51 protein-coding genes (2 of these 51 running past the window's edge) are annotated in these 57671 nt (G+C 72.7%); 32 read left to right on the top strand and 19 right to left on the bottom strand.

The window, feature by feature from the left end; genetic code table 11:
• The 4 genes from D1J63_RS16650 to D1J63_RS16635 all read left to right on the top strand — a co-directional run.
• Nucleotides 1-1422, top strand: partial view of an aldehyde dehydrogenase family protein gene (locus D1J63_RS16650; protein ID WP_125629590.1) — the 3' portion only. Its footprint begins 39 nt before the window's first position; the window shows 1422 of its 1461 coding nt (coding positions 40-1461); the start codon falls outside the window, past its left edge; the stop codon is at nucleotides 1420-1422.
• A 44-nt stretch (nucleotides 1423-1466) separates the two neighbouring features.
• Nucleotides 1467-2108, top strand: a complete 642-nt coding sequence (locus tag D1J63_RS16645; protein ID WP_125629588.1) for a PadR family transcriptional regulator — start codon at nucleotides 1467-1469, stop codon at nucleotides 2106-2108.
• 95 nt (nucleotides 2109-2203) lie between these two features.
• Nucleotides 2204-3145: an ATP-binding cassette domain-containing protein gene (locus tag D1J63_RS16640; protein WP_164712858.1), complete on the top strand. Its 942-nt coding sequence runs from the start codon at nucleotides 2204-2206 to the stop codon at nucleotides 3143-3145.
• A gap of 65 nt (nucleotides 3146-3210) precedes the next feature.
• Nucleotides 3211-3939, top strand: coding sequence for an ABC transporter permease (locus tag D1J63_RS16635; RefSeq protein ID WP_125635520.1), 729 nt, complete (start codon nucleotides 3211-3213; stop codon nucleotides 3937-3939).
• Nucleotides 3940-4066: 127 nt separating this feature from the next.
• On the opposite strand, the gene D1J63_RS16630 is transcribed toward D1J63_RS16635, so the two are convergent.
• Together D1J63_RS16630 and D1J63_RS16625 are read right to left on the bottom strand one after the other, a co-directional pair.
• The gene (locus tag D1J63_RS16630; RefSeq protein WP_125629584.1) at nucleotides 4067-5494 is read right to left on the bottom strand and encodes a glutamate decarboxylase; all 1428 of its coding nucleotides are present in this window, start codon (nucleotides 5492-5494) and stop codon (nucleotides 4067-4069) included.
• Between the two features lie 60 nt (nucleotides 5495-5554).
• Entirely contained in the window at nucleotides 5555-6484 is a 930-nt protein-coding gene (locus D1J63_RS16625; RefSeq protein ID WP_125629582.1) for an alpha/beta hydrolase, read from the bottom strand.
• A gap of 108 nt (nucleotides 6485-6592) precedes the next feature.
• Here D1J63_RS16625 and D1J63_RS16620 point away from each other — a divergent pair, with 108 nt between their 5' ends.
• The 3 genes from D1J63_RS16620 (at nucleotide 6593) to D1J63_RS16610 (ending at nucleotide 8967) form a co-directional block, all read left to right on the top strand.
• Nucleotides 6593-7039 carry a MarR family winged helix-turn-helix transcriptional regulator gene (locus D1J63_RS16620; protein ID WP_125629580.1) on the top strand — a complete coding sequence of 149 codons (447 nt, stop codon included), beginning with the start codon at nucleotides 6593-6595 and terminating at the stop codon, nucleotides 7037-7039.
• A 109-nt stretch (nucleotides 7040-7148) separates the two neighbouring features.
• Nucleotides 7149-7910 (top strand): MerR family transcriptional regulator, encoded by a 762-nt coding sequence (locus D1J63_RS16615; RefSeq protein WP_125629578.1) that lies wholly within the window; start codon nucleotides 7149-7151, stop codon nucleotides 7908-7910.
• A gap of 181 nt (nucleotides 7911-8091) precedes the next feature.
• Entirely contained in the window at nucleotides 8092-8967 is an 876-nt protein-coding gene (locus tag D1J63_RS16610) for a VTT domain-containing protein (RefSeq protein WP_125629576.1), read from the top strand.
• An 89-nt stretch (nucleotides 8968-9056) separates the two neighbouring features.
• Here D1J63_RS16610 and D1J63_RS16605 read toward each other — a convergent pair whose 3' ends face one another.
• Both D1J63_RS16605 and D1J63_RS16600 read right to left on the bottom strand, forming a co-directional pair.
• Nucleotides 9057-10766 (bottom strand): threonine/serine exporter family protein, encoded by a 1710-nt coding sequence (locus D1J63_RS16605; RefSeq protein ID WP_164712857.1) that lies wholly within the window; start codon nucleotides 10764-10766, stop codon nucleotides 9057-9059.
• Nucleotides 10767-10890: 124 nt separating this feature from the next.
• Nucleotides 10891-11382: an inorganic diphosphatase gene (locus tag D1J63_RS16600; protein ID WP_061446956.1), complete on the bottom strand. Its 492-nt coding sequence runs from the start codon at nucleotides 11380-11382 to the stop codon at nucleotides 10891-10893.
• Nucleotides 11383-11461: 79 nt separating this feature from the next.
• Here D1J63_RS16600 and dacB point away from each other — a divergent pair, with 79 nt between their 5' ends.
• From dacB to D1J63_RS16565, 7 genes are all read left to right on the top strand, one after another.
• Nucleotides 11462-13129 carry a D-alanyl-D-alanine carboxypeptidase/D-alanyl-D-alanine-endopeptidase gene (gene dacB / locus D1J63_RS16595; protein WP_241235573.1) on the top strand — a complete coding sequence of 556 codons (1668 nt, stop codon included), beginning with the start codon at nucleotides 11462-11464 and terminating at the stop codon, nucleotides 13127-13129.
• Nucleotides 13130-13308: 179 nt separating this feature from the next.
• On the top strand, nucleotides 13309-14436 hold the full coding sequence (locus D1J63_RS16590) for a zinc-dependent metalloprotease (RefSeq protein ID WP_125629572.1): 1128 nt from the start codon (nucleotides 13309-13311) through the stop codon (nucleotides 14434-14436).
• A 192-nt stretch (nucleotides 14437-14628) separates the two neighbouring features.
• Nucleotides 14629-15687, top strand: a complete 1059-nt coding sequence (tilS, locus tag D1J63_RS16585) for a tRNA lysidine(34) synthetase TilS (protein ID WP_125629570.1) — start codon at nucleotides 14629-14631, stop codon at nucleotides 15685-15687.
• A 95-nt stretch (nucleotides 15688-15782) separates the two neighbouring features.
• Complete coding sequence (gene hpt, locus D1J63_RS16580; RefSeq protein ID WP_226027733.1) at nucleotides 15783-16322, top strand: hypoxanthine phosphoribosyltransferase; 540 nt, start codon at nucleotides 15783-15785, stop codon at nucleotides 16320-16322.
• 195 nt (nucleotides 16323-16517) lie between these two features.
• Nucleotides 16518-18557 carry an ATP-dependent zinc metalloprotease FtsH gene (gene ftsH, locus D1J63_RS16575; protein WP_125629568.1) on the top strand — a complete coding sequence of 680 codons (2040 nt, stop codon included), beginning with the start codon at nucleotides 16518-16520 and terminating at the stop codon, nucleotides 18555-18557.
• 132 nt (nucleotides 18558-18689) lie between these two features.
• Complete coding sequence (folE, locus tag D1J63_RS16570; RefSeq protein WP_125629566.1) at nucleotides 18690-19295, top strand: GTP cyclohydrolase I FolE; 606 nt, start codon at nucleotides 18690-18692, stop codon at nucleotides 19293-19295.
• Between the two features lie 68 nt (nucleotides 19296-19363).
• Nucleotides 19364-20353, top strand: coding sequence for a hypothetical protein (locus D1J63_RS16565; protein ID WP_241235572.1), 990 nt, complete (start codon nucleotides 19364-19366; stop codon nucleotides 20351-20353).
• Nucleotides 20354-20363: 10 nt separating this feature from the next.
• Here D1J63_RS16565 and D1J63_RS16560 read toward each other — a convergent pair whose 3' ends face one another.
• The 6 genes from D1J63_RS16560 to D1J63_RS16530 form a co-directional block, all read right to left on the bottom strand.
• Nucleotides 20364-20852 carry a DUF3180 domain-containing protein gene (locus D1J63_RS16560; RefSeq protein ID WP_102929799.1) on the bottom strand — a complete coding sequence of 163 codons (489 nt, stop codon included), beginning with the start codon at nucleotides 20850-20852 and terminating at the stop codon, nucleotides 20364-20366.
• Nucleotides 20853-20949: 97 nt separating this feature from the next.
• Complete coding sequence (gene folK, locus D1J63_RS16555; RefSeq protein WP_102929800.1) at nucleotides 20950-21561, bottom strand: 2-amino-4-hydroxy-6-hydroxymethyldihydropteridine diphosphokinase; 612 nt, start codon at nucleotides 21559-21561, stop codon at nucleotides 20950-20952.
• Nucleotides 21558-21917: a dihydroneopterin aldolase gene (gene folB / locus D1J63_RS16550; RefSeq protein WP_061443299.1), complete on the bottom strand. Its 360-nt coding sequence runs from the start codon at nucleotides 21915-21917 to the stop codon at nucleotides 21558-21560. Before folB ends, folK begins: the two co-directional genes overlap by 4 nt.
• Before the next feature lie 262 nt (nucleotides 21918-22179).
• Nucleotides 22180-22683, bottom strand: a complete 504-nt coding sequence (locus D1J63_RS16545) for a nuclear transport factor 2 family protein (protein ID WP_102929801.1) — start codon at nucleotides 22681-22683, stop codon at nucleotides 22180-22182.
• Entirely contained in the window at nucleotides 22680-23543 is an 864-nt protein-coding gene (gene folP / locus D1J63_RS16540) for a dihydropteroate synthase (RefSeq protein WP_102929802.1), read from the bottom strand. Before folP ends, D1J63_RS16545 begins: the two co-directional genes overlap by 4 nt.
• A 794-nt stretch (nucleotides 23544-24337) precedes the next feature.
• The gene (locus D1J63_RS16530) at nucleotides 24338-26134 is read right to left on the bottom strand and encodes a phosphatidylglycerol lysyltransferase domain-containing protein (RefSeq protein ID WP_125629564.1); all 1797 of its coding nucleotides are present in this window, start codon (nucleotides 26132-26134) and stop codon (nucleotides 24338-24340) included.
• A 201-nt stretch (nucleotides 26135-26335) separates the two neighbouring features.
• Here D1J63_RS16530 and D1J63_RS16525 point away from each other — a divergent pair, with 201 nt between their 5' ends.
• On the top strand, nucleotides 26336-27469 hold the full coding sequence (locus D1J63_RS16525; protein ID WP_125629562.1) for an alpha/beta hydrolase-fold protein: 1134 nt from the start codon (nucleotides 26336-26338) through the stop codon (nucleotides 27467-27469).
• Between the two features lie 136 nt (nucleotides 27470-27605).
• Nucleotides 27606-28889 (top strand): hypothetical protein, encoded by a 1284-nt coding sequence (locus tag D1J63_RS16520; RefSeq protein ID WP_164712856.1) that lies wholly within the window; start codon nucleotides 27606-27608, stop codon nucleotides 28887-28889.
• 65 nt (nucleotides 28890-28954) lie between these two features.
• Here the strand turns inward: D1J63_RS16520 and D1J63_RS16515 are convergent, their stop codons facing one another.
• Nucleotides 28955-30280, bottom strand: a complete 1326-nt coding sequence (locus tag D1J63_RS16515) for a PH domain-containing protein (protein WP_125635514.1) — start codon at nucleotides 30278-30280, stop codon at nucleotides 28955-28957.
• A 299-nt stretch (nucleotides 30281-30579) separates the two neighbouring features.
• A complete protein-coding gene (locus D1J63_RS16510; RefSeq protein ID WP_164712855.1) occupies nucleotides 30580-31137 on the bottom strand; it encodes a PH domain-containing protein in 558 nt (185 codons plus the stop codon).
• Nucleotides 31138-31168: 31 nt separating this feature from the next.
• Here D1J63_RS16510 and D1J63_RS16505 point away from each other — a divergent pair, with 31 nt between their 5' ends.
• Nucleotides 31169-32320: an NADH-quinone oxidoreductase subunit D gene (locus D1J63_RS16505; RefSeq protein ID WP_102929204.1), complete on the top strand. Its 1152-nt coding sequence runs from the start codon at nucleotides 31169-31171 to the stop codon at nucleotides 32318-32320.
• On the opposite strand, the gene D1J63_RS16500 is transcribed toward D1J63_RS16505, so the two are convergent.
• A complete protein-coding gene (locus tag D1J63_RS16500; protein ID WP_125629557.1) occupies nucleotides 32285-33373 on the bottom strand; it encodes an SAM-dependent methyltransferase in 1089 nt (362 codons plus the stop codon). The two genes, D1J63_RS16505 and D1J63_RS16500, sit on opposite strands and share 36 nt — an antisense overlap.
• Nucleotides 33374-33491: 118 nt before the next feature.
• On the opposite strand from D1J63_RS16500, the gene D1J63_RS16495 reads away from it, so the two are divergent.
• The 3 genes from D1J63_RS16495 to D1J63_RS16485 all read left to right on the top strand — a co-directional run bounded on the left by D1J63_RS16495 (nucleotide 33492) and on the right by D1J63_RS16485 (nucleotide 36121).
• Nucleotides 33492-34697, top strand: a complete 1206-nt coding sequence (locus D1J63_RS16495) for a sensor histidine kinase (RefSeq protein ID WP_125629555.1) — start codon at nucleotides 33492-33494, stop codon at nucleotides 34695-34697.
• 77 nt (nucleotides 34698-34774) lie between these two features.
• Nucleotides 34775-35449, top strand: coding sequence for a response regulator transcription factor (locus tag D1J63_RS16490; protein WP_102930799.1), 675 nt, complete (start codon nucleotides 34775-34777; stop codon nucleotides 35447-35449).
• A 39-nt stretch (nucleotides 35450-35488) separates the two neighbouring features.
• On the top strand, nucleotides 35489-36121 hold the full coding sequence (locus D1J63_RS16485; protein ID WP_125629553.1) for an ATP-binding protein: 633 nt from the start codon (nucleotides 35489-35491) through the stop codon (nucleotides 36119-36121).
• Nucleotides 36122-36185: 64 nt separating this feature from the next.
• On the opposite strand, the gene D1J63_RS16480 is transcribed toward D1J63_RS16485, so the two are convergent.
• Nucleotides 36186-37292, bottom strand: a complete 1107-nt coding sequence (locus tag D1J63_RS16480; RefSeq protein ID WP_125629551.1) for a DUF5937 family protein — start codon at nucleotides 37290-37292, stop codon at nucleotides 36186-36188.
• Between the two features lie 171 nt (nucleotides 37293-37463).
• Between D1J63_RS16480 and D1J63_RS36910 the strand changes: the two genes are divergently transcribed.
• Nucleotides 37464-37679, top strand: a complete 216-nt coding sequence (locus D1J63_RS36910; RefSeq protein WP_176154404.1) for a hypothetical protein — start codon at nucleotides 37464-37466, stop codon at nucleotides 37677-37679.
• 413 nt (nucleotides 37680-38092) lie between these two features.
• On the opposite strand, the gene D1J63_RS16470 is transcribed toward D1J63_RS36910, so the two are convergent.
• Nucleotides 38093-39277: a beta-eliminating lyase-related protein gene (locus D1J63_RS16470; RefSeq protein WP_125629549.1), complete on the bottom strand. Its 1185-nt coding sequence runs from the start codon at nucleotides 39275-39277 to the stop codon at nucleotides 38093-38095.
• Nucleotides 39278-39477: 200 nt separating this feature from the next.
• On the opposite strand from D1J63_RS16470, the gene D1J63_RS16465 reads away from it, so the two are divergent.
• From D1J63_RS16465 to D1J63_RS16415, 10 genes are all read left to right on the top strand, one after another.
• On the top strand, nucleotides 39478-40479 hold the full coding sequence (locus D1J63_RS16465) for a DUF2520 domain-containing protein (protein ID WP_102930795.1): 1002 nt from the start codon (nucleotides 39478-39480) through the stop codon (nucleotides 40477-40479).
• The gene (gene panC / locus D1J63_RS16460) at nucleotides 40476-41486 is read left to right on the top strand and encodes a pantoate--beta-alanine ligase (RefSeq protein ID WP_125629547.1); all 1011 of its coding nucleotides are present in this window, start codon (nucleotides 40476-40478) and stop codon (nucleotides 41484-41486) included. The genes D1J63_RS16465 and panC overlap by 4 nt, the downstream gene beginning before the upstream one ends.
• Nucleotides 41483-43216 (top strand): L-aspartate oxidase, encoded by a 1734-nt coding sequence (locus D1J63_RS16455; protein ID WP_125629545.1) that lies wholly within the window; start codon nucleotides 41483-41485, stop codon nucleotides 43214-43216. Before panC ends, D1J63_RS16455 begins: the two co-directional genes overlap by 4 nt.
• A 2-nt stretch (nucleotides 43217-43218) precedes the next feature.
• Complete coding sequence (gene nadC / locus D1J63_RS16450; protein WP_125629543.1) at nucleotides 43219-44208, top strand: carboxylating nicotinate-nucleotide diphosphorylase; 990 nt, start codon at nucleotides 43219-43221, stop codon at nucleotides 44206-44208.
• Between the two features lie 5 nt (nucleotides 44209-44213).
• Nucleotides 44214-45011, top strand: a complete 798-nt coding sequence (locus tag D1J63_RS16445; protein ID WP_125629541.1) for a type III pantothenate kinase — start codon at nucleotides 44214-44216, stop codon at nucleotides 45009-45011.
• A 674-nt stretch (nucleotides 45012-45685) separates the two neighbouring features.
• The gene (locus D1J63_RS16435) at nucleotides 45686-46315 is read left to right on the top strand and encodes a hypothetical protein (protein ID WP_125629539.1); all 630 of its coding nucleotides are present in this window, start codon (nucleotides 45686-45688) and stop codon (nucleotides 46313-46315) included.
• A gap of 23 nt (nucleotides 46316-46338) precedes the next feature.
• A complete protein-coding gene (locus tag D1J63_RS16430; RefSeq protein WP_061443280.1) occupies nucleotides 46339-46518 on the top strand; it encodes a hypothetical protein in 180 nt (59 codons plus the stop codon).
• Between the two features lie 195 nt (nucleotides 46519-46713).
• Entirely contained in the window at nucleotides 46714-47187 is a 474-nt protein-coding gene (locus D1J63_RS16425) for a BlaI/MecI/CopY family transcriptional regulator (protein ID WP_241235571.1), read from the top strand.
• A 9-nt stretch (nucleotides 47188-47196) separates the two neighbouring features.
• Entirely contained in the window at nucleotides 47197-47706 is a 510-nt protein-coding gene (locus tag D1J63_RS16420) for an amino-acid N-acetyltransferase (RefSeq protein WP_030404798.1), read from the top strand.
• A 260-nt stretch (nucleotides 47707-47966) separates the two neighbouring features.
• Nucleotides 47967-48302, top strand: coding sequence for an Lsr2 family protein (locus D1J63_RS16415; protein ID WP_003975458.1), 336 nt, complete (start codon nucleotides 47967-47969; stop codon nucleotides 48300-48302).
• On the opposite strand, the gene D1J63_RS16410 is transcribed toward D1J63_RS16415, so the two are convergent.
• Nucleotides 48303-49046, bottom strand: coding sequence for an SCO3374 family protein (locus tag D1J63_RS16410; protein ID WP_125629536.1), 744 nt, complete (start codon nucleotides 49044-49046; stop codon nucleotides 48303-48305). It abuts the gene before it with no gap.
• Between the two features lie 430 nt (nucleotides 49047-49476).
• On the opposite strand from D1J63_RS16410, the gene D1J63_RS16400 reads away from it, so the two are divergent.
• Entirely contained in the window at nucleotides 49477-52005 is a 2529-nt protein-coding gene (locus D1J63_RS16400; RefSeq protein WP_061443276.1) for an ATP-dependent Clp protease ATP-binding subunit, read from the top strand.
• Nucleotides 52006-52077: 72 nt separating this feature from the next.
• Here the strand turns inward: D1J63_RS16400 and D1J63_RS16395 are convergent, their stop codons facing one another.
• The 3 genes from D1J63_RS16395 to D1J63_RS16385 form a co-directional block, all read right to left on the bottom strand.
• Entirely contained in the window at nucleotides 52078-55122 is a 3045-nt protein-coding gene (locus tag D1J63_RS16395) for an NACHT domain-containing protein (protein ID WP_125629534.1), read from the bottom strand.
• Nucleotides 55123-55162: 40 nt separating this feature from the next.
• A complete protein-coding gene (locus D1J63_RS16390) occupies nucleotides 55163-55810 on the bottom strand; it encodes an HAD family acid phosphatase (RefSeq protein ID WP_102927350.1) in 648 nt (215 codons plus the stop codon).
• A 152-nt stretch (nucleotides 55811-55962) separates the two neighbouring features.
• Nucleotides 55963-57671: the 3' portion of an NACHT domain-containing protein gene (locus tag D1J63_RS16385; protein WP_125629532.1), read on the bottom strand. The gene runs 883 nt beyond the window's last position; the window shows 1709 of its 2592 coding nt (coding positions 884-2592); its start codon lies beyond the right edge, outside the window; its stop codon occupies nucleotides 55963-55965.

Below are 57671 nucleotides of genomic sequence, written 5' to 3'. Positions count from 1 at the left end.
GACGGCGAGTGGCGCCCGGGCACCGGCTCCTGGGACATCATCGACTTCAACCCGTACGACAACGAGAAGCTGGCCTCGGTCACCATAGCCACCGTCGACGAGGTCGACGCCGCCTACCGGGCCGCCGAGCGTGCGCAGAAGCAGTGGGCCGCGACCAACCCGTACGCGCGCCGCGCGGTGTTCGAGAAGGCGCTGCGCCTGGTGGAGGAGCGCGAGGAGGAGATCAGCGAGGCGATCGTCGCCGAGCTGGGCGGCACCCGGCTGAAGGCCGCCTTCGAGCTGCACCTCGCCAAGGAGTTCCTGCGCGAGGCGGTCCACCTGGCGCTGGCGCCCGAGGGCCGGATCATCCCCTCGCCCGTCGACGGCAAGGAGAACCGCGTCTACCGCGTACCGGTCGGCGTCGTGGGCGTCATCAGCCCCTTCAACTTCCCCTTCCTGCTCTCCCTGAAGTCGGTCGCCCCGGCCCTCGCCCTGGGCAACGGCGTCGTCCTCAAGCCGCACCAGAACACGCCGATCGTCGGCGGCACGCTGGTCGCGAAGATCCTGGAGGACGCCGGACTGCCGGGCGGCCTGCTCAACGTCGTGATCACCGACATCGCGGAGATCGGCGACGCCTTCATCGAGCACCCGGTGCCGAAGGTGATCTCCTTCACCGGCTCCGACAAGGTCGGCCGCCACGTGGCCACCGTCTGCGCCGCGAACTTCAAGCGCTCCGTCCTCGAACTGGGCGGCAACAGCGCCCTGGTGGTCCTCGACGACGCCGACGTCGACTACGCCGTCGACGCCGCCGTCTTCAGCCGCTACGTCCACCAGGGCCAGGTCTGCATGGCCGCCAACCGCGTGCTGGTCGACCGTGCGGTGGCCGACGAGTTCACCGAGAAGTTCGTCGCCAAGGTGAAGACCCTGAAGGCCGGCGACCCGCGCGACCCGGCCACCGTCATCGGCCCGGTGATCAACTACTCGCAGGCCGACGCGCTCTCCGGCGTGGTCGAGCAGGCGCTCGCCGAGGGTGCCACCGCCCTGGTGCGCGGCTCGGTCACCGACAACCTCGTCGAGCCTTCCGTGCTCACCGGCCTGCCCGCCGACTCCGCGCTGCTCCAGCAGGAGGTGTTCGGCCCGGTCGCCTTCCTCGTTGCCTTCGACGGCGAGGAGGAGGCCGTGCGCCTGGTCAACGACACGCCGTACGGGCTGAGCGGCGCCGTGCACACGGGCGACGTCGAGCGGGGCGTCGCGTTCGCCAAGCGGATCGACACCGGCATGTTCCACGTGAACGACGGCACCGTGCACGACGAGCCGATCGTCCCCTTCGGCGGCGAGAAGCACTCCGGCCTCGGCCGCCTCAACGGCGACACCATGCTGGACGCCTTCACCTCCCAGAAGTGGATCTCGGTGCAGCACGGGCGCAGCGGCTTCCCGTTCTGAGGGCCCCGGCGGGCCGAGCCCGGCGCCGGATCTAGGCTGGAGCCATGTCAGCGATCCGTCTCCTCGTGCTCGGCGCCGTCCGCCAGCACGGGCGGGCCCACGGCTACCAGGTGCGCAACGACCTGGAGTACTGGGGCGCGCACGAGTGGTCCAACGCCAAGCCCGGCTCGATCTATCACGCGCTGAAGCAGATGGCGAAACAGGGACTGCTCGTGGCGCACGAGATCGCGCCGTCCACGGCCGGCGGGCCGCCGCGCGTGGAGTACGAGATCACGGAGCAGGGCACCGAGGAGTACCTCGCCCTGCTCCGCGAGTACCTCACCGCCTACGACCAGCGGCCGGACGTGCTGACCGCGGCGCTCGGCTTCATGGTCGACCTCCCGCGCGAGGAGGCGCTCGCGCTGCTGGAGGAGCGGGTGCGGAAGATCGACGAGTGGCGCGCCGCCGTCACCGAGTACTACATGCCCGCGGAGGGGCCCGGCCAGTACGGGCACATCGGCGAGATCATGAACTACTGGGTCCACTCCGCCGACTCCGGCGCCGAGTGGACCCGGGGCCTCATCGAACGCGTCCGGGGCGGCGCGTACACCTTCGCCGGTGAGGGCGAGCCGTTCGTCGGCGTGCTGGCCGAGGGCGAGGAGAACCCCTTCGCGGCGGGACGGCCGCACTACGGGGACGCCCGCTAATCAAGTTTGACTAAGGCAGGGCGAGGGCATACTTTCGTGGGCCGGTAGTCAAATTTGGCTAGCGCTCTCGGAGTGAGCGCGAAGGGGGAGTGACAGTGGCCGACACGGCGATCACCGTCGAAGGCGCACGCAAGAGGTACGGCGGCAAGAACGCACTGGACGGGCTCGACCTGACCGTCACGCGCGGCACGGTGCACGGCGTACTGGGCCCGAACGGAGCCGGCAAGACGACCCTGGTCCGCATCCTGTCCACGCTGCTGCGGCCGGACGCGGGCCGCGTCGAGGTGGCGGGGCACGACGTCGTCGCCGAGGCGTACGCGGTGCGGCTGCGCATCGGCCTGCTCGGCCAGCACGCGGCGCTCGACGAGGAGCTGGGCGGCCGGCAGAACCTGGAGATGTTCGGCCGCCTGCATCACCTGGGCGCCCGGCGGGCACGCGCACGTGCCGACGAACTGCTCGCCCGCTTCGACCTCGCCGACACCGGACGCAAACCGGTCGGCGCCTACAGCGGAGGCATGCGGCGCCGCCTGGACCTGGCCGCGTCCCTCATCACCGAACCGGAGGTCCTCTTCCTGGACGAACCCACCACCGGCCTGGACCCGCGCGGCCGCGCGGAGGTGTGGGCCTCGGTCCGCTCCTTGGTCGGCGCCGGTACGACGGTCCTGCTCACCACCCAGTACCTGGAGGAGGCCGACCAGCTCGCCGACCGCATCTCCGTCGTCGACGCCGGCCGGGTCGTCGCCGACGGCACCGCGGACGAACTCAAGGCCGCGACCGGCGGCGACCGCGTCGACGTCGTCCTGCGCGACGCCGGCCAACTGGGCGCCGCCGTCGCCCTGCTCCCGCTCACCGGCGTCCGCGTCGACACCGACCGGCGGCTGCTCAGCGCCCCGGTCACCGACCGGATGGCGGCGCTCTCCGGCGTCGTACGGGCGCTGGAGGAGGCCGGCATCGTGGCCGAGGACGTGGCGCTGCGCCGGCCGACCCTGGACGAGGTGTTCCTGCACCTCACCGACCGCACGAAGGAGGCCGCGTGAGTACGACCGCCGTGCGTACGACCGCCGCGGGTCCCGCGACCCACGCCCTGTCCGACTCCTGGACCATGACCCGCCGCGAGCTGGCCCGCTGGGGACGGCAGCCGGTGACGGTCGTCGTCAACCTGGTCTTCCCCGTCATGCTGCTGCTGATGTTCGGCTACCTGGTCGGCGGCGGGCGCGGAGTGAGCGGCGAGTACGTCGACTACCTGGTCCCCGGCATGCTGGCGCTCACCATGGCCTTCGGCCTGGAGGGCACCATGATCGCCGTCACCCAGGACCTCAACAAGGGCGTCGTCGACCGCTTCCGCTCGCTGCCGATGACCAACGGCGCGGTCCTGGTGGGCCGTTCCGCCGCCGACATGCTCCAGTCGGCGCTCGGTCTCACCGTGCTGATCGGCGTCGGGTACGCGCTGGGCTGGCGGGCCCACGGCGGCCCCGGAGCCTTCCTCGGCGCGGTCGGCCTGCTGCTGCTCTTCCGCTTCGCCATGCTGTGGATCGGCATCTTCCTGGCCCTGGTGGCCGGGAAGCCCGAGCTGGTGCAGGCGGTGCAGATCCTGGTCTGGCCGGTCGGCTTCCTCTCCAACGCCTTCGCCACGCCCGACTCCATGCCCGGCTGGCTGGGCACCGTCGTCGAGTGGAACCCGATGTCCCAGACCGCCACGGCCGTCCGCGACCTCTTCGGCGGCCCCGGCGGCGAGTCCGGCCACGTGTGGGCGGCCCTCGCCTGGCCGCTGGCGCTGCTCGCGGTGTTCTTCCCGCTGGCCGTGGGGAGGTTCGCGCGGCTCAGCCGGTGAGGGCGGCGACGTCGGCACCCCGGCACCCGGCTCACGGGCGGGCGGGGCGCCCGGTGCCGGGCAGGGCGGTGACGAAGCGGGCGGCGCGGTCGAGGAACCGGCGACCACCGTCGAGACGGGACCGGGGTCAGTGGTGGAACCCGGTCGCCGCCCCCTTGTCCCGGGTCAGCGGGTGCGGCTGGCGGCGCAGCTCCGGCAGCAGCCGTTCCAGGTCGGCCAGGAGCAGATCGGCCATGTCCGCCGAGAAACCGTTGCGGCACACCACCCGCAGCACCGACAGGTCCTCGCGGTGCGGCGGGAAGGTGTACGCGGGCACCAGCCAGCCGCCCTCCCGCAGCCGCCGGGACACGTCGAAGACGTCGTACGCCGTCACGTCGTCCGCCGTCGTGAAGGCGAACACCGGCAGCTGGTCGCCGCGCGTCAGCAACCGGAAGTCGCCCAGCGCCGCGACCCGCTGCGCGAGCGAGCCCGCGATGTCCCGGGCGTTCTGCTGCACGGCCCGGTAGCCCTCGCGCCCCAGCCGCAGGAACGTGTAGTACTGCGCCGCCACCTGGGCGCCCGGCCGGGAGAAGTTCAGCGCGAAGGTCGGCATGTCGCCGCCCAGGTAGTTCACGCGGAACACCAGCTCCTCCGGAAGGGCCGCCGAGTCCCGCCACAGCGCCCAGCCGACCCCGGGGTAGACCAGCCCGTACTTGTGTCCCGAGGTGTTGATCGAGGCGACGCGGGGCAGCCGGAAGTCCCACACCAGGTCCTCGTCCAGGAAGGGCGCGACCATGCCGCCGGAGGCCCCGTCGACGTGCACCGGGACGTCGAGGCCGGTGCGCTCCTGGAGGGCGTCCAGGGCCGCGCACAGGTCGGCGATCGGCTCGTAGGAGCCGTCGAAGGTCGAGCCGAGGATGCCGACGACCCCGATGGTGTTCTCGTCGCACAGCTCGGCGGCGGCCTGCGGGTCCAGGTGGAAGCGCTCGCCCTCCATCGGGACCTGCCGGGCCTCCACCTCCCAGAAGTTGCAGAACTTCTCCCAGCAGACCTGCACGTTCACGCCCATGACGAGATTGGGCCGCACGTCCTTCGCCGGGTAGCGGTCGGCGTTGCGCAGCGCCCAGCGCCGCTTCAGCGCCATCCCGGCCAGCATGCACGCCTCGCTCGACCCGGTCGTCGAGCAGCCCACGGCCGCCGCCGGGTCGGGCGCGTGCCACAGGTCGGCGAGCATCGCCACGCAGCGCCGCTCCAGCTCGGCGGTGCGCGGGTACTCGTCCTTGTCGATCATGTTCTTGTCCCGGCACTCGCTCATCAGCACCCCGGCCTGCGGCTCCATCCAGGTGGTGACGAAGGTGGCCAGGTTGAGCCGCGCGTTGCCGTCGAGCATCAGCTCGTCGTGGACCAGGCGGTACGCGGTCTCCGGCGGCAGCGGGGAGTCGGGCAGCCGGTGGGCGGGCGGGGCCTCGGTCATGCCGCCGAGCGGGTTCGCCGCCGCGTGGAAGGGGTTCACGGCGAGCCGGCGCCGGTCGTGATCGCCGTCGTGGGACGGGCGGGGCCCCTGGTGCAGTGACATGCGACCGACGGTAGGCCCGGGCCCCGTGCCCCGCATCCGGGACGGCATCGTGCCGGACCTTCAGCGGACCGGTGCGAGACGGTCGGCGTCCGGGCGCCCGGCACCCAGGTGGGCGGTGAGGAAGCGGGCGGCGCGGTCGAGTGCGGCGTCCGCCTCCTCGAGGCGGCCGTAGTGGAGTTGGTAGACGTGGGGGAGGCCGGGGCCGACTTCGAGTGTGACCTCGACGTCGTCGGCGCCCGCGCGGCCGGCCAGCCGGACCGCGTCGTCGAGCAGCACCTCGTTCGCGCCGGCCTGCACGAGCAGTGGGGGCAGTCCGGCGAGGTCGGCGAAGACCGGGCTGGCCAGGGGGGCCGCCCGGTCGCCCGCACCGACGTAGAGATCGGCGTACGCGCGCACGTCGGCCTCGGTGAAGATGGGGTCGGCGCCCTCCTTGGAACGGATGCTCCCTCCGGTGAGGGTGAGGTCGGCCCAAGGGGAGAAGAGGGCCACGGCGGCGGGCTGCGGCAGCCCTGCTTCCCTGGCCGCGAGCAGTGTGGCTATGCCCAGGCCGCCACCCGCGGAGTCACCGGCCAGGACGAGGTCCCGTGGGTCGGTACCCGTCGACAGCAGCTCGCGGTAGGCGGCGAGCCCGTCGTCCACGGCCGCGGGGAAGGGGTGCTCGGGTGCCAGCCGGTAGTCCACCGACACCGCGCGCAGCCCGGCGCGGCGGGCCAGTTCGCCGGCCAGCCCCGCGTGGGTGTCCGGTGAGCCGACGACGTAGCCGCCGCCGTGCAGGTAGAGCAGCCGGCCGGGGCCGGAGGCCGTGTCCGGGTCCAGCTCCAGGGCCGGCCGCCCGCCCAGGACGGTCCTGCGGCTGACCACCCCGTCCGGCGCGGGGCGGGTGAGGGCCGCGGCGAAACCCTCGCGCTGCTCTTCGGGGGTGGGCGGTGTCTCGGCGCGAGGGGCGGAACGGAGCAAGGCGTCCAGGGCGTCGCGCTGCTGTCGGGACATGCGGGGCCTCCATGGGTCGGCGTGCGAGAATGGATTCCTGGGAATCCATCTGTACGGGGCCAACCGTATTCCGAGGAATATGATTCCTGGGAATCTACTGGAGGTTTTGTGAGCCACATCACCCCGGCCTTCGTCGATCTGGTCCGGGTCGAGACCCGTCTCTACAACGCGGTGAGCGCCCGGCTGCGGGCCGAACAGGGGGTGAGCCTGGGACAGTTCGAGTTTCTGGAGATCATCGACCGCGTGCCGGGGTGCCGCGTGCTCGACATCGTCGGCGAACTGGCGATCACCGTGGGGGCCGTCAGCAAGGCGGTCGACCGGCTGGTCGCCGCGGGCTGGTGCGTGCGGGCCGTGAACCCCCAGGACCGCCGCTCGTCCGTGCTCCGCCTGACCCCCGAGGGTGATCGGCGGTTGACGGCTTCCCGCCCGGTGGTCGAGAGCGCCCTTGCCTCGCTGACCGAGGTGGTTCCTCCCGACGATCTGGAGCGCATCGCCTCGACCCTGGCCGTCCTGCGCGCGCATCTCGAGGAGGGCTCCCACGGCCGCCCGGGCTGAGGGAGCCGACGGCGCGCGGTGGCGCACGGCGCGGCGCGCGGAACGTCCCGGCTTGCACCTCACGTCACGTGAGGCGGCAGCGTGGACGGCGTCAGAGAAGGGAGCGGAAGTGAGCTACTCCGTGGGACAGGTGGCCGGCTTCGCCGGAGTGACGGTGCGCACGCTGCACCACTACGACGACATCGGCCTGCTCGCACCCGGCGAGCGCAGCCACGCGGGCCACCGGCGCTACAGCGACGCCGACCTCGACCGGCTGCAGCAGATCCTGTTCTACCGGGAGCTGGGCTTCCCGCTCGACGAGGTCGCCGCCCTGCTCGATGACCCGGCCGCGGACCCGCGCGCGCACCTGCGCCGCCAGCACGAGCTGCTGTCCGCCCGGATCGAGAAGCTGCAGAAGATGGCGGCGGCCGTGGAGCAGGCCATGGAGGCACGCAGCATGGGAATCAACCTCACGCCGGAGGAGAAGTTCGAGGTCTTCGGCGACTTCGACCCCGACCAGTACGAGGAGGAGGTCAAGGAGCGCTGGGGCGACACCGACGCCTACCGCCAGTCCAAGGAGAAGACCGCCACCTACACCAAGGAGGACTGGCAGCGCATCCAGGACGAGGCCGACGAGCTGACCCGGCGCTTCGTCGCCCTGATGGAGGCCGGCGAGCCCGCCGACTCCGAGGGGGCCATGGACGCCGCCGAGGACCACCGGCAGGGCATCGCCCGCAACCACTACGACTGCGGATACGAGATGCACACCTGCCTGGGCGAGATGTACGTATCGGACGAACGTTTCACGCGAAACATCGACGCCGCCAAGCCGGGCCTCGCCGCCTACATGCGCGACGCGATCCTCGCCAACGCCGTCCGGCACACCCCCTGAGGGTCGGGGTGCGGGCCCTGGCCGCCGCCGTATTCTTCACTTCCCATGGTCCTCAGGTTTCCCCGGGGTACATCACAGCGCACCCCGGGGAACCCCGTGGAACCTGGGACACCGCGGCTGCGTTGTACGTTTGGGCAGCCAGGTCCCGCCCGCCTCCCCCCAGCAGCAGGAGCCACATCCCGTGACCACCCTTGCGCTCGGTCCCGAGTGGATCAGCCCGGACTATCTGATCGAGACGTTCAGTCTGCCGGGCATCCTGCTCATCGTCTTCGCCGAGTCAGGACTCTTCGCGTTCCTGCCCGGCGACTCGCTGCTGTTCACCGCGGGCCTGTTCGTCGCCCAGGGTGAGTTCATCAGCCAGCCGCTGTGGCTGGTGTGCACCCTGATCGTGGCCGCCGCCGTCCTCGGCGACCAAGTCGGCTACATGATCGGCAAGTTCTTCGGGCCCAAGCTCTTCAGCCGCCCCAACTCCAAGCTCTTCAAACAGGAGAACCTGGAGAAGGCGCACGAGTTCATGGACAAGTACGGCCCCAAGGCGATCGTCCTGGCCCGCTTCGTGCCCATCGTGCGCACCTTCGCCCCCATCGTGGCGGGCGCCGGCCGCATGAAGTACCGCACCTTCCTCACGTACAACGTGATCGGCGGCGTGGCCTGGGGCACCGGCGTCACCCTCGCGGGCTACTGGCTCGGCCAGATCGAGTTCATCCGGACCAACGTCGAGGCCATCCTGGTCCTGATCGTCGTGGTCTCGGTCGTCCCGATCGCCATCGAGTACCTGCGCGAGCGCAAGAAGAAGCAGCGCGCCGCCGCCGCGGAACCGGCCCCCGCCGTGTCCCCGCAGCACCAGCCCCAGCCGCAGTACCCGGTCATGGACGACGCCACGACCCAGCTCCGCCGGGTCGACCCGTACGACCAGCCGCAGCAGCAGTACCAGCAGCCGCAGCAGTACCAGCAGCCCCCGCAGCAGCCGTACGCCCAGCAGTACCCGCAGGGCTACGGCGACCAGCCCCACCCCCAGCAGTACGGCGACCAGTACCCGTACAACCAGGGGCGCTGAAAGCGCCCAAGGGGCGCGGGGAACTGCGCGGGCAACCACGACGTGCCCGCACCCGCCGTCGTGCCGTATCCCCCGCCCCCTCAGGCGCCCTAGAACCCCCGGGTACGCTTCGCCGCCCGCCTGCCGGCGGCACTCGCGGCGCCGGGCACCTTCAGGAACAGCCGGGAGATCTCCCCACCGAGGTTCACCCCGATCGCGATGGCCATCGCCAGCGCCACCGCGTTGGAGAGGAACAGCAGCCCCGAGTCGACCTCGCCCTGCGCGATCCCCAGCAGCCCGAAGTAGGTCGCCGAACCGGGCAGCAGCGGCCCGATCGCGGCCGTCGTGTACGGCAGCGCCGACGCGAACCGGTAGCGGGACATCAGCTGCCCGAACAGGCCCACGAGCCCCGCCGCGGCGGCCGTGGAGGCCACCGGTGAGATGTCACCGGCGTAGTGCATGGCGCCGAACACGCACCAGGCGACGCCGCCGTTCAGGGTCACCGCGAGGACGGTCGACCGCTCCTGCTGGAGCAGGATCGCGAAGGCCAGCGACAGCAGCATCGAGGCGAAGATCTGCACGAACGGTTCGTCGCCGGTGCCCAGCGCGGCGTCCGGGTTGAGCTCGGCCCCCAGCTGGACCCCGAAGTACAGCACCACCAGCACCCCGGCGACGATGCTGACGAAGAAGTACATGACCTCCAGCAGACGCGCGGCGGCCGTGATGTAGAAGCCGGTCAGACCGTCCTGCACCCCCGCGACCAGCGCCCGCCCGGGCAGCAGCGCGAACAGCCCACCGGTGATGACCGCGGACGCCTTCACGTCGACGTGCGTCACCGTCAGCGCGACACCCATCGCGGCCGGCGGCATCGCGGCCACCGCGAACTGGTAGAACTCCGGCAGCCCACGCCCGGCGCACAGCCACGCCAGCCGGTCGCCGAGCATCGAGCCGAACATCGCCGCGAAGAACACGGTCAGCCCGCCGCCGACGAGCAGCGAGGCGCCGCCCGCGAGCAGGCCGCTCGCCACGGTCAGCACCCAGGTGGGGTACGGGTGCCGGTTGCGGCGGATCTCCGCGAGGCGCCGGTAGGCCTCCTCCAGGGAGATGTTCGTGTCGGGGTCGCTGAGGTCGTCCACCAGGTGGAAGACGGCCGCGAGCCGGGTGTAGTCGGTGCCCCGGCGGCGCACCGTGCGCGACGCCGTCACCGGGTCGTCCACCAGGGACGGCTGGTGGGAGATCGACAGCAGGGTGAAGGTGACGTTCGGCTCGCAGCGGTCCAGGCCGTAGGACCGGCAGACGGCGAACATGGCCGCCTCCACGTCCTCGGCGCCCTCACCGCCCGCCAGCAGCAGCTCCCCGATACGCAGCGTCAGGTCGAGCACGCGCGGCACGGCGGGGCCGGTCTCGTCGTCGTGCTTCTGCGAGGGCTCGGGCGCGGGCCGCTCGGCCACCGGCATGCGCAGCATGGCGCGCATCCGGTCCTGCCAGGGCACGTCCGTCAGGCTCACCGCCGGGAAGCCGCTCGCCGGGGTGAAGGCGGTCGGCGCCGTCCACGCGCTGTGCGTGCTCGGCATGCTGAACGCCGAGCCCTCGGCGTCCGCGGGGACGGTCTGCGGTGCCTCCAGGCCGTCGGGGAGCGAGAACTCCGAGGTCGTCTCGGACTCGGAGCCGGTGTGCCGCTGGACGGCGAGTCCCTGCGGGATCTCGAACTCGGACGTCGTCGACGACTCGCCGTCGATGGACGCCGCGATGCCGCTGGGCTGCCGGAAGGCACTGCGGGCCTCGTCCGACTGCGGCTTGGGCTCCTCCGCCTCCGTCACCTGCGCAACGCTCCCTGGTACCGACACACCCTCCTGTTGACCTCAGTATGGTCACTCAAACACGAACGGGCCGCACGCGTGTGCGTGCGGCCCGTTACGGGCGCCTTACGGAAGGCCGAACCGCTCAGTGGCCGCCCTGGTCCTTGAAGCGCTTGTAGGACCGCTCGATCTCGGCCTCGGCGTCGCTGCGGCCGACCCAGTCGGCGCCCTCGACGGACTTGCCGGGCTCCAGGTCCTTGTAGACCTCGAAGAAGTGCTGGATCTCCAGGCGGTCGAACTCCGAGACGTGGTGGATGTCACGCAGGTGCTCCACGCGCGGGTCGGTCGACGGCACGCACAGCAGCTTGTCGTCGCCGCCGGCCTCGTCCGTCATCCGGAACATGCCGATCGCGCGGCAGCGGATGAGGCAGCCCGGGAAGGTCGGCTCGTCCAGGATGACCAGCGCGTCCAGCGGGTCGCCGTCCTCGCCGAGGGTGTTCTCGACGAAGCCGTAGTCGGTCGGGTAGGCGGTCGAGGTGAACAGGCGGCGGTCCAGGCGGATACGACCGGTCTCGTGGTCCACCTCGTACTTGTTCCGCGAACCCTTCGGGATCTCGATCGTGACGTCGAACTCCACCGGACGCTCCTCCATGATCAGCACATAGTTCTGGTGGTTAAGTGTCCCTCACGCAGGCGTGTGATCGCGAAAGGGGCTGGTGACGGTGCCGGAGCTGAGGCCGTGGCGGACCGCGGGGCCGCGGGTGACGCGGGCCGCGGGTGCCGTACGTCCCCGTCTGACCCGCTTTGCCCGGACCGCCACACCGTGGGTCGCACGGTTCGCACGGACCACGGCGCCGCAGCTCGCCAGGATCACCAGGCCGAAGACCTGGCAGTACACCGCCGGTGCCGCCACCGCCGGGCTGGCACTGGCCGCCGGTGTGGTGACCGCCGCCGGCCCCTGGGACTCCACGGGTCAGCGTACGGCCGAGCGGGACCGGGCCGTCGCCCTGGACCACACGGGTGGCACAGATCACGGCCGCGGACCCGGGAACTCCGGTACGGCGCCCGGTTCGCCCCGCCCCGCACCCAGCGCCGGGCCCGTACTGGCCGGCCTGGGCGGCACCACCACCGGCGGCGTCAAGGCGGCCCCCGGCGACCGGGCGGCCCTCGCGGACCTCCTCGACCCCCTGCTGAAGGACGCCCCGGCGCTCGGCGAGCGCCGCGCGGCGGCTGTCGTCGACCTGACCACCGGCAAGCGCCTGTACGGCCTCGACTCCGGCACCGCGCTCACCCCCGCCTCCACCACCAAGATCGCCACCGCCGTCGCCGCCCTCACCGCCCTGGGCCCCGACCACCGCCTCACCACCCGCACCGCCCTGGAGGCCGACACCGGCGAACTCGTCCTGGTCGGCGGCGGCGACCCCACCCTCACCGCCCGCGAGGACGATGGGGGCACCTCCCGCTCATGGGGGTCCCCCCGCGCGAGCGAAGCCGAGCGTGGGGGAGAAGCCGAGAGTGGGGGAGGCCTCGCAAGCCTGCGCACCCTCGCCGAGAAGACCGCCGCCGCCCTCAAGAAGCGCGACGTGCGCAAGGTGACGCTGTCGTACGACACGACGCTCTACGCCGGTACGGACCTGCACCCGATCGGGGTCAACGAGAACCTGGCCCGCGTCACCGCCCTGATGGCCGACGAGGGCCGCACCGACGACTCCACCAGCGGCCCCGCCCCGCGCGTGGCCGACCCGGCGGACGCCGCCGCCCGCGCCTTCGCGGGCTTCCTGAAGCAGCACGGCATCACCGCGTCGCCCCCCGGCCCCTCCAAGGCCACGGGCCGCGCCGCCACCCTCGCCACGGTCTCCTCGCCCCCGCTGTCGGCCCTGGTCGAGCGGATGCTCACCAACAGCGACAACGACCTCGCCGAGGCCCTGGCCCGCCACACCGCCGTGGCGACCGGCAAGCGCGCCGACTTCGCCGGGGCCGGCGCCGCGATCACGGCCCGCCTGAAGCAGCTCGGCCTGCCGGTGGACGGCGCGCGGTTCCACGACGGAAGCGGCCTGGACCGCACCGACCTGATCACCCCCGACCTGCTCACCGCCCTGCTGACCGAGGCCGCCGACCCCTCCCGGCCCCAGCTCCGCCCCGTCCTCACCGGCCTGCCGGTCGCCCACTTCACCGGCACCCTGGCCGGCCGTTACACGGACGGCGCAGCGGGCCTCGTCCGCGCCAAGACCGGCACCCTCACGGGCGTGAACACCCTCGCCGGCACGATCACCACCCCCGACGGCCACCTCCTCGGCTTCGCCTTCCTGGCCAACGCCACGACGGACGCCTGGGCGGCGCAGTCGGCTCTGGACAGGGCAGCGACGACGCTGGCGTCGCCGTAGCTGCGGCCAGCCCATCCGCACCGCCGTGGGCAGTCGTTCCGCAGGGCGGAACGGGTGGGCACGGCCTGCAACGCCGGGTGCCCATGCAACAGACCTCGGCCCCTGCCAACCTGGTATCCGGCACCGGCCTCCCCCCGCACGACTGCCCCCCAGCGGCAGCGCTCCCGTACCGTTGACCCATGACGAGCATCGGCGCAAATTCCGGCATGGTCGACTGGAACCTCGCGGTGGCGACCGCGACCCGGCTCGTGCGACCGGGCCCCGAGGTGAGCCGCGACGAGGCCAGGGCCGTCGTCGGGGAGCTCCGCCGCCATGCCAAGTCCTCGGAGGAGCACGTCCGCGGCTTCACCCGGATGGGCACCGAGGAGACCCACGACACCCCCGTCCTGGTGGTCGACCGGCCGGGCTGGGTCCGGGCGAACGTCGCCGGCTTCCGCGAGCTGCTCAAACCCCTGCTGGAGAAGATGGAGCAGCGCCGCGGCGGCGGCCCGGGCAACGCGGTCCTCGGCGCCGTCGGCGGCAAGGTCACCGGCGTCGAGCTGGGCATGCTGCTGTCGTTCCTGTCCTCCCGCGTCCTCGGCCAGTACGAGACCTTCGCCCCCGCCACCCGCGAACTGCCCGCCGGCGCGAACGGCGCGGGCAGGCTCCTCCTCGTCGCGCCGAACATCGTGCACGTCGAGCGCGAACTCGACGTCGAACCGCACGACTTCCGCCTGTGGGTGACCCTGCACGAGGAGACCCACCGCACGCAGTTCACCGCCGTGCCCTGGCTCCGCGACCACCTCGAGGGCGAAATCCAGTCGTTCCTGGCCGAGACCGACGTCGACCCCATGACCGTCCTCGAACGGGTCCGCGAGGCCGCCCAGTCCCTCGCCGGAGGCCGCCCCGAGGCGGAGGAGGACGACGGCGGGCGCTCGCTCGTGGAGCTTGTGCAGACCCCGGCCCAGCGGGAGGTGCTCGGCCGCCTCACCGCCGTGATGTCCCTCCTGGAGGGGCACGCCGACTACGTGATGGACGGCGTCGGACCCGAGGTCGTGCCGAGCGTCGGGGAGATCCGCGAGAAGTTCCAGCAGCGCCGCGCCAAGGGCGCCTCCCGCCTCGACATGGCGCTGCGCAAGCTGCTCGGCCTGGACGCCAAGCTCCGCCAGTACCGCGACGGCGAACGCTTCGTACGGGCCGTCGTCGACGAGTGCGGCATGGACGGCTTCAACCGCGTCTGGACCTCGCCCAACACGCTCCCCACCAAGTCGGAGATCGCCAAACCGGCGGACTGGATCGCGCGGGTGCACCGCAAGCCGGAGGCGTGAACCCCGCGGGCGGGGCGTGAAACGATTCCGGCCGACGGCAGTCGAACGACCCTCCAATCACCCGTCCGAGGGACCGTTTGCCTTCGGCAGGCGTGCGATGCTCGGGGAACGGCCCGTTTCTGTCACCATCTACACACTCTGCGTGACCGAACCTCGGGCTCACCCCCGACAACTTCATGAAGGGCACCGGACATGGGTCCCCATCCTGCGGTCGCGGCGATACGCCTGGCGGTCCGCCGCGTCCTCCACGACATCCTCACCGAACTGAACACACCGGCCGGCGTCCCCGCCGCGACGGCCGCCGGACGCACGCCCGAGGGCGCGTCCGGACTCCCCGCCTCCCCGCTCGTCCTCGTGGCGTGCTCCGGCGGCGCCGACTCCATGGCGCTCGCCTCCGCCCTCGCCTTCGAGGCACCCCGGCTCGGCATCCGCGCCGGCGGCGTCACCGTCGACCACGGCCTGCAGCACGGCTCCGACCTGCGCGCCGAAGAAGTCGTCCTGCGCCTGCGCGAACTGGGCCTCGACCCCGTGGAGGCCACCGCCGTGACCGTCGGCCGCGAGGGAGGACCGGAGGCCGCCGCCCGCGACGCCCGCTACGCCGCGCTGGACGAAGCCGCCGCCCGCCACGGCGCCGCCGCCGTCCTGCTCGGCCACACCCGCGACGACCAGGCCGAGACCGTCCTGCTGGGCCTCGCCCGCGGCTCCGGCATCCGCTCCCTGTCGGGCATGGCCGCGGTCTCGGGGGCCGGCGGCCGTTACCGGCGCCCCTTCCTCCAGGTCGACCGCCAGACCGCCCGCAAGGCCTGCATGGTCCAGTCCCTCCCCGTCTGGGACGACCCGCACAACGCCGACCCCGCCTACACCCGCTCCCGGCTGCGCCACGAGGGCCTGCCCGCCCTGGAGAAGGCGCTCGGCAAGGGCGTCGTCGAGGCCCTCGCCCGTACGGCCCAACTCTCCCGGGACGACGCCGACGCCCTCGACACCTGGGCCCGCCAGGCCGAGGCCGGCGTCCGCGACGCCACCGGCGTCCTGGAGTGCGCCAAGCTGTACGCCCTGCCGCCCGCCGTACGCCGCCGGATCCTGCGCCGCGCCGCCCTCGACGCCGGTGCCCCCGGCGGCGCCCTGTTCGCCCGCCACATCGAGGAAGTCGACCGGCTGATCACCGGCTGGCGCGGTCAGGGTGCCATCAACCTCCCCGGCAAAGTCGTCGCCCGCCGACAGGGTGGCAGACTGGTGATTCGGCAAGGCTGAATCCGGACCCTCCCACCGATCCGCACACGGATCGCCGGGACGCTCCGGAGTGGCCGGTGGGACGACCGAAAGTGATGCGGGTGGACGCGAACGACATGGGTGCCGACCTCGAAAAGGTGCTCATCACCAAGGAAGAGATCGACGCGAAGCTGGCCGAGCTGGCCGCGAAGATCGACGCGGAGTACGCGGGCAAGGACCTGCTCATCGTCGGCGTGCTCAAGGGCGCCGTCATGGTCATGGCCGACCTGGCGCGCACGCTGTCCACCCCCGTCACGATGGACTGGATGGCGGTGTCCTCGTACGGAGCGGGCACCCAGTCCTCCGGCGTGGTGCGGATCCTCAAGGACCTCGACACCGACATCAAGGGCCGTCACGTCCTGATCGTCGAGGACATCATCGACTCCGGCCTGACCCTGTCCTGGCTGATCTCCAACCTCGGCTCGCGCGAGCCCGCCTCCCTCAAGGTGTGCACGCTGCTGCGCAAGCCCGACGCCGCGAAGGTCGCCATCGACGTGGAGTGGGTCGGCTTCGACATCCCCAACGAGTTCGTCGTCGGCTACGGCCTCGACTACGCCGAGAAGTACCGCAACCTCCCGTTCGTCGGTACGCTCGCGCCCCACGTGTACGGCGGCTGACGCGCCCCCGCAGCCGGCTCCACGGCGTTTCGGCGGGCCACCGGGAACCCCTGGGGGCCCCGCGCCGTTGGAGCATGCAGACGGGACGTCGGCCCGCCCGTGCGGCTGAGGGCCGCCACGCTGGGGTACCGTCAGAAGAACTGTCTTATCAAACTCACTATGGCAGGAGGGACGGGGCGACACCGCTCCGTGTGGATGGACGTGAAGCGATACTTCCGTGGGCCAATCATGTGGATCGTGCTGGCCGTCCTTGCCGTGGTCGTGTTGATGCAGGTCGTGGGCTCGTCCGGCGGCTACAAGACGGTGGACACGGGCCAGGTCGTCCAGGCGATCAACGACAACAGGGTCGAGTCGGCCAAGCTGACCACCGGCGACGAGCAGAACATCAAGGTTCAGCTCAAGGACGGCCAGAAGGTCGAAGGCAGCTCGAAGATCCAGGCGAGCTACATCGGCGACCAGGGCGTGACCCTCGCCAACACACTTCAGAACAAGTACCAGGACAAGCAGATCCCCGACGGCTACACCGTTTCGCCGTCGAAGCAGAACCCGTTCGTCGGACTGCTGATCACCCTGCTTCCCTTCGTCCTCATCGTGGTCATCTTCCTGTTCCTGATGAACCAGATGCAGGGCGGCGGCTCCCGCGTCATGAACTTCGGCAAGTCCAAGGCGAAGCTCATCACCAAGGACACCCCGAAGACGACGTTCTCCGACGTCGCCGGGTCCGACGAGGCCGTCGAGGAACTCCACGAGATCAAGGAGTTCCTCCAGGAGCCGGCCAAGTTCCAGGCCGTCGGCGCCAAGATCCCCAAGGGCGTGCTGCTGTACGGCCCGCCCGGCACCGGCAAGACGCTGCTCGCGCGAGCCGTCGCGGGCGAGGCCGGCGTGCCGTTCTACTCGATCTCCGGTTCCGACTTCGTCGAGATGTTCGTCGGTGTCGGTGCCTCCCGGGTGCGCGACCTGTTCGAGCAGGCCAAGGCGAACGCCCCGGCCATCGTCTTCGTCGACGAGATCGACGCGGTCGGCCGCCACCGCGGCGCCGGCCTCGGCGGCGGTCACGACGAGCGCGAGCAGACGCTGAACCAGCTGCTCGTCGAGATGGACGGCTTCGACGTCAAGGGCGGCGTGATCCTCATCGCCGCGACGAACCGGCCCGACATCCTCGACCCGGCGCTGCTGCGCCCCGGCCGCTTCGACCGGCAGATCGCCGTCGACCGCCCGGACATGCAGGGCCGTCTGGAGATCCTCAAGGTCCACCAGAAGGGCAAGCCGGTCGCGCCCGACGTCGACCTGTCGGCCGTCGCCCGCCGTACGCCCGGCATGACCGGCGCCGACCTGGCCAACGTGCTGAACGAGGCCGCGCTGCTGACGGCCCGCAGCGACAAGAAGCTGGTCGACAACCACATGCTGGACGAGGCGATCGACCGTGTGGTCGCGGGCCCGCAGAAGCGGACCCGGATCATGTCGGACAAGGAGAAGAAGATCACCGCGTACCACGAGGGCGGTCACGCCCTGGTCGCGGCGGCCTCACCGAACTCCGACCCGGTCCACAAGATCACGATCCTGTCCAGAGGCCGGGCCCTCGGCTACACGATGGTGCTCCCGGACGAGGACAAGTACTCGACCACGCGCAACGAGATGCTCGACCAGCTCGCCTACATGCTGGGCGGCCGCGCGGCCGAGGAGCTCGTCTTCCACGACCCGACGACGGGCGCGGCCAACGACATCGAGAAGGCCACCGGCCTGGCCCGCGCGATGGTCACCCAGTACGGCATGACCGAGCGTCTCGGCGCGATCAAGTTCGGCGGCGACAACAGCGAGCCGTTCCTCGGCCGTGAGATGGCTCACCAGCGCGACTACTCGGAAGAGATCGCCGCGCTGGTGGACGAAGAGGTCAAGAAGCTCATCGAGACGGCGCACAACGAGGCCTGGGAGATCCTGGTCGAGAACCGCGACGTCCTCGACAACCTCGTCCTCGCGCTGCTGGAGAAGGAGACGCTGGGCAAGGAGGAGATCGCCGAGGTCTTCGCCCAGATCGTCAAGCGCCCGGCCCGGCCCGCCTGGACCGGCTCCTCCCGGCGCACGCCCTCGACCCGTCCGCCGGTGCTCTCCCCCAAGGAGCTCGCACTGACGAACGGGGCGAACGGCGCGACGGCGGCGATCTCCACCACCAAGAGCACCACGGTGGATCCCGCCCCGGCACCGGAGCGGGCACCGGAGGACCGTCCGGAGAGCTGACCCCGGCCACCTCGGACCGCCCCGGCGGCCCGACCAGGCCCGGAATGTATGCCGCGCCCCCCAGGTTCTAGCCTTGGGGGGTGCGGCATTTTCGTATGCCGTTCGCAGGACGGATCAGGAACGAGGCATCAGATGACCGACCCCGTGACGCTGGACGGCGAGGGCCAGATCGGCGAGTTCGACGAGAAGCGTGCCGAGAACGCCGTACGCGAACTGCTCATCGCGGTCGGCGAGGACCCGGACCGCGAGGGCCTGCGGGAGACTCCGGGGCGCGTGGCGCGGGCATATCGGGAGCTTCTGGCGGGACATGCGCAGGAGCCCGAGGACGTGCTGACGACGACGTTCGACATCGGGCATGACGAAATGGTCCTGGTGAAGGACATCGAGATCGTCAGCCTGTGCGAGCACCACATGCTGCCGTTCCACGGTGTGGCGCACATCGGCTACATCCCGGCGGCGAGCGGCAAGATCACCGGCCTGTCGAAGCTCGCGCGCCTGGTCGAGGTCTTCGCGCGTCGCCTGCAGGTGCAGGAACGTCTCACCACGCAGGTGGCCGACTCGCTCATGCGGATTCTCGAGGCGCGGGGCGTGATCGTCGTCATTGAGGCCGAGCACATGTGCATGTCGGTACGCGGGGTGCGTAAGCCGGGTGCCAAGACCACGACGTCAGCGGTGCGAGGTCAGCTTCGGGACGCTACGACGCGTGCCGAGGCAATGAGCTTGATACTGGCGCGCTGACCCGATTGTCAGTGGTGCCCGATACCGTCCTTGATCAGTGAGTTCGTCACTGATCAAGGGGGATCGCCGTGGGGTACGGGCTGCCCAGCAAACAGACGGTGAACGCGGTCGAGGGGCGCCTGCGGGCGCGGGATGTGCGAGTGGGCTGCCGTCTGTGGATGTTGGACGGGGAGCGCACGGTCCCGACCACGGTGACGGCCGTCGCCACGACCCGAGCTCGCGAAGTCGTGGACGTCGTGACCGACCGCGTCAGCTTCACCGTGGCACCTGACCAGATGCTGGGTACGCCCGACGGCTGGGTCCATGCGAAGGATGCCACGGGGACCGTGGTCGCCTGGACCCAGGCACGAAAGCTCTGTCGCACACGGTTGACCGTCAAACCGGGTTACGAACTGGGCTACCTGATCGGAGCCAACTGCGCGGACGGGACCGTCGGCAAGAACTACGTGTCGCTGGTGGTCAACGACGAGGCGTTCGCCGAGCGCTACGCGGCCTGTCTCACCGCCGCCACCGGGTTGCCCGCCCGTCTGGAGGCAGTGACCCGACCGTCCGGTTACCTCCAGCGGGACGTCCCAGGCTTCCGTGTGCGTGTGGTGTCGTCGTACCTCGCCGACTTGCTGAGGCAGTACGTCGGTGGTGACGCGCACCACCTGCGGCAGCGATTTCCCCGGGTCGTTCTCCGGGACAGGGAAACGTTCGAAGGTTTTCTGGACGGCTACGCGGATGGCGACGGGTGGCGTGCCAAGGCCTGGGCCGGCCGTCTGCTCGTCAGTGCGAACGTCCCGTTTCTCTCGGACCTGGCGCAGGTAGTGGGCGCGCGGTTCACTCCACGGACCAATGGACTCGCCTCCCATTTGGCCGTGGTCGACAGCTGGCCCGCGCGAGGCACGTTCCAATCCGAACAGCACCCGCTGCAACTCCGGGAGTCGTGCAGGACCCAGGTCCACGAGGTGCGGCTGCGGACCACGGTGAACAAGCCATTCACCCTCTACAGCTACCGACTCGACCCTCATCCCGGATTCCTGGTCAACGGACACTTGGTCCGCCAGCCCTGGTGAGCCGGGCGTTTCATGCCGCCGACGCGGCGCCCGGGTGGTCGTCGTCCTCGTCCTCCGGGAGCTTGCAGACCCGCTCCAGGAAGAGGGCGGCCGCTATGACGCCGATGCCCGCGACGACCGAGGAACCGGCGTAGATGGCCTGGTCGCGGCGGGCCGGGATGTCGAGGTACTCCAGCAGGAAGACGCCCGTGCCGCCGTACATGCCGGCGACGAGGGCGGCCACCAGGGCGCTGGCCTGGCCGAAGACGACGGCGCGGGCCGCCATCATCGGGTCGACGCCCTTGGCGCCGGGCTCCCGCTCCCGCTGGGCCTTCAGACGGGCGCGGATCGAGAGCGCCGTGGCCAGCAGGATCACCGCGATCAGGGCCAGGACGACGGGGGCGGCCAGGGGGACGCTCGGGAGGGTCCCGACCGAGTTCCACAGGCGGGCACCGGCCCAGGACAGCACCCCCGCGACGACGAACACGCCGGCCAGCACCCTGATGCGCAGCTCTTTCACGGTGTTCCGGTGTCCCTTCGGCTTCCCGGCGCGGTCGTCCCGACCGCGCCGTCCACGTCGTCCCAGTCGTGTTCGTCGTCCTCGTCGACCTTAACGACTACTCGGGCAGCCGGAGTTCCAGGTCGGCGCGGGGCGCGACGCCGTCGCGGGTGACGGCGGCCAGGAGGTCGGCGACGCTGCCCCGGCCGGGCAGGGCGGCCCCGGGGTCCACGTCGAGCCAGGGGGCCAGCACGAAGGCGCGTTCGTGGGCGCGGGGGTGGGGGAGGGTGAGCTGCGGGTCGTCCGAGACGACCTCGGCGTAGGCGACGATGTCGACGTCCAGGGTGCGCGGGCCCCAGCGCTCGTCGCGGACCCGGTGGAAGGCCTCCTCGACCGCGTGCGCCCGCTCCAGGAGCGAGGACGGGGGCAGGGTCGTCTTCAGGATCACGACCGCGTTGAAGTAGGAGGGCTGGCTGTCGGGTGCGACGCCCCAGGGTTCGGTCTCGTAGACCGGGGAGACTCCTTTGACGCGCACGCCCGGAGTGTCCTCCAGCGCGTCGATGGCGCCCTGGAGGGTTTCCAGGCGGTTGCCCAGGTTGGCGCCGAGGGCGATCACCGCGCGTTTGGGGTTGGACAGGGTGGTGTCCGCGGCGTCGACCTGCTCGATGACGGAGGCGGGCACGGGCTGTACGGTCGGGTCGCTCGGACCCTTGGCGAAGGGGGCGCTCATACACGGCTCCGGATGATGGTGACGGTCACGTCGTCGAAGGGGACGGTGATCGGCGCGTCCGGCTTGTGGACGCAGACCTCGACCTCCTCGACCCCTTCGTGCTTCAGACAGACCTGGGCGATGCGCTCGGCGAGGGTCTCGACGAGGTCGACCGGCTCGCCCTCGACGACGGCCACGACCTCCTCGGCCACGATGCCGTAGTGCACCGTCTTCGCCAGGTCGTCGTCGGCCGCGGCCGGGCGGGTGTCCAGGCCAAGGACGATGTCCACGAGGAAGGTCTGGCCGTCCTCGCGCTCCTTGGGGAACACACCGTGGTGCCCACGGGCCTTCAGGCCGCGCAGCGCGACACGATCCACGCGAATCACTCCTGCAGTCGTCGGTCTCGGCCGGTCGCACCACGTGCGGGTGGTACGGCGGCCCCACTCGAATCTACCCGTGGGGACCGACAGCGCCGGGCCGCGGGGTGCGGGGCGGGGTGGGGCGCCGGCTGATTTTCACCCCGCGTTTTCCCTGGCGGTCCCGGTGGATCACGGGTTGGTAGCCGCCCCTACCCCGTGGTGCGTGATTCCAACCACTTCGTTCGACGCGACGGGTCGGTTCGCAAGGTCGGGCGGCGGGTCAGGGCGGGGTCTCGTCGCCCTCTTCGTCCTCGCTCTCGGCGAGCACCGGGGAGGCGTGGTGGGACCAGAGTTTCCAGCCGTCGGGGGTGCGGCGGAAGGTGTTGGTGGCCACCACCAGCTGGCCGACGAGCGGGCCGAGCTCCTCGCCTCCGTCGGGGGCGGGGCCGCCGCTGAGGATGTTCTCCGTGCAGGTGACCAGGGCGGTGTCGCCGGTGACGGAGACGTGCACGTCGGTGAGGAAGAACTGGATGTAGTCCGTGTTCGCCATGATCAGGGCGTACGAGCGCAGCACCTCGCCGCGGCCGGTGAGCACCGGCCAGCCCGGGTGCACGCAGGAGACCACGGCGGCGTCGGCCGGGTCGTGGTACGACTCGTCGATGCCCAGGTCGGAGGGGGTGAGCCAGAACTCGGAGACCTTCTCGAAGTCGCCCTGCTCCAGTGCCTCGTAGAAGGCGGTGTTCGCGGCCTCGACCTGTTCGACGTCGAGGTGCGGCGCGTTCACCGGGCTCCTTCGACGGCGCGGGCGACGCGTACGGCGTCGGCGGTGGCGCGGACCTCGTGGACGCGTACGGCCCAGGCGCCGGCGTGTGCCGCGAGCGCGGAGACCGCGGCGGTGGCGGCGTCGCGTTCGCGGGCGGGGGGCGGGGCGGCCTCCGGGCCGGCGAGGACGCGGCCCAGGAAGCGTTTGCGGGAGGCGGCGACGAGGAGGGGGTGGCCGAGGGTGAGGAGGCGGTCGAGGTGGGCGAGGAGGACGAGGTCGTGTTCGGCGTCCTTGGAGAAGCCGAGGCCGGGGTCTATGACGATGCGGTCGGGGGCGATGCCGCCGTCGAGGACGGCCTCCACGCGTGCGTGCAGCTCGTCGACGACCTCGGTGACGACGTCGGTGTACGTGCCCCTGACGTTGCCGCCCTCCAGGAGGCCGCGCCAGTGCATCACGACGAACGGGGCGCCCGTGTCGGCGACGACCGGGATCATGCGGGGGTCGGCCAGGCCGCCGCTGACGTCGTTGACCAGGGCGGCGCCGGCGGCGAGGGCCTGCTCGGCGACGGAGGCGCGCATGGTGTCGACGGAGATCGTGACACCCTCGGAGGCGAGGCCGCGCACGACCGGGACCACGCGCCTGAGTTCCTCGTCCTCGTCGACGCGGGTCGCGCCGGGGCGGGTGGACTCGCCGCCGACGTCCACCAGGTCGGCGCCTTGGGCGACGAGGTCGAGGCCGTGCTTGATGGCGGCCGTGGTGTCGAAGAAGCGACCGCCGTCGGAGAAGGAGTCGGGGGTCACGTTGACGACGCCCATGACCGCGCAGCGGTCCCAGGCGGTCAGTCCCGCGAGATGTTGCCGGCGGCCGGTCTGCTTGCTCATGTGTTCAGCGTAGGTGGTGGGCTGAGGCGAACGCGTTCGCCTCCGGCGGTGGGGGTGCGGGGTGCCTGCGGCGCCGGTGCGGGTGCCTCCGGCGGTGGTGCGGGGTGCCTGCGGCGCCTGTGCGGGGTTCGGTGGTGGTGCGGGGTGCCTGCGGCGCCGGTGCGGGTGGGGTGGGGGTGCGCGTAGCGCCTTGGGTGCGGTGGGTGGGTCGGGGGCGTGCCGGGGGGTGTCCGTCCTCGGAACGGCGCGAAATCGGTCGGCCACAGAAGTGGGCTCTGTTGACGCGCCAACCGCTGCGGGCGGACACCCCCCGACCCGCCCCCTCCTCGCCGTACGCGGCTCCCCGTCGCCCCACGCCGCCGCCCCGTCCCCGCCGTACGCGGCTCTCCGCCCTCTAGCTGCGGGGCAGTCCGCTACGCCGTCGCCGCCATCACTGCACGCAGTCGCCACGCCGCCGCCGCTGCGGGCACCCGCCACGCCGCCGTAGCTGCGGGCAGTCGTGCCGCTGGGGCGGCACGGGTGGGCGCAGCGGCACCCGGCCAGCGCCGGGCCGCGTGACCCACCCCGCGCCCGCATCCACGCCGGGCACCCCGCAACGCCGGGCCGCGCCCCCCACCCCGCGCCCGCATCCACGCCGGGCACCCCGCAACGCCGGGCGGCGTGACCCACCCGCCCCCGCACCTTCGCCGGGTGCCACTTCGACGCCGGGCCCGTGGGCCCACCCGCGACGGGTGACCGGGCAACCCCGGGCCGGTGGGTCCACACCTGCCGGGTGGCCGGGGACTCCGGGGCGGTTACGCCGCTCGGGCCGGGGTCTGGTGGGGGCAGGGGCGCCGCCCGGGCGTCCGGTGGCGCAGGAATCGCGGCAGCGGCACCGTGACGAAGCCCTCCGCCTGCATCGCCGCGAAGCCGATGCGCGGCAGGTCGGCGGAGCGGCGGTAGACGACGAAGCGCGGCTCCCACCGGGGCCGGAACTTCGCGTTGAACTTGTACAGGGACTCGATCTGGAACCAGCGGGAGAGGAACACCAGCAGGCCGCGCCAGGCGCGGAGGACGGGGCCCGCGCCGATCTTCTCGCCCCGTGCGAGCGCCGCGCGGAACATCGCGAAGTTCAGCGACACCCGCGCGATACCCAGCCTCGGGGCGGCCTGGAGCGCGGCCACGATCAGGAGTTCGTTCATGCCGGGGTCGGCCGCCCGGTCGCGGCGCATGAGGTCCAGGGACACCCCGTCCGCACCCCACGGCACGAAGTGCAGGATCGCCTTGAGGTCGCCGTACTCGCCGGGCTCGGGGTCCTGCTTGTGCGCGGTCGCTATCAGGCAGTCGCCGTCGGACGGGTCGCCGATGCGGCCCAGGGCCATGGAGAAGCCGCGTTCGGTGTCGGTGCCGCGCCACGCGTCGGCGGCGCGGCGGACGCGGTCCAGTTCGGCCTCGGAGAGGTCAGCCACGCGCCGTACGCGCGTCTCGTAACCGGCACGCTCGATGCGCTTGACCATCTGGCGCACGTTGCGCATCGCGCGGCCGGCGAGGGAGAAATCCGCCACGTCCACCACCGCCTCGTCGCCGAGTTCGAGGGCGTCGAGGCCGGTCTCGCGGGTCCAGACCTCGCCGCCGGTCTCGGAGCAGCCCATGACGGCGGGCGTCCAGGAGTGGGCGCGGGCCTCGTCCATGAAGCGTTCGATCGCGCCGGGCCAGGCCTCGACGTCGCCGATCGGGTCGCCGCTGGCCAGCATCACGCCGGAGACGACGCGGTAGGTGACGGCGGCCTTGCCGCTGGGGGAGAAGACGACGGCCTTGTCGCGGCGCAGCGCGAAGTGGCCGAGGGAGTCGCGGCCGCCGTGCCGGGCGAGGAGGTCGCGCAGGCGGCTCTCGTCGTCCTCGGTGAGGCGGGCCGCCGGGTGTTCGGGGCGGAAGGCCAGGTAGATCGTGGTGATGGCGGTCAGCAGGCCGAGCGCGCCGAGGGAGAAGGCGACCGTCCAGGAGGTGTTGCCCCGGTAGTCGACCGGGCCCTCGACGCCGAGCAGGCCGTACAGGACGTGGGTGAGGCGGTCGGCCAGGCTCGGGTCGCCGAGCATGCGGTGCGGGTGGGCGTTGACGACGAGCAGGCCCAGCAGCACGGAACCGGCGCTCATGAGGACGAAGTTGGCCAGGGCCCGCCAGCGGCTGCGGGGGTCGGGGAGGGCGGCGAACTCGGCGCGGTGGCGCAGGAGGAGGGCCAGCAGGATCACGGAGATCAGTACGCCGAGGACGGAGTGGCGGTACGTGAACTGTGCGACGGCGCCCAGTGGGAGCAGGGCCACGGCCGCCCGCCAGGCCCGGCGCTTGCGGCGTTTGAGGCCGTGGGCGAGCAGGAGCAGCAGGACGCCCGCGCTGAGGGAGAGGGCGGCGGCGAAGGGGCCGAAGGAGCCGGGCAGGACCTCGGCGAGGGCGTGCATCCGGCTGTGCCGGAAGCGTGGGAAGGAGCCGGCCGCGATGTCCAGCAGGCCGACGAGCACGCAGGCGCGGCCGATGAGGAGAGGGACGTTCTCCGGCCGGGGGCCGCGCAGTGCGCGGCGCATACGGGTGGGCCTCGTCGGAACCCCGCCCGACATTTCCTCATCTGTCCTGACAGACATCGCACCTGTTTGTTCTGCGAGAGACCGTGGATCCGGGCCCGTTTCGGGCATCCGGCGACATTGCGCCCTCTAGGACGGTGTCTCGGAGGGAGAGGTTCACTCCCCCTGATCACGAAGCCCGGACGAACGGATGGACGGACGGCCGGGCGCACGGAAAACGCGGGCGGTAGACGAGGCATGGGGCTGACGAGCGACAAGGTGCTGGCTCTGGCGGTGGTGGCCGGTGTGCTGCTGTTCGCCGGGACGGTGTGGCTGTGGCCGCGGCTGGCGCGGCGGAGCGTGCGGACCGTACTCGGGAGGGCCGGTCTGCTGCTCGCCACCCAGGTGGCCGTCTTCGCGGCGGTGGGGCTGGTCGCCAATCAGTCCTTCGGCTTCTACGGCAGCTGGGCCGACCTGTTCGGGCGGGAGGACGGGCAGGGCGTGGTCGTGGACCACTCGGCCGGTGCGGGCGACGGGCCGCTGCACGTCGTCGGAAAGCGGCGGGTGACGCCGGCGGGCGGGTCGCGCCCCGAGGTCTCGGGGCGGGTCGAGGAGATACGCGTCGTCGGGCGTACGTCGCGGATCGCGTCGCCGGCCTTCGTGTACCTGCCGCCGGAGTACTTCCAGGCGCGCCACCGGGGCCGTACGTTTCCCGCGGCCGTCGTCCTGACCGGTTATCCGGGTACCGCCGAGGCGCTGGTCGAGAAGCTCCACTACCCGCGTACGGCGCTGGAGCTGGCGAAGGCGGGCCGGATGCGGCCGATGATCCTGGTGATGCTGCGGCCCACGGTGGCGCCGCCGCGCGACACGGAGTGCGTGGACGTACCGGGCGGGCCGCAGACGGAGACGTTCTTCGCCAAGGACCTGCCCGAGGCGGTGGGCGCCCACTACCGGGTGAACAAGGGTCCGCGGAGCTGGGGTGTCGTCGGCAACTCGACCGGCGGCTACTGCGCCCTGAAGCTCGCCGCGCACCATCCGGACGTGTTCGCCGCCGGGGCCGGGCTGTCCCCGTACTACGACGCGCCGAACGACCCCACCACGGGCGATCTCTTCCAGGGCGACAAAGGTCTCGAGAACCGGGCCAGTCTGTGGTGGTCTCTCAAGAACGCGCCCGCGCCCGACACTTCACTGCTCGTCACCAGCAGCAGGACCGGCGAGACGAACTACCGGGACACGTTGAAGTTCATCGATCTGGTGAAGGACAAGAGACCGACCCGGATCTCGTCGATCATCCTGGAAAGCGGCGGGCACAACTTCAATACCTGGCGGCGGGAGATTCCCGCGACGCTGCGGTGGCTGGACGAGCGGCTGAGCGCCGGACATGGCTCGTAAATGATCTTGAAATGCCGGGGTAATTCTTCCCTCGCCGGGGATGTGGATTACCTGTGCCCTGTGAACACGCCGGAGATGGCCGTGTTTTTACGGGGCGGGGCGCCAAGATTCGCCTACGCGCGGTAAGTTTCTGGCCATGCCACGTGGACGTCACCGCCATTCCCCGCCTCTGCACAGACTGCTTCCCCCGTCGGCGATCGCAGGCGTTTCGGTCGTTTGCGCCGTCGGGCCCTGGTTGTTCGGCGAGACCATGATCCTGCGCGCGCTGGCCGCCGCCGCCGCGGTGACGGCTGTGGTCGGCGCGGTCGTCATGCGGCACTGGGACGCCCAGGCGGGCCGGCAGGTGGCCGACCTCACGCGCGCGCGGGCCAGCGACGAGTGGCGGTTCGAGGAGCGGCTCGCCGAACTGGAGTCCGACCTGGAGGAGTCGCGCGAGCTGCGGCAGAAGCTGGAGCACCGGCTGCGGGCCAAGCGCACCGAGCTGGCGGGGCTGCGCAACGAGCACGCCTCCCTGCTGCGGCGTTACGCCACGGCGGAGACCGAGCGGGCCAGCGCGCTGGAGGGCCGCCGCCTGCTCGAGATAGAGGCCGCGCCGCAGGCACCCGCACTGCCGGCGGCCCGTACCGCCCCGGTCCAGGAGACGCCGGAGACGGTGGCCGAGAAGGCCGAGGAGGCGCCGGCCGAGGAGCGCGCGGGCGCCGAGGAGGCCGCCGTGCCCGCGGTCTTCTCGCCCGAGGGCTCCCGGCTGTTCCTGCGCGCGAACGCCGCACTGGCCCGCTTCGACGGCACGCCCGCCGGCCCGGACGGTGGCGACCGGGCTGAAACCGCCGACGACTCCCGCGACCCCCACGACTCCGACGGTGACGGCGGCGGTGACGGTGGTGGCGAGGGCGCGGCGCCGGCCGAGACGGCGCAGGAGGACGAGGCGCAGGGGCAGTCCGAGGCGGCCGACGGCCACGAGCGCACCGCCGCCGCCTCCCCGACGAGCCCGTCCGACGAGCGGCCCGCGCAGCCCACCGAGTCCACCCGGCCCACCCAGTCCACTCAGCCCACCCGGCGGGCCGACGGGCACTTCACGGTGCCGACCGCGGTGGCCGTCGTACCGGCGGCCCCGGCGCGGCGTCCGGTGGTCGAGGGCGGCTTCGACTTCTTCGGCACCAAGGCCCCCGAGGGGCCGGTGGACACGGCCGAAGGGGCGGACCCGGCGGCCGCCTCCGACGCCGCCCTGGAGACCGTCCAGAACGAGGACCTCGCCGACGTGGTCGGCCAGGAGGCGCTCGCTCTGCACAAGGCCGAGGCCGAGGTCTCCTTCAAGCAGGCCGGCGAGGAGTCCCGGGACGTGAGCCAGGTGATCGACCTGACGGCCCACGACGAGACCGAGCAGATCGACGTTCAGGGGCTGCGCAGCGCGGTCTCCTGACGGCGCGGGCTCCGGCCGCGGGGGCTCGTACCCTGCGGGCTCAGGGGGGCTCGTACCCCGCGGGCTCAGGCCATCCAGCGGTCCGGCGGGGCGTCCCGGCGGCCGGTCCGGGAGCGTTCCGCCTGGCTCCGCAGCAGCTCCGCGGCCTCGCCGGCGTCGCGCAGCCGTGCGGTCACCGTCTTGTTCGCCCCCGTGTCCACGTGGACGTCGGCCAGCCGCAGCGCGCGCCGCCAGGGCCCCTGGGTGAGGCGGACGCTCTGGACCTTGGCGTGCGGCACGAGCGCCAGGCTGCGGCGCAGCAGGCCGTGCCGGGCGGCGAAGACGGCGTCGGTGACGGCCAGTCCGTGGCCGCGCCACCACAGCGGGCGGCACCGCGCCGCCCGCCGGGGCGGGCGGGACAGCTCCTTCCCCGTCGGCACGGCCACCCCGGGCAGCACCCGCGCGACGACCGACTTGGCGATCTCGCGCGGGGCGACCGGCAGCAGCACCGAGTTCGACGACCCGGCCACGTCCAGCTCCACCCGCACCCAGCGGCGGCGCCGCCACAGCAGCGGTTCCACGATGCGCACGGTCTGCACCCGGCCCGGCGGCACCGTCTCGTGGGCGCGGTCCAGCAGGCCGTGGTCGATGCGGAGCCCGTCCGGGGACTCGGCCACCGTCCAGTCGTACTCCCCGACGAACCGGCCCGCGCTGCTCGCGCCCGCGGCACCCACCAGCGGCAGGGCGGTCGCCAGCACCGTCCACAGGTTGTGGGTGGCCAGCCACAGCAGCGTCGGTACGACGACGGCGGCGAGCAGGGTGCCCCAGGTCGCGCCGGTCAGCAGCAGGGAGACGGCGAGGACGCCGGGCGGCACCCGCAGCAGCTGCCGCGCGGGGGCCTCGCCGACCTCGTGCGCGGTCTCGGGCGCGAAGCCCGCCGCGCGCGCGAGCAGCTCGGCCCGCAGGGCACGGGCCTCGTCGGCGCCCAGGAAGGCCAGTTCGTCCTTCTTGCCGGTGCCTATGACGTCGAGCTTGAGCTTGGCGACCCCCGCGACCCGGGCCAGCAGGGGCTGGGTGACGTCGATGGCCTGGATGCGTTCGAGACGGATGTGCGCGGTGCGCCGGAACAGCAGTCCGGTGCGGATCCGCAGCTCGGTGTCGGTCACCGCGTAGTGGGTGAACCACCAGGTGAGGAAGCCGTACAGGGCGGCGGCCGGGATCAGGACGGCCAGGCCGATCAGCAGGTGGGTCGTGGTCAGCCGGGTCAGCTGGCGCTGCGCCTGGTCGGGATCGTGCACGGCCCACCCGACGACCACGGCGACGGGCGCCCAGGCCCGCCGCAGCGGCGTGACGGGGTGCAGACGGCGCTCGACGGCCGCGTCGCGGGGCGGGGGCGCGGGGATGCCGGCCACGGGGGTGACGGCGCCCTCGGGTGCGCCGCCCGGGCCGGAACCGGTGGCGGGGCGGTCGGTCCCGGAGGCGCCGGGCGCGGTGCCCGCCGCGGGGCCGGCCGGCTCCGGGGTGCCGGGCGCGGTCCGGCCCGGCTGCTGCGGGGCGCCGTTCGGTGCGTGGCCGTCCGGGGTGTGCGTCCGGTCGGCCGGTCCGGTCGTCCGGCGCGCGTGGCCCGTCGTACCGGGCGCGTGGCCCGTCGTACCGGGCGCGTGGCCCGTCGTACGGCCGTCGGCCGTGTCCTCCTCGGACCCGGGGCCGCTCACAGTCCCGCCGATCGGGCCTCGCCCAGCTCCGTGAGGCGGTCGCGCAAACGTTCCGCCTCGGCCGGGTCGAGGCCGGGGATGGTCGCGTCGGTCGCGGCGGCCGCGGTGTGCAGCTGCACGCTGGCCAGGCCGAAGTGCCGCTCGACCGGGCCGGAGGTCACCTCGACCAGCTGCATCCGCCCGTACGGGACGACGGTCTCCTCCCGCCACAGCACGCCCCGGCTGATCAGCAGGTCGTCGGCGCGTTCGGCGTACCGCCAGGAGCGCCAGTTGCGCTCCAGCATCGTCCAGCCCCAGGCCAGCAGGGCCAGCGGCAGCAGCGCCAGGGCGGACCAGAGCGGCTCCAGGAACAGTGCGGGCAGCAGGCCCGCGGAGACCGTCAGCAGGCCCAGCCACACCACCAGCAACAGCCGCCGCATGCGCAGCAGCCCCGGCGGCAGGCCGGTCCACACCGGCGCCTCCCGTTCCGGACCCGACCGGTCCGCCGCCTCCCGCGGTGCAGCCGCCTCGGTCGCCCCCGCCGTGCCCGTGTCGTCCGGGCTCCCCGTCTCCATGGGGCCAGCGTACGTAGGGGAGACTGGGTTCATGACTCCTACGACGGAGACCACGGTCGGAATCGGCGGCGCTGCGGAGAGCACCGACATGGTGCTCAACATCGGCCCCCAGCACCCGTCCACGCACGGCGTGCTGCGGCTCAAACTGGTTCTGGACGGCGAGCGCATCACCAGCGCCGAGCCGGTGATCGGCTACATGCACCGCGGCGCGGAGAAGCTGTTCGAGGCCCGTGACTACCGTCAGATCATCATGCTCGCCAACCGTCACGACTGGCTGTCGGCGTTCTCCAACGAGCTGGGCGTCGTCCTCGCCGTCGAGCGGATGCTCGGCATGGAGGTCCCCACGCGCGCGGTGTGGACGCGCACGCTGCTCGCCGAGCTGAACCGGGTGCTCAACCACCTGATGTTCCTCGGGTCGTACCCGCTGGAGCTGGGCGGCATCACCCCGGTGTTCTACGCCTTCCGGGAGCGGGAGGTCCTCCAGAACGTGATGGAGGAGGTCTCCGGCGGGCGCATGCACTACATGTTCAACCGCGTCGGCGGCCTCAAGGAGGACCTGCCCGCGGGCTGGTCCACGCGCGCGCGTGCCGCCGTCGCCGCCGTGCGCTCGCGCATGGACGTCTTCGACGACCTGGTGCTCGGCAACGAGATCTTCCGGGGGCGGACGCGGGGCGTCGGTGCCCTTTCCCCCGAGGCCGTGCACGCCTACGGCGTCAGCGGGCCCATCGCCCGCGCCTCCGGCGTCGACTTCGACCTGCGCCGGGACGAGCCCTACCTGGCCTACGGCGACCTCCAGGACACCCTCAGGGTCGTCACCCGTACCGAGGGCGACTGCCTGGCCCGCTTCGAGTGCCTCCTGGAGCAGACGCACAACGCCCTGGACCTCGCCGACGCCTGCCTGGACCGCCTGGCCGAGCTGGCGCCGGGGCCGGTCAACCAGCGGCTCCCGAAGGTGCTGAAGGCGCCCGAGGGCCACACCTACGCCTGGACCGAGAACCCGCTCGGCATCAACGGCTACTACCTGGTCAGCAAGGGCGAGAAGACCCCGTACCGGCTGAAGCTGCGCTCGGCCTCGTACAACAACATCCAGGCGCTGGCGGACCTGCTGCCCGGGACGCTGGTCGCGGACATGGTGGCGATCCTGGGGTCACTGTTCTTCGTGGTCGGCGACATCGACAAGTAGCGCGACGGCGTCCACCGCGCCCACCGGCTGGAGCAGCCACAGGAAGTCGCCCTGCCCGCCCGGCGCGGTCAGCTCGGCGGCCTCGGAGGCGCTCGCGAGGGCGCGTACGTACGCCGCGGGGTCGGCGGAGGCCAGCGCGAGCGGGGGGCGTGCGCCGGTGATGCCGAGGGCGTGCAGGGCCTCGCGCTGGGGGCGCAGGAGCGCATCCGGGGGCGCGTGCTCCGGAGTGCACCTCGCGGTGTGGGCGGCCGCGCACGCGTCCAGCGCCACGTGGGCGGTGATGTCGCACGACCCGTCCGGCACCGGCTCCGTCTCCCGCCCCCGACGGAAGCCCGTGAGCGTCCCGAAGGGCGGCCGGGCGGCGGCGGTGTGCGCGTAGTCGGCGGCCACCGCGAGCCCGGCGTCCAGCGTCGCCACGGCGGACGCCCAGGCCTCGTCCCGGGGGAGCCCGATCTCCGCCCGCCGCCCCTCCTCGCCGGCCGACGGCCACCACCGGGCCAGCCACGCGGCCTCCGCCCCCGCCACCGGCTCCCCGAGCCGCTCGGCCCCGTCGGCGCGGACGAGCACCCGCCGCGCCACGCCCGCGGCGTCCACCTCGGCCACCTCCACCGGCACGTTGTCCAGCCACTCGTTGGCGAACAGCAGCCCGGTGACGCCGGCCGGCGGCTCCGCGCGCCACCGGATCCGCCGGTCCAGGCCTTCGGGGCGGGCGGCGACCTCGACGGCGTACGCGCGCGTGCGGGCGGCCACGTCGGCGGGCAGGGCCGCGAGGACCCCGGTGACCAGCTCGCCCCGCCCGGCCGCCATGTCCACGAAGTCCAGTTGGGCGGGGTGCCCCAGGGCCGCGTCGACCCGGCACAGCAGCCGGGCCACGGCGCCCGCGAACAGCGGCGACGCGTGCACGGACGTCCGGAAGTGCCCGGCCGGACCCTCGGGCCCCACCCGGTAGAAACCCCCCGGTCCGTACAGGGCGTCCCGCATGGCCTGCCGCCAGCCCCGCCACTCCTCCTGCGTCTCCGCAGCCCCACTGAGCCCTGTGGTCCCTGGTGTCACAGACCCAGGCTAGGGGCACAGAAGATCGGAGCCTCCACCTTGCGGAGTATGCGCGGCGGATGCGGATCGACCCTTCGGTTGACCCCTGCACCTATTCCACTTCCCTACGCTGGGTTACGTGCAGCGCCTCTACGACTTCCTCCGCCGACACCCGACCGGTGTCGACTCCTTCTGGGCCCTCGTCGTGCTCGGAATCTCCCTGGTCTCCGCGGCGACCCCGGGGACGCGGGCGGACGGGACGGACAGTCCGGCGCTGATCGTCCCCTTCGTGGTGCTGCTCAGCGTCGTGATCGCGCTGCGCCAGCGGAAGCCGGAGTGGATGCTGCTGCTGGCCGTCGCCCTGGGCGTGGGGCAGCTGGCGTTCGACGTCTCGACGATGCCCGCCGACTTCGCCTTCCTGGTGATCATCTACACCGTGGCGGCGACCGGCGCCCGCTGGGCCTCCCGGACCGCGCTGGCCACCGGCCTGTGCGCGGCGCCCCTCGCCCAGCTGCGCTGGTCCGACAGCGAGCTGGGCATGGGGACCACCATCGCCGTGACGGTCTTCCAGGCGGTCCCCTTCGCCCTCGCCTGGGTGCTCGGTGACTCCGTCCGCACCCGGCGCGCCTACTTCGCGCAGCTGGAGGAGCGTGCCACCCGGCTGGAGAAGGAGCGCGAGGCGCAGGCCAAGGTCGCGGTCGCCGCCGAACGCGCCCGGATCGCGCGCGAGCTGCACGACGTCGTCGCCCACAACGTCTCCGTGATGGTGGTGCAGGCCGACGGCGCCGCCTACGTCCTGGACACCGCCCCCGACCAGGCGAAGAAGGCCCTGGAGACCATCTCCTCCACCGGCCGCCAGGCGCTCGCGGAGATGCGCCGCCTGCTCGGCGTGCTGCGCACCGGCGAGCACAAGGAGGCCGGGGAGTACGTCCCGCAGCCCGACGTCCAGCAGATCGAGGACCTCGTCGAGCAGTGCCGCAGCTCGGGGCTGCCCGTCGACTTCAAGGTCGAGGGCACCCCCAGGCAGCTGCCCAGCGGCGTCGAGCTGACCGCGTACCGCATCGTGCAGGAGGCGCTGACCAACACCCGCAAGCACGGCGGGGAGAACGCGGGCGCGAGCGTCCGCCTGGTCTACTTCGACGACGGCCTCGGGCTGCTGATCGAGGACGACGGCAAGGGCGCCCCGCACGAGCTGTACGAGGAGGGCGGCTTCGACGGGCAGGGCCACGGCCTGATCGGCATGCGGGAGCGGATCGGCATGGTCGGCGGAACCCTGGACGCGGGCCCGCGCCCGGGCGGAGGATTCCGCATCAGCGCGCTGCTGCCGCTGAAGCCCGCGCACTGACCACCGCGCCCGTACGCGTGTACGGCGTTGACACCTGTAAGGCACGACATCCGCAAGGCGAAGGAAGAAGAGGCCCGATGGCGATCCGCGTGATGCTCGTCGACGACCAGGTGCTGCTGCGCACCGGGTTCCGGATGGTGCTGGCGGCCCAACCGGACATGGAGGTCGTCGCGGAGGCAGGCGACGGCGTCGAGGCCCTCCAGGTGCTCCGCTCGACCGCGGTGGACGTCGTCCTGATGGACGTCCGCATGCCCAAGCTCGACGGCGTGGAGACCACCAGCCGGATCTGCGTGGACCCGAACGCCCCGAAGGTGCTGATCCTGACCACCTTCGACCTCGACGAGTACGCGTTCTCGGCGCTGAAGGCGGGCGCCTCGGGCTTCATGCTCAAGGACGTGCCGCCCGGCGAGCTGCTCGCCGCGATCCGCTCCGTGCACAGCGGCGACGCGGTGGTCGCCCCCTCCACCACCCGGCGGCTCCTGGACCGGTTCGCGCCGATGCTGCCGGCCACCGGACAGGAGCCCCGGCAGAAGGAGCTGCAGCGGCTCACCGAGCGGGAGCGCGAGGTGATGGTGCTGGTGGCGCAGGGCATGTCCAACGGCGAGATCGCGGCGCGGCTGGTGCTGTCGGAGGCGACCGTGAAGACGCACGTGGGCCGCATCCTGACCAAGCTGGGCCTGCGCGACCGCGTGCAGGTGGTGGTCCTGGCCTACGAGACCGGCCTGGTGCGGGCCGGCGGCGGACACGGCTGACGGCCTGTGCGGACGGCTTCGCGTCGGTAGGGTCTGCGCATGCTCCTGTGGATCAACGGGCCCTTCGGGGGCGGAAAAACACAGACCGCGTACGAGATACGGCGCCGGCTGTCCGGCAGTGTCGTCTGCGACCCCGAGCACGCCGGCTTCGGCCTGCGCCGCATGCTGCCGCCCGGGCTGCGGGGAGACTTCCAGGACCTGGCGGCCTGGCGGCAGGGCGTCGTGGAGGTACTGGACCTGGCCCTCACCAAGCACGACGGCGTGGTGATCGCGCCCATGACGGTCACCGACTCCGGGTACTTCGCCGAGACCGTCGGCCGGCTGCGCGAACTGGGCCACGACGTCCACCACTTCACCCTCCTCGCCGAACGCGAGACCGTCCTGCGGCGGCTGCGCGAGCGCGGACTCGGGCACGCCCTGCGGTACGTGTCCGGGAAGGGCGCCGGGCCGCGCGGGGACAGCTGGGCCGTACGGCAGCTCGACCACTGTCTGGAGCGGCTGGCCGAGCCGGAGTTCGCCGAGCACCTGTGGACGGACCACACGACCGTCCCGAAGACCGCCGACCGCATCGCCGTCCTCGCGGGACTCACCCTGAAGCCCAACCACGAGGGCGCGCTCCGCACCCGGGTGCGGCAGGCGCGGGTCGGGATCCGGCACATCCGGGTCGACTGACCGGCCGGACCGCTGCTCCTCGCGACGCCCGGGACGCCGGGGCCGGCACGACGGCCCGGGGGGCCTAGCGCAGGATCCCTTCGAGGAAGTCGCTGCCCAGCCGGGCCACGACGGCGACGTCCAGTTGGTGCAGGACGTACCGGCCGCGCCGGCGGGTGGTGATCAGGCCGGCCTTCTTCAGCACGCCCAGGTGCCGGGATATCTCGGGGGCCGTCATGCCGTGCACCTGGGCCAGCTCGCCCGTGGTGTACGCGCTGCGGGCCAGATACCGGCAGATCCGCATCCGCACGGGGTGGGACAGCGCCGACATCCGCATCGTGAGCTGCTCGACCGAGGGCGGTGCGGCCAGCTCGGGGGAGCCGACCGGATAGTGCAGCACGGGCTGCCAGCCGTGCCGGTGCAGGACCATCAGGTGCGGCCAGCCCAGGCTGGTCGGGACCAGCAACAGGCCGCCGTCCGCCGTCGCGGAGCGGCCGTCGCCCAGCTTGTCGACGGTGATCCGGGCGGCGCCCTCGTCCAGGGTCACCGCGGTGGACACGGCGGCCAGCGCCTCGGCGAGGCCCTTGCGGCGCAGCAGGTCCGTCTTGTGCCGGGCGTCCGCCGCGAGCTGGTGGCGCACCCGGGACCAGGTCTCGGCGAAGAACGCCTCGTCGCAGTCGCGCGCGAACTGCCGCAGCCAGCCCCGGATCCGCGGCGGATCGGCCAGCAGGCGCTCGCTGAAGCGCAGCTGCTGCGGTCCCCGCGCGGCGGCCAGGTCCAGCGCGCGCCGGCGCACCTCGGAATCGTCGAGCGCCGAGGCCCCGGCGGTGCTGTACGGCAACGCGCAGGTGAACTCCAGGGCGGCGTCGACGAACTGCTCGTCGGACAGCTTGTCGAGCAGGTCCAGGTCGTCGCCGAGGGTGGCACCGGGCAGGGTGCTGCGGCCCGGCACCCCGGCGAACGGCATGAACAGGTCCGAGAAGGTCGTCCGCCACAGGAAGTCGGCCTCGCACATCCGGTCGGCCAGGTGCGAGTCGAGCCGGGCGGTCACGCCCGTCGCCCAGCCCTGCAGCCCGGGATGGTGCCCCGGCTCGGAGAGCGCGTGCAGCGCCATGCCCAGCTCGGCCAGTGGGGAGGGCACGACGGCGATCCTCTCCGGCCGCAGCCCCGCGATGTCGATGCGCACGCTCATGCCCCCATGGTGCACGCCGCCACCGACAACGGCGCCGCCGATTGACCGCCGCCGTCAATCGGCGCGACCGCGGGGCGCCGGCCGGAGCAGCCTGAAAGCACCGGGGCAGCCGCGGAGCCCGTAACCCCACACCCACGTCCACCTCTGTGTCTCCTTGAGGAGGCGTCCGCCATGAGCATCACGCAGCAGTACATCCTCGACACGCACCGCGCCCGGCAGCTCGGCGAGCCCGCGCCGCCCGCGCCCGGCGAACACGACTGGCAGGTCGTGCGCGAGTGGCACGACCGCCGGCAGTTCCGCGCCGTACTCGCCGGCCGCCCCACACACGGCCGCCTACGGCGCGCCCTGCGCCGGTGGCGGTCCCTGGGGCCGCGCGCCCTGGGCTGACCCCCGGCGTACGAGCGGGCGGTCTGCCGCCGTTGGCCTTCAGCCGGGGCCGTCTGGCGTACGACCGGGCAGTCCGCTGGGCCGTTGGCCTTCAGCCGGGGCCGTCTGGCGTTCGACCGGGCGGTCTGCCGGGCCGTGGGCCTTCAGCCGGGCCGCCTGGCGTACGACCGGCCGGGCACTCGGCCTCCAGCCGGGCCGACGCCGGCGACCGCCGTGCTGTCAGCCTGTCCGCCGGGCCGCCAGCCCTTTAGCCGGGCGGTGACGTCGGCGACCGCCGGGCTGTCGGCCCTTTAGCCGGGCGGTGGCGTCGGCGGCCGCCGTGCTGTCGGCCTTTCAGCCGGGCGGGGTGATGTCGGCGACCGCCGGGCTGTCGGCCTTACAGCTGGGCGGTGGCGTCGGCGGCCGGTGGGTCGTCAGCCCTTCAGTCGGGTCGCGAAGTCGGCGACCGCCGCCCGTACGTCGTCGGCCGTCCACTCCAGGCCCGGCTCGCCCACCGAGACCTCGGTGAGGGCGACACCGGGGCCGACCGGGTCCCAGGGGTGGGAGAACAGCATGGTCCCGGTCTCCTCGGCCTGCCGCAGCGCGGCCTCGCCCGCGGCCTCCGCGTCGTACGGCAGCCAGACCTGGAACTCGTGCGTGTGCGGCACCTCGGGATGCACCCGCGCCCACGGCAGCCCGGCCGCCGCGAGGCCCTCGCGCAGCGCGGCGGCCACCACGCGCGCGTGGGCCACGTACGCGGGCAGCCGGGGCAGCTCGCGCTCCAGGCCGGCCAGGGCGGACAGTGCCGTGGGGAACTGCTGGAACACCTGGCCGCCGTACCGGTGCCGCCAGGCCTTCGCCTCCTCGACCAGGGTCCGGGGACCGGCCAGGGCGGCGCCGCCGTAGCCCTGGAGGGACTTGTAGAACGAGACGTACACGCTGTCCGCCAGGCCCGCGATCTCCGCCAGGGGGCGGTCGAAGTGCGTGGTGCACTCCCACAGGCGGGCCCCGTCGAAGTGCACCACCGCGTCGCGCTCCCGGGCGGCCTCGACGAGCTCGGTGAGCTCCTCCCAGGTGGGCAGCAGATAGCCGGCCTCCCTGAGCGGCAGCTCCAGCATCAGCGCCCCGAACGGCTCCTCGAAACCGCGCACCTCGTCGGCGGTCGGCTGCCGGGGCGCGTCGGTCAGCCGTACCGGGCGCAGCCCGCCGACGCGGCTGAAGGCGTTGCGTTCGTGCCGCTCGGGGTGGCCGAGCCCGTGCAGGGCGACCACCGGGTTGCCGGTGCGGCCCGCCCAGCAGCGCAGGGCCACCTGCTGCGCCATGGTCCCGGTCGGGAAGAAGGCGGCGGCCTCCGTGCCGAGCAGGGCGGCGGTCCGCTCCTCCAGGGCCGTCACGACGCCGTTTCCGTACATGTCGGAGGGCTCGTCGAGGTCGTACAGCTCGCCGGCCCCGTCCAGCAGGGCGATGCGCTCCCGCAGGGACGTCATGAAGCCCGGGCGGGCGAGCACGCGCCGCGCGCCCCGAAGGGCGGCCACGCGTCGTTCCCGCCGGCGTTCGTTCCGCCGCTCCTCCGGTTCGTCCGGTTCCGCCCGCTCGTTTCGCTCTGCCGTGTCACTCATGCCGGGATCATGTCGCGCGGACCGCCCGCGGGGCACCCCGTTTCCCACAGGTTCCGACACGCGCGCGCGGGGGTGTGTCCCGGCACCGCGCGGAAACCCACAGCCTGTGGACAACCGGACGTCGCCCGGACCGATCGCGTTAACATGACGAGAAATCGTCCGGTACCCCGAGCGGACTGGAACGGGAAGGCCGCCGTCGCGTGAACACAACCCCACAGCCAGACCCCAAGGACCGCCCCGCGCGGCTCACCGTAGGCGTTGTCGGCGCCGGACGGGTGGGCCCCGCGCTGGCCGCGTCCCTCCAGCTCGCCGGGCACCGCCCGGTGGCCGTCTCGGGGGTCTCCGAGGCCTCCCGCAGGCGTGCCGCCGCCCTCCTCCCCGACGTGCCGCTCATGACGCCGGCCGAGGTCCTCCAGCACGCCGAACTGGTCCTGCTGACGGTCCCCGACGACGCCCTGCCCGGCCTGGTGACCGGGCTCGCGGAGACCGGGGCGGTGCGCCCGGGCCAGCTGCTCGTGCACACCTCGGGGCGGTACGGCGCCCGGGTCCTGGACCCCGCGCTGCGAGCCGGTGCCCTGCCGCTGGCCCTGCACCCCGCGATGACCTTCACGGGCACTCCGGTGGACGTCCAGCGCCTGGCCGGCTGCTCCTTCGGCGTCACCGCACCCGAGGAGCTGCGGCTGGCGGCCGAGGCCCTGGTCATCGAGATGGGCGGCGAGCCGGAGTGGATCGCCGAGGACCGTCGCCCGCTGTATCACGCGGCCCTCGCCCTGGGCTCCAATCATCTGATCACCCTGGTCGCCCAGTCCATGGAGCTGCTGCGCACGGCCGGTGTGACGGCCCCGGACCGGATGCTCGGCCCGCTCCTCGGCGCCTCCCTCGACAACGCCCTGCGCTCCGGCGACGCGGCCCTCACCGGCCCCGTCGCGCGCGGGGACGCGGGCACCGTCGCCGCGCACATCACGGAGCTGCGCGAGCACGCCCCCCAGGCCGTCGCCGGTTACGTGGCGATGGCCCGCGCGACCGCCGACCGCGCCCTGGACCACGGCCTGCTGAGGGCGGAACTCGCCGAGGACCTGCTCGGCGTACTCGCCGACGGAGCCACCGGCGCGGACGAGCACCCCGGCCCCGACGGAACGCACGGCCCCGACGGAACTCAAGGCCCCGAAGGCCCCGAAGGCACCGACGGAGGCGCCCGATGACCCCCACCCCGCCCGTCCTGCTGCGCACCGCCGACGAGCTGCACGCGCGCGTGCGGCACGGCCGCCGGGCCGTCGTGATGACCATGGGCGCCCTGCACGAGGGCCACGCCACCCTGATCCGCACGGCGCGCGACCTCGCGGGCCCCGACGGCGAGGTCGTCGTCACGGTCTTCGTCAACCCGCTCCAGTTCGGCGCCGGCGAGGACCTCGACCGCTACCCGCGCACCCTGGACGCCGACCTGGAGATCGCCGGACGGGCGGGTGCCGACGCCGTCTTCGCCCCCGCCGTCGACGAGGTCTACCCGGGCGGCGAACCCCAGGTGCGGATCACCGCCGGGCCCATGGGCGAGCGCCTGGAGGGGGCCTCCCGCCCCGGCCACTTCGACGGCATGCTCACCGTCGTCGCCAAGCTGCTCCACCTCACCCGCCCCGACCTCGCCCTCTACGGCCAGAAGGACGCCCAGCAGCTCGCGCTGATCCGCCGCATGGTCCGCGACCTGAACTTCGGCGTGGAGATCGTCGGCGTCCCCACGGTGCGCGAGGAGGACGGCCTGGCCCTGTCCAGCCGCAACCGCTACCTCTCGACGGCGGAACGCCGTACCGCCCTCGCCCTCTCCCAGGCGCTCTTCGCCGGCCAGGACCGGCACGCCGCCCAGGAGGCGCTCTGCGCGCGGGCCCGCGAAGTACCCGCCACCCGGGCGCGCGCCGAGGCGCTGGGCGCCCTGGGCGAGTCCCGCGCGGCGGCCGACGCCCACGCCGTCGCCACCTCCGCCCCCGGCAGCGCCACGGCCGTCCGGGACGCCGCCCGACTGGTCCTGGACGACGCCGCCCGGGCCACCCCGCCCCTGGAGCTGGACTACCTCGCCCTGGTCGACCCCGCCGACTTCACCGAGATCGGCGACGACCACACCGGCGATGCCGTCCTCGCCGTCGCCGCCCGGGTCGGCGCCACCCGCCTGATCGACAACGTCCACCTCACCTTCGGACCCCTCGGAGCCGCCTCGTGACCAGCACAGGCATACGACTGCACGCCCCCGCGCCCGGCTGGGCCATCGCCGCGGACGTGGTGGTCGTCGGCTCCGGCGTCGCGGGCCTCACCGCGGCCCTGCGCTGCGAGGCCGCCGGCCTGCGGACCGTCGTCGTCACCAAGGCCCGCCTGGACGACGGCTCCACCCGCTGGGCCCAGGGCGGCGTCGCCGCGGCCCTCGGCGAGGGCGACACCCCCGAGCAGCACCTGGACGACACCCTGGTGGCCGGCGCCGGCCTGTGCGACCGGGAAGCGGTCCGCACCCTGGTCACCGAGGGCCCCGGTGCCGTACGCCGCCTCATCGCGACCGGCGCGCACTTCGACGAGTCCACCGAGGGCGGCCTGGCCCTCACCCGCGAGGGCGGCCACCACCGCCGCCGCATCGCCCACGCGGGCGGCGACGCGACGGGCGCCGAGATCTCCCGCGCCCTGGTCGAGGCCGTACGCGCGCGTGGCCTGCGCACCGTCGAGAACGCCCTCGTCCTCGACCTCCTCACGGACGCCGACGGCCACACCGCCGGTGTCACCCTGCACGTCATGGGTGAGGGCCAGCACGACGGCGTCGGGGCGGTCCACGCCCCCGCGGTCGTCCTCGCCACCGGCGGCATGGGCCAGGTCTTCTCGGCGACCACGAACCCCTCCGTCTCCACGGGCGACGGAGTGGCCCTGGCCCTCCGCGCGGGCGCCGAGGTCAGCGACCTCGAATTCGTCCAGTTCCACCCCACCGTCCTCTTCCTGGGCCCGGACGCCGAGGGCCAGCAGCCCCTGGTCTCCGAGGCGGTACGGGGCGAGGGCGCCCACCTGGTGGACGCGGACGGCGTGCGCTTCATGCTCGGACAGCACGAACTCGCGGAACTGGCCCCCCGCGACATCGTCGCCAAGGCCATCACGCGCCGCATGCAGGAGCAGGGCGCCGCGCACATGTACCTGGACGCCCGCCACTTCGGCGCCGACATGTGGGAGCACCGCTTCCCCACGATCCTCGCCGCGTGCCGGGCCCACGGCATCGACCCGGTCACCGAGCCGATCCCCGTCGCGCCCGCCGCCCACTACGCCTCGGGCGGCGTCCGCACCGACGCGCACGGCCGTACGACGGTCCCCGGCCTGTACGCGTGCGGCGAGGTCGCCTGCACCGGCGTGCACGGCGCCAACCGCCTGGCCTCCAACTCCCTCCTGGAGGGCCTGGTCTACGCCGAGCGCATCGCGGCAGACGTCGCGGCGGGAAGCACAGCCGGCACCCCCCACACGCGCGTACCGGCCCCCGTGCCGCACCCGGACCACCCGGAGCACCCCCTCCTCCCGCCCGAGTCCCGCCTCACGATCCAGCGGATCATGACGGAGGGCGCCGGAGTCCTGCGCTCGGCCGACTCCCTCACGCGCGCGGCCGACCGGCTGCACGCCCTGCACACCGAGGCACGCGAGGCGCTGCACGAGCACGGCAAGACGTCCGAGCCGGGCGTCGACACCTGGGAGGCCACCAACCTCCTGTGCGTGGCCCGCGTCCTGGTCGCCGCGGCCGCCCGGCGCGAGGAGACCCGCGGCTGCCACTGGCGCGAGGACCACGCGGAGCGCGACGACACGGCGTGGCGCCGCCACATCGTCGTACGCCTGAACCCGGACCGCACGCTCGCCGTGCACACCACGGACACGCCAGAATTCCCCCCGACCGTCCACGGCGCCCAGCCGACGCACCGTCCCCAGGAGCAGTGACAGTGAACCCCTCCGACCCCAACGAACTCCCCCTCGCCTCCACCGGAGGCTGCGGCGACGGCTGTGCCTGCGGCGCGGACACCGAGGAGGACGGCTACATGGAGTGCGGCCTCGACCCGTCCCTCGCCGCCCTCCTGCTGGACTCCGGCCTGGACCCCGTCGAGGTCGAGGACATCGCGAACGTCGCCATCCAGGAGGACCTGGCGGGCGGCGTGGACGTGACGACCGTCGCGACCATCCCCGAGGACGCCGTGGCCACGGCCGACTTCACCGCGCGCGAGGCGGGCGTCGTGGCGGGCCTGCGGGTCGCCGAGGCGGTCCTGTCGATCGTCTGCACGGACGAGTTCGAGGTGGAGCGCCACGTGGAGGACGGCGACCGCGTGCGGGAGGGCCAGAAGCTCCTCTCCGTCACCACCCGCACCCGCGACATCCTGACCGCCGAACGCAGCGCCCTGAACCTGCTGTGCCGCATGTCGGGCATCGCGACGGCCACGCGCGCGTGGGCGGACGTTCTGGACGGCACGAAGACCAAGGTCCGCGACACCCGCAAGACCACCCCCGGGCTGCGCAGCCTGGAGAAGTTCGCGGTCCGCTGCGGCAGCGGCGTCAACCACCGCATGTCCCTCTCGGACGCGGCCCTGGTCAAGGACAACCACGTGGTCGCCGCGGGCGGCGTCGCCGAGGCCTTCAACGCCGTGCGCGAACGCTTCCCGGAGGTGCCCATCGAGGTCGAGGTCGACACCCTGCACCAGCTGCGCGAGGTCGTGGACGCGGGCGCCGACCTGATCCTGCTGGACAACTTCACCCCCGACGAGTGTGCGGAGGCGGTGACCCTGGTCGCCGGCCGCGCCGCGCTGGAGGCCTCGGGCCGCCTCACCCTCACCAACGCCAAGGCGTACGCCGACACGGGCGTCGACTACCTGGCGGTGGGCGCGCTCACCCACAGCTCCCCGATCCTGGACATCGGCCTGGACCTGCGAGCGGCGGAGTAGAAGCCATGCTGCTGACGATCGACGTAGGCAACACGCACACCGTCCTCGGCCTCTTCGACGGCGAGGACATCGTCGAGCACTGGCGCATCTCCACGGACTCGCGCCGCACGGCCGACGAGCTGGCGGTCCTCCTCCAGGGCCTGATGGGCATGCACCCGCTGCTCGGCGACGAGCTGGGTGACGGCATCGACGGCATCGCCATCTGCGCGACGGTCCCCTCCGTCCTGCACGAACTGCGCGAGGTCACCCGCCGCTACTACGGCGACGTCCCCGCGGTGCTGGTCGAACCGGGCGTCAAGACCGGCGTCCCGATCCTCACCGACCACCCCAAGGAGGTCGGCGCCGACCGCATCATCAACGCGGTCGCGGCCGTCGAGCTCTACGGCGGCCCGGCGATCGTCGTGGACTTCGGCACGGCGACGACGTTCGACGCGGTCAGCGCGCGCGGGGAGTACATCGGCGGCGTCATCGCCCCCGGCATCGAGATCTCGGTCGAGGCGCTCGGCGTCAAGGGCGCGCAGCTCCGCAAGATCGAGGTGGCCCGGCCCCGGAGCGTGATCGGCAAGAACACGGTCGAGGCGATGCAGTCCGGGATCGTCTACGGCTTCGCCGGCCAGGTCGACGGCGTCGTCAACCGCATGGCTCGCGAGCTGGCCGAGGACCCGGACGACGTCACCGTCATCGCGACGGGCGGGTTGGCGCCGATGGTGCTGGGTGAGTCGTCGGTGATCGACGAGCACGAGCCGTGGTTGACGCTGATGGGATTGCGCCTGGTATACGAACGAAACGTGTCCCGCATGTAGGCAACCCGGCGCCCCTCAGGCGGCCCACCCGGCCCGGGCTTGCCGGGTCACCCGGCGCGGGTGGGCCCACCGGCCCGGCGTCGACGTGGCACCCGGCGCGGGTGCGGGCGCAGGCGGGGAGCGCGACCCGGCGTTGCGGGGTGCCGCTGCGCCCACCCGTGCCGCCCCAGCGGCACGACTGCCCGCAGCTGGGGCGGCATGGCGGGTGCCCGCAGCTGAGGCGGCGTGGCGGGGAGCCGCGTACGGCGGGGACGGGGCGGCGGCGTGGGGCGACGGAGAGCCGCGTACGGCGAGGAGGGGGTGGGTCGGGGGGTGTCCGCCCGCAGTGGTTGGCGCGTCCGCGCCGGGGGAGATCTGTGGCCGACCGATTCCGCGCCGTTCCGAGGACGGACACCCCCCGGCACGCCCCCGACCCACAGACAACGCACCGCGCTCCGCGCACCCCCACCGAACCCGCAGCGGCGCCGCAGGCATCCGCACCCCCACCGAACCCCGCACCGGCGCCGCAGGCACCCCGCGCCACCGCCGAACCCCGCACAGGCGCGGCAGGCACCCCGCGCCACCGCCGGAGGCACCCGCACAGGCGCCGCAGGCACCCCGCATCCGGGTGGGCCCGTACGCCACACCCGTGCCCCCTATGCCGAGTTTGTCTGATTAGCGCGTATCGTCGCCGCATGCCCACGCCCTACGGACCCCGCGGCGGCATGGCGTTCGGTGCTCAGGAGCTGCGTGTGCTCCGGCGAGCCCTCGCCCTCGCCCTGAACCCCAGCCCGGTCTCGGCCCAGGAGGCCCAGGACTGCCTCCACCTCGCAGAGTCGCTCGACGAGGCGATGCGGGAAGGGGCCAGGCTCCGCGCCTTCCTGGTGGCCGACCTCGCCCGGTACCGCGCCGCCCTCCCCGGCACCGCCACCGGCTACCTCGCGCTCCTGGACGAGGCGCTGAACGCCGGTCACCGCCCCGACGCGGACGACCTCGCCGCCCTGGGTGCCCTGCGCGGCAACCCCGCCGCGGCCGAGCTGCTGGCCCGCTGCGGAGCCGCGACGGCATCCACCCCGGCCAGGGCCACGCTCCCCGCGGCGCGCACCCGCACCCGCCTCCACGCCGTCCCCGGCGGCCGCCACCGCGGCGAGGACCCCGCGCAGAAGCCCGCCCCGAAGCCGGCCCCCCGCCCCGCCCCCGCCCCGGCCGCCCCCAAGCGCCCCGTCCCCACCCCCGGCGAGGTCTTCCCGCGCCGCAAGCCCGCCCCGCCGGCCCCGCCCGCACCGCCCGCACCGGGCTCCCGGCACCACCTCGCCGCCGGCTGACGGCGCCTGGCTACCCTGGATCCATGGACTACGTCTCCGCGCTCCTGCCCCCGGTCGTCATGGCCGTCTTCTTCATCGGCCTGATCCGGGTGATCGTGAAGACCCAGGGCGGCGCCAACAAGGCCAAGGAGGACGCGGTCGTCGACGCGGCCCTCGCCCGCGCGGAGGGCGCCCGGCAGGCGTCCCCGCACCCCGAGTCCTGACCGACCCGGGACGACCCGCACAGCGACCCCGCACCGCGACCCCGCACCGCGAGGCACCCGCGACACACCCACGGCACACCGGCGTACGGCTCCCGCACCCCTCCCGCGGAGCCGTACGCCCCTTTTGCGCGCCTTCGCCTGCGAAAGCGCACGTCCGGCACGCGGTCGTCCCGATCTCCCACTATCGTTCGAAGCGTGCCTCGCCCATTGGGAGAACTCGAAGACGCGGTCATGACGAGGGTGTGGAAGTGGAACCGCCCCGTGACCGTTCGGGAAGTCCTGGAAGACCTGCAACAGGAACGGTCCATCGCGTACACCACCGTGATGACCGTTTTGGACAATCTCCATCAGAAGGGCTGGGTGCGCCGCGAGTCCGAAGGCCGGGCCTATCGATATGAGGCGGTCTCCACTCGCGCCGCCTACGCCGCCGCCCTCATGAACGACGCCTGGTCGCAGAGCGACAACCCCGCCGCGGCCCTCGTCGCCTTCTTCGGCATGATGAGCGAGGAACAGCGCCAGGCCCTCAGGGACGCCATCCGCATCGTGCAGGGACCGGAAACCCCCGCACAGCCGCCGGAAACCCCCGCACAGGGTCGGGAAACGCCCACGGCGGAACCGGAAACCCCGCCGCCGGGACCCGGCGCGGCATCGGACGGCGGCGAGCGATAGCGTCCCCCCATGCCAAATGCCATCAGCGTCCGGCGGGCCCGCACCAGCGATGTCCCGGACGTGCGCCGGCTGCTCGACGCCTACGTCCGTGACCGCATCCTGCTCGACAAAGCGATGGTGACGCTTTACGAGAGCATCCAGGAGTTCTGGGTAGCGGAACGCGACGACAACGCCGAGGTGGTCGGCTGCGGCGCCCTGCACGTGATGTGGGAAGACCTCGCGGAAGTGCGCACTCTCGCGGTGAAGCCCGGCCTGAAGGGCGCCGGCGTCGGCCACAAGCTGCTGGAGAAGTTGCTGGACACGGCACGCTGGCTCGGTGTTCGCCGCGTTTTCTGTCTGACCTTCGAAGTGGACTTCTTCGGCAAGCACGGCTTCGTGGAGATCGGGGAGACACCCGTCGACACCGATGTGTACGCGGAGCTGCTGCGTTCCTATGACGAGGGCGTTGCGGAGTTCCTGGGTCTCGAACGAGTGAAACCGAACACCTTGGGCAACAGCCGGATGCTTCTGCATCTGTGATCGCCGGGGAGCCCCGGACGTCTGCGGCCCACCGTCCTTCGAGGTTTATTCCACCGACGCACCCATCATCGGTTCCCTATGTCCGAATCGCGCATGTTTCCGGCCCGGAGTCGGGCTACCGGTCTCCGCCGGGGGTTTGTGTTTTTCCGGCAAAAGCGGTTTGCTTTCCGGCGTACTGCAGTACTGCATATAACAAGGGGCGGCGATACGGCGGACGCCGGCGGACCCCGGCCCTCAAGTTATCGATGAAAGGAAATCCGGTGGCACAGAAGGTTCAGGTCCTTCTTGTCGACGACCTCGACGGCGGCGAGGCAGACGAGACCGTGACGTTCGCACTGGACGGCAAGACCTACGAGATCGACCTCACCACCGCCAACGCGGACAAGCTCCGCGGTCTTCTCGACCCGTACCTGAAGGGTGGCCGCCGTACCGGGGGCCGTGCCTCGGGCGGCCGCGGCAAGGCGCGCGCCGCTTCCGGTGGCAGCCAGGACACCGCGGCGATCCGCGCCTGGGCCAAGGAGAACGGCTGGGACGTCAACGACCGCGGCCGTGTCCCCGCGAAGGTCCGTGAGGCGTACGAGCAGGCCAACGGCTGATCACCCGACCCGCGCCACGGGCCGTGCCCGCGGCGGGCCGCTCGCGGTGAGCCGGAAGCGGTGGCACTGCGTGGCCAGCGTGTGGACCAGCCGGGCGAGATCGAGGGCGGTCCCGGTACGTCCGGGGACCGACAGCGCCGGCAGCGAGGACTCCACCTCGTGTCCCGGCTCCGGGGGCCGCAGCCATACGGCGGCTCCGTGCAGGCCGTCGCGCTCCGGGGGACGCGGCGGCAGCCCGGCGGGGCCGGGCGGGGCAAGGGGCGCGTCCATGGTGCCGCCAGCACCGAGCGCCGTCAGGCCGAGCGCCAGTGAACCCCACTCCAGCCACTCCAACAGCCCGGGCAGCTCCTCCGCGGCACCCGCCGCCACGAGCAGGAGCATCCGCCCGCCCCGGACGGCCACCGGAAACCCCGGCGCCGGCGAACCCCCGTCGGCCCGTCCGGCCGGACCGGCGCACACCGACCGATCCCGCCGATCCGTCCGGTTCAGCCGGTCCAGCCGCTCCGTCCGGTCCAGCCGCTCCAGCGTCGCGTACCCCGCGCCGGCCGGCACGTCGAGGACGTCGAAGCGCACGCCCGTGCGCAACCGCACCGGGTCCCCGGGCGCCGTCGGCCAGCCGAGCGCGCTCTCGTACCAGCAGCGCGTCCGCTCCCATGCCGAGCCGCCGTTCCCGGTGGGCCGACGGGGCGACGGCACAACGGGGGACGCGGGAGCGACGGGGACCGGGTGCGAGGCGCCAACCATGCCAAGTGCAACCGTCCGGAGAGCCCGCGAGTTACGCTGGGTGTCGAACCGGAAACACAGAGTGCTGGACGAGGGGGCGTGCGGGGGTGCGGGGTGGCGCGAGGTTGTTCGCCCATAGCGGAGGGAACCGGTGCGCGCGGCATGGAGTGTCAGTCCCCGCGGGTAAGACATCCCTAGTGGGAGGGGGCGACTTGCGGATCGGGCCGTCTCGCGTTCGCCATCGGCGTACTGGCGAGTGGGGTAAGTGCCTGGCCTGCGGGAACATCGTCTCGCACCATCGGGTTGTGGCAGATGTCGGCGTCAGGGGTCAGGAGGCCATCGACGGTGTCGGCAGTTGGAATGAGCGGTCCCCGCTTGCGGGACTAAGCTGCGGAAGGACAGGGAGGGGAAGTTCCCCCCACTGCCTGACCGCTCTGAGGAGCGATTAACGATGTTCGAGAGGTTCACCGACCGCGCGCGGCGGGTTGTCGTCCTGGCTCAGGAAGAAGCCCGGATGCTCAACCACAACTACATCGGCACCGAGCACATCCTCCTGGGCCTGATCCACGAGGGTGAGGGTGTCGCCGCCAAGGCCCTTGAGAGCCTCGGGATTTCGCTCGAGGCGGTCCGCCAGCAGGTGGAGGAGATCATCGGCCAGGGCCAGCAGGCCCCGTCCGGCCACATCCCCTTCACCCCCCGTGCCAAGAAGGTCCTGGAGCTGTCGCTCCGCGAGGCCCTCCAGCTGGGTCACAACTACATCGGCACGGAGCACATCCTGCTCGGCCTGATCCGCGAGGGCGAGGGCGTCGCCGCCCAGGTCCTGGTCAAGCTGGGCGCCGATCTGAACCGGGTGCGGCAGCAGGTCATCCAGCTGCTCTCCGGCTACCAGGGCAAGGAGACCGCCACCGCCGGCGGTCCTGCGGAGGGCACGCCTTCCACGTCCCTGGTCCTCGACCAGTTCGGCCGGAACCTCACCCAGGCCGCTCGTGAGTCCAAGCTCGACCCGGTCATCGGGCGCGAGAAGGAGATCGAGCGGGTCATGCAGGTGCTGTCCCGCCGTACGAAGAACAACCCGGTGCTCATCGGTGAGCCCGGTGTCGGCAAGACCGCCGTCGTCGAGGGCCTCGCGCAGGCCATCGTCAAGGGCGAGGTGCCCGAGACCCTCAAGGACAAGCACCTCTACACCCTGGACCTCGGCGCCCTGGTCGCCGGCTCCCGCTACCGCGGTGACTTCGAGGAGCGCCTGAAGAAGGTGCTCAAGGAGATCCGCACCCGCGGCGACATCATCCTGTTCATCGACGAGCTGCACACGCTGGTCGGTGCGGGTGCCGCCGAGGGCGCCATCGACGCCGCGAGCATCCTCAAGCCGATGCTGGCCCGTGGTGAGCTGCAGACCATCGGTGCGACCACGCTGGACGAGTACCGCAAGCACCTGGAGAAGGACGCGGCCCTCGAGCGCCGTTTCCAGCCGATCCAGGTCGCGGAGCCGTCGCTGCCGCACACGATCGAGATCCTCAAGGGCCTGCGCGACCGGTACGAGGCGCACCACCGCGTCTCCATCACCGACGAGGCCCTGGTCCAGGCTGCGACGCTCGCCGACCGCTACATCTCGGACCGCTTCCTGCCGGACAAGGCGATCGACCTGATCGACGAGGCCGGCTCCCGGATGCGCATCCGCCGGATGACCGCGCCGCCGGACCTGCGCGAGTTCGACGAGAAGATCGCCGGCGTCCGCCGCGACAAGGAGTCCGCGATCGACTCGCAGGACTTCGAGAAGGCCGCCTCCCTGCGCGACAAGGAGAAGCAGCTCCTGGCCGCCAAGGCCAAGCGCGAGAAGGAGTGGAAGGCCGGCGACATGGACGTCGTCGCCGAGGTCGACGGCGAGCTGATCGCCGAGGTCCTCGCGACCGCGACCGGCATCCCGGTCTTCAAGCTCACCGAGGAGGAGTCGTCCCGCCTGCTGCGCATGGAGGACGAGCTCCACAAGCGGGTCATCGGCCAGGTCGACGCCGTCAAGGCGCTGTCCAAGGCGATCCGCCGTACCCGTGCCGGCCTGAAGGACCCGAAGCGTCCCGGTGGCTCGTTCATCTTCGCCGGTCCGTCCGGTGTCGGTAAGACCGAGCTGTCCAAGGCGCTCGCCGAGTTCCTCTTCGGCGACGAGGACGCGCTGATCTCCCTCGACATGTCGGAGTTCAGCGAGAAGCACACGGTCTCGCGCCTCTTCGGTTCGCCCCCCGGCTACGTGGGCTACGAGGAGGGCGGTCAGCTGACGGAGAAGGTCCGCCGCAAGCCGTTCTCGGTCGTCCTCTTCGACGAGGTCGAGAAGGCCCACCCGGACATCTTCAACTCGCTGCTGCAGATCCTGGAGGACGGTCGCCTGACCGACTCCCAGGGCCGGGTCGTGGACTTCAAGAACACGGTCATCATCATGACGACCAACCTCGGCACCCGGGACATCTCCAAGGGCTTCAACCTCGGCTTCGCCGCCGCGGGTGACACGAAGACCAACTACGAGCGCATGAAGAACAAGGTCCAGGACGAGCTCAAGCAGCACTTCCGGCCCGAGTTCCTCAACCGTGTCGACGACGTGGTCGTCTTCCCGCAGCTCAGCCAGGACGACATCCTGCGGATCGTCGACCTGATGATCGACAAGGTGGACGAGCGCCTCAAGGACCGGGACATGGGCATCGAGCTCTCCCAGTCCGCCAAGGAGCTGCTGTCCAAGAAGGGCTACGACCCGGTGCTGGGCGCGCGTCCGCTGCGCCGCACGATCCAGCGCGAGGTCGAGGACACGCTGTCGGAGAAGATCCTCTTCGGCGAGCTGCGTCCCGGTCACATCGTGGTCGTGGACACCGAGGGCGAGGGCGACGCCAAGACCTTCACCTTCCGGGGTGAGGAGAAGTCGGCCCTCCCCGACGTCCCGCCGATCGAGCAGGCGGCCGGGGGCGGCGCGGGTCCGAACCTGAGCAAGGAGGCGTAGCCCTCCGGGGTGAGCCAGGAAAGGGGCCGCCCGGGACTTCGGTCCCGGGCGGCCCCTTCGCCGTGCGGTGGGTCAGTGCTCGACCAGGGTCACTTCGGCGTCCGGGAAGAGCGCCCTGTAGGGGGCGGGGTCGAAGCGGGCACCCGGAGCGGTCTGGAGGACGACGCGTCGTACGCCGGGCACTCGGGCCGCGACGGCCGACACGTCCTCGTCTCCCTCCAGGGCCGGCAGGTTCAGTTCGCGCAGACCGGGGAGGACCGGCATCGGGCCGAGCCGGTCCGGGAAGAGCGACGCGTCCAGGAACAGCTCCGTCAGCCGGGGCAGCCGGGTGATCTCCGCCCAGTCCTCCGCGTCGAGGGCGGCGTCGGGGGCCAGGCTCAGCTGTCGCAGGCTTCGCCAGTGGGACAGACCGCGCAACCCGGTGCCATCCACGGCCGCGCCCCCGAGGTAGAGGAATTCGAGCGGCGCGGACCGGGGAACGGCGTCCGTCAGCCGGCGCCCCGGGAGCCGCGGCGTGAGCGACAGGAGGGTGAGCGACCCGAGCTCGGCCAGTTCCGACAGGTCGGCCGTCCCCTTGATGATCAGCAGTTCCTCGAGCGGGACGCCCGCGAGGCCGCCGAGCCCCCGGGCCGCGTCGCACCGGGTGAGGTACAGACTCCGCAGGAAGGGGAAGGCCGACAGTTCGGCCAGGTCGCCCACCTCCGGGTTGTCGACGAGGCTGAGCGCCCTGACGGTGTCCGGATCGACGGCCCCGAGGATCTCGGACACCGCGTGCGGGCCGTGAAAGGCCAGGCGTTCCCAGGGGCCGGGCCGCATCTCCGCCAGGGCGGCGCGCTGCGCCGGGGTGGTACAACTCAGGTACAGGCGCGTGCGGTCCAGGTGGTCCAGCACCTCCAGCGCGTACTCCCGCGCGTCGAACCGGTCCCATGTCCCCACGAGCTGCCGCCGCACCTGGAGGGCCGTGTGCTCCCGGAACCGGCGCAGCACCGCGAGCGCCCCGCCCGGCTCCTGCTCCGCCAGCAGCGAGGCCGTCACCGTCACGCCGTGCGCCTCCGCCTCCGTCAGTCCCTCCGGACCCGGCAGCAGCTCCAGGACCAACGGCCCCGCCTCCGCCAGCGCCTTGGCGTCCTGGGTCGACCCCGGCGGGATCAGCGCCCCCGCCCGCGCCTCCACCTCCGCCCGCACCGAGGGATCCAGCGCGGTCGCGTGCTCCAGGCAGGCCAGCGCCAGCAGCGTGAGCCGTGGCTCGTCCGCCGCCAGCAGCCGCCGCAGCAGCACCGCCCGCTCGCCGGGCCGGGCGTGGGCGACGGCCATGCGGATCACGTCCTCCCACTGGGTGTCGCCCGCGTGCCCGTCGAGGACGTCGAGGTGGCCCTCCTCGACCGCGTACCGGGCGCCCAGGTAGTCCTGGAAGGTGCGGTGCACGAAGTCCAGCGCGTCCTCGCCGGGCTGCCGCAACAGCCCGCTGCGCAGAACCAACGCCCGCAGGACCGTCGCCGCGTCGCCGTGCCCCGCCGCCGACGCCACCGACGGCAGGGTGCGCTCCACGATGCCCTCGGCCGTGTCCACCGCCATCTCCGTGCGCCCGCTCAGCACCAGCGCGTACGCCAGCCGCTGCAGCAGCTCCAGTTGCGCCTCCTCGCTCAGCTCCACCGTCTCCATGCCCCGTTCCCGGTCCCGGCGGGCCAGCAGCATCGTGAGCGCGGCGTCGTACAACTCCTTGCGGCCGGTGGGGAGGTAGCCGCGGCGCTCCCGGTGCAGGGCGCAGATCAGTCCGCACATCAGGGGGTTGGTGGCGAGCCGGGCCAGGTCGCGCTTGGTGCGCAGGGAGTCCAGCAGCCGCGCCTCGAACTCGGGGGCCTCGGCCGCCGCGTGCCAGCGCCGTACGAAGGTCGCCACGTCGTCCCGGCGCATCGGGGCGAGGGCCAGTTCCCGGAAGCCCTCGGCGGCCAGCCAGTCGGCGCGTACGGCGGTGGGGCGGGAGGTGAGCAGCCAGCGGTTGCCCGGGAAGGCGCGGATGAGGGCGAGGAGCCAGTCGCGGGTGCGGTTGCGGTCCGCGGCGGGGACCTCGTCCAGGCCGTCGACGAGGACCAGGCCCCGGCCGGCGCTCAGCACCCGTTCCGCCCAGCCGTCCGGCGGGGTGAGCGGGCAGCCCACGGCGGTGAGGAAGGCGGCGGGGGAGGGCAGCGCGCCCGCACGGATCAGGGTGCGCAGCGGCAGCACGTACGGGATCCGGTCGCCGTGCCGCGCGGCGCTCACCGCCAGCCACTGCACCAGCGTCGTCTTGCCGGAACCGGCGTCGCCGCGCAGCAGTACCCGGCCCTGGGCGGTCAGCGCGGACTCGGCGGGGAGACGGACGGTGCGTTCCGGCTCGTCGTACTCCCCGGGGAACGCGGGGTGTTCGTCCTCCGCGGTCGCCTCCAGGCTCAGGTAGGCGACCTCCAGCGGCCAGCGGTCCGGGGAGTCGCGCAGGTCGATGCCGTAGATGGTGATGCGGTTGTGCTGCTCGGCGACGTACGGCAGGTAGCGGCGTTCGAACGCCGTGTCCCGGGCGTCCGGGCGGGGGACGCGGGTGATCAGCTCGTCGACCTTCGCGATCAGCTCGGCCTGGCCCCGGGTCTGGGCCACCAGGGTGCGGGCGACGAACGTGGAGCGGCGGGTGAAGAACTCCAGGACGTGCAGGCAGGCCCACTCGGTCGCCGAGTCGAGGAAGTGGCCCGCGTCGGCGGACAGACCGGACCCGGCGTCGGACGCCTGTCGCCGCAGCCTGGCGGCCAGTTCGCGGTGTCCCAGCCGCACCGCCTGGACGTCGTCCATGTCCAGGTCGCCCAGGGCGAGCAGCCGCGCCGCCAGGGCGTCGCCGACGGCCTCGCTCTCGTCGCGCGGGAAGGGCGGCTCGCCGGGGGAGTCCAGGGAGTCCGCCACCAGCTTCCCGGCGAGCCCCCGCACCTCCCTCGCGCCCAGCGTGCGCTGCTCGCCCCGGAAGGACACCAGGCGGGCCAGCCGGACCGGCCGGTCGACCAGCCCGGCACCGGGGCCGCCCGTCACGAACAGCTTCTTCACCAGCGGGGCGACCAGACTGGACGCCAACTTCCCGCCGAGCACCGCCGGTTCCATACGCCCCCCTGGTCGGTCGACGAGGGGAGCATAACGATCGTCAGGAGAGCTGACCGTCGTAGTCCGGGAGCTTGAAGGTCTTCTCGGCGTGGCCGCCGGACAGGTCGGTGGCGCTGTTGCCGATGTTCGCGATGATCGTGTAGCCCTTCGACTCGATCTCCGCGCGCTGTTCCGTCTTGTACTCGGCGACGTCCTTGAACAGGTCGAGGAACCCGCGGACGTACAGCCCGGACGACTCGTACCCGGCGTGGGCGAGGTTCCACTCGGTGGGCGCCTCGATGATGCCCGGGCGGGCGGTCACGAAGAACAGGGCGACGCCGTGCTCCTGGGCGTACCGGGCGGCCTCCAGCACCGGCCGGTTGGCGGGCTGGGGGTAGCTGAAGCCGAAGTCGGTCTCCAGGGAGGTGTTGTCGATGTCGAGGACGATCGCCTGCTTCTCGCCGGGGCCGGCGTCGGCGATGCGCTCCTTCAGGTACGGCAGCGCCGCGTCCATCACGGCCCGGCAGTCGCGCTGCCAGGTGTCGTAGTCGACGTCGGCCGCGGCGGCCGTCGCCACCGACGCGCGCGGCGTTTCGGCCGGGGCGGCGACGGACGGCGTGACCGTGGCGGTGAGCGCCGCGACGACGACGGCGGCCGTGCCCGTGGCACGCCACCACAGAGGTCTGGTCTGTCCGGTCTGGTCGGTCATGGGGGGTGGGGTCCTCTCATGCCTGCGCGGATGCCTGACGGCACAGAACGGGTGCCTGACGGCACAAAGTTGTCGCGTGCATGCTCGCCCCGGCAAGTGGCCGGACGGCAACGATTGGGTTACTGAGCAGTAGTCATTCGCCCGGCCTGCGGTTACGCCGTGATCTCCACCCCGTCCGGCACGTTCCGCACCCGCGGCAGCCGGGGGTTGACCCGCAGCACCCGCAGCCGGGGGAGCCCGGAGAGCCAGGAGACGTCCGTGTCGGGCAGCTCCGCGTTGAGCCACAGGTGGGTCACCTGGTCGGGGAGCAGTCCCGCCAGCAGCTCCTCGGCCCGCATCACCCCGGCCACCTGGATGCGCGGCCGCCCGCCCAGCTCGCGCAGCGCGGCCAGCTCGGCGGTGTCGGCGACCGGGAAGTAGAGGCCGTCCGGGTCCAGGTGGGCGATGATCTCCTGGGCGTACCGCTCGGTGTCGAAGTGTCGCCAGCCCCGCGCCAGTTCGGTGCGGACCGCCAGCGCCGCACGGGAGCGCAGCCGGGCCAGGTAGTCGATGGCGGCGTCGTCCTGGACGCGGGTCGCGGTGCAGGCGAGCAGATGCGCCTGCCGGTCGTCGGGCACCTGGCCCGGATCGGGCAGCAGTTCGAGGACGATGGGGCCGACCCAGCCGAGCCCCCGGGCGGCCAGCTCCGTCGTCGGGCGCACCAGGTTCTTCGTGCGGTCGTGGACGAGCCGCTGGACGGCCGGGTCGAGTTCGGTGACGTGGTCCAGGCAGGCCGCGGCCATCAGCCGCCGGTGGTTGATCTGCGGGCGGCGCAGTCCGGGCGCGGGTGCCAGCAGCCGTTCCAGGAACTGGGCGCACTCCTCGGGCCGGGCGTGGGCGGCGGCCATGCGGATGACCTCCTCCCACTCGGACTGGTGGGCATGGTCCACCAGCGTCGGGAACCGGCCGCGCGCCACGATCTCCTTGGCGGCCAGGTAGTCCTGGAAGGTGCGGTGGACGAAGTCGACCGACTCGCCCGACCGTTCGCGCAGCAGACCCGTGCGGTGCAGCAGGTGCCGGAAGATCGTCGCGCCGTCCCCCTGGGCGCGGGCCGCGGGCATCGCGGGCAGCGCGGCGTCCAGGATGGCGACCGCCCGTTCGCGGGTCAGCTCGGAGGCGTCCTCCTCCAGCATGGCGTGGGCCAGCTTCTGCAACAGCCGCTCGCGGGTGCTCTGCTGGAGCCGCACGTCGTCGGCGTACAGCACGTCCCGCTCGGGGTCGCGGCGCTGGAGCAGCATCTCCAGGGCGGCGTCGTACAGCTCCTTGCGGCCGCTGGGCAGGGAGCCCGCACGGTCGCGGTTCAGGGCGCATATCAGGCCGCACATCAGGGGGTTGGTGGCGAGCTGGCGCAGCTCGCGGTAGATCCGTACGGAGTGCAGCAGCCGCTGCTCGTACTCGTCCAGCGTTCTTCGTTCCCGCTCCCGTTCCCGTCCCTGGGGCCCCTGGGGCCGGCTCTGCTCGTCCAGGCGGGCCGCCGAGTGCCAGTCCCGGACGAACCGCGTCACCTGGTCCCGCGACATCGGCGCCAGAGACAGCTCGACGAAGTCCTCCTCGGCCAGCCCGCCCCCCGACAGCCAGCCGTCGGAGACGGCGGACGGCCGGGAGGTGACCAGGCAGCCGTTGCCCGAGAAGACGCGCAGCAGCCGCCGCAGCCGGTCGCGCAACTCGCCCCGCGTCTTCTCCGGCGCCTCGTCGATGCCGTCGACCAGCAGCAGCGCCCGCCCGGCGAGCAGGGTGCGCACCACCCACCCCTCCGGCGCCCGGTCGGCGAGCGGGTGCCGGACCGCGTGCAGGAAGTCGTCCGGGGCCGGGAAGCCCTCGC

The sequence above is a fragment of the Streptomyces sp. KPB2 genome (genome assembly GCF_003950055.1).
Lineage (GTDB): Bacteria > Actinomycetota > Actinomycetes > Streptomycetales > Streptomycetaceae > Streptomyces > Streptomyces salinarius.
Note: the sequence above shows the minus strand (reverse complement) of the source record. Positions and strands in the feature narration are given on the sequence as shown.

Coding starts and splice junctions, on each gene's coding strand:
- D1J63_RS16505 (WP_102929204.1), top strand. CDS start 31,169: ATGACTCCTACGACGGAGACCACGGTCGGAATCGGCGGCGCTGCGGAG.
- D1J63_RS16630 (WP_125629584.1), bottom strand. CDS start 5,494: ATGTCACTGCACCAGGGGCCCCGCCCGTCCCACGACGGCGATCACGAC.
- tilS (WP_125629570.1), top strand. CDS start 14,629: ATGGGTCCCCATCCTGCGGTCGCGGCGATACGCCTGGCGGTCCGCCGC.
- D1J63_RS16410 (WP_125629536.1), bottom strand. CDS start 49,046: ATGGTTGGCGCCTCGCACCCGGTCCCCGTCGCTCCCGCGTCCCCCGTT.
- D1J63_RS16625 (WP_125629582.1), bottom strand. CDS start 6,484: ATGTCCCGACAGCAGCGCGACGCCCTGGACGCCTTGCTCCGTTCCGCC.
- folE (WP_125629566.1), top strand. CDS start 18,690: ATGACCGACCCCGTGACGCTGGACGGCGAGGGCCAGATCGGCGAGTTC.
- D1J63_RS16470 (WP_125629549.1), bottom strand. CDS start 39,277: ATGAGTGACACGGCAGAGCGAAACGAGCGGGCGGAACCGGACGAACCG.
- ftsH (WP_125629568.1), top strand. CDS start 16,518: ATGGACGTGAAGCGATACTTCCGTGGGCCAATCATGTGGATCGTGCTG.
- D1J63_RS16525 (WP_125629562.1), top strand. CDS start 26,336: ATGGGGCTGACGAGCGACAAGGTGCTGGCTCTGGCGGTGGTGGCCGGT.
- D1J63_RS16395 (WP_125629534.1), bottom strand. CDS start 55,122: ATGGAACCGGCGGTGCTCGGCGGGAAGTTGGCGTCCAGTCTGGTCGCC.
- folP (WP_102929802.1), bottom strand. CDS start 23,543: ATGAGCAAGCAGACCGGCCGCCGGCAACATCTCGCGGGACTGACCGCC.
- D1J63_RS16590 (WP_125629572.1), top strand. CDS start 13,309: ATGACGAGCATCGGCGCAAATTCCGGCATGGTCGACTGGAACCTCGCG.
- D1J63_RS16445 (WP_125629541.1), top strand. CDS start 44,214: ATGCTGCTGACGATCGACGTAGGCAACACGCACACCGTCCTCGGCCTC.
- D1J63_RS16480 (WP_125629551.1), bottom strand. CDS start 37,292: ATGAGCGTGCGCATCGACATCGCGGGGCTGCGGCCGGAGAGGATCGCC.
- D1J63_RS16390 (WP_102927350.1), bottom strand. CDS start 55,810: ATGACCGACCAGACCGGACAGACCAGACCTCTGTGGTGGCGTGCCACG.
- D1J63_RS16435 (WP_125629539.1), top strand. CDS start 45,686: ATGCCCACGCCCTACGGACCCCGCGGCGGCATGGCGTTCGGTGCTCAG.
- D1J63_RS16510 (WP_164712855.1), bottom strand. CDS start 31,137: ATGGAGACGGGGAGCCCGGACGACACGGGCACGGCGGGGGCGACCGAG.
- D1J63_RS16530 (WP_125629564.1), bottom strand. CDS start 26,134: ATGTCGGGCGGGGTTCCGACGAGGCCCACCCGTATGCGCCGCGCACTG.
- D1J63_RS16400 (WP_061443276.1), top strand. CDS start 49,477: ATGTTCGAGAGGTTCACCGACCGCGCGCGGCGGGTTGTCGTCCTGGCT.
- hpt (WP_226027733.1), top strand. CDS start 15,783: ATGGGTGCCGACCTCGAAAAGGTGCTCATCACCAAGGAAGAGATCGAC.
- D1J63_RS36910 (WP_176154404.1), top strand. CDS start 37,464: ATGAGCATCACGCAGCAGTACATCCTCGACACGCACCGCGCCCGGCAG.
- D1J63_RS16490 (WP_102930799.1), top strand. CDS start 34,775: ATGGCGATCCGCGTGATGCTCGTCGACGACCAGGTGCTGCTGCGCACC.
- D1J63_RS16635 (WP_125635520.1), top strand. CDS start 3,211: ATGACCCGCCGCGAGCTGGCCCGCTGGGGACGGCAGCCGGTGACGGTC.
- folK (WP_102929800.1), bottom strand. CDS start 21,561: ATGAGCGCCCCCTTCGCCAAGGGTCCGAGCGACCCGACCGTACAGCCC.
- D1J63_RS16520 (WP_164712856.1), top strand. CDS start 27,606: ATGCCACGTGGACGTCACCGCCATTCCCCGCCTCTGCACAGACTGCTT.
- D1J63_RS16485 (WP_125629553.1), top strand. CDS start 35,489: ATGCTCCTGTGGATCAACGGGCCCTTCGGGGGCGGAAAAACACAGACC.
- D1J63_RS16645 (WP_125629588.1), top strand. CDS start 1,467: ATGTCAGCGATCCGTCTCCTCGTGCTCGGCGCCGTCCGCCAGCACGGG.
- D1J63_RS16420 (WP_030404798.1), top strand. CDS start 47,197: ATGCCAAATGCCATCAGCGTCCGGCGGGCCCGCACCAGCGATGTCCCG.
- D1J63_RS16430 (WP_061443280.1), top strand. CDS start 46,339: ATGGACTACGTCTCCGCGCTCCTGCCCCCGGTCGTCATGGCCGTCTTC.
- panC (WP_125629547.1), top strand. CDS start 40,476: ATGACCCCCACCCCGCCCGTCCTGCTGCGCACCGCCGACGAGCTGCAC.